The 43,481-nt window shown below is 73.6% G+C and carries 34 protein-coding genes, 2 pseudogenes and 1 riboswitch; of the genes and pseudogenes, 9 read left to right on the plus strand and 27 right to left on the minus strand.

What is annotated here, in order from left to right; genetic code table 11:
* Positions 1-108: 108 nt before the first annotated feature.
* The 4 genes from fxsA to ACZ6EJ_RS15510 form a co-directional block, all read right to left on the minus strand.
* The gene (fxsA, locus tag ACZ6EJ_RS15495) at positions 109-723 is read right to left on the minus strand and encodes an FxsA family membrane protein (protein WP_469267555.1); all 615 of its coding nucleotides are present in this window, start codon (positions 721-723) and stop codon (positions 109-111) included.
* A 78-nt stretch (positions 724-801) separates the two neighbouring features.
* Positions 802-1,569 carry a polyprenol monophosphomannose synthase gene (locus ACZ6EJ_RS15500; RefSeq protein WP_469267556.1) on the minus strand — a complete coding sequence of 256 codons (768 nt, stop codon included), beginning with the start codon at positions 1,567-1,569 and terminating at the stop codon, positions 802-804.
* A gap of 562 nt (positions 1,570-2,131) precedes the next feature.
* The gene (locus ACZ6EJ_RS15505; protein ID WP_469267558.1) at positions 2,132-3,784 is read right to left on the minus strand and encodes an amidohydrolase; all 1,653 of its coding nucleotides are present in this window, start codon (positions 3,782-3,784) and stop codon (positions 2,132-2,134) included.
* A 108-nt stretch (positions 3,785-3,892) separates the two neighbouring features.
* Positions 3,893-4,333: an Lrp/AsnC family transcriptional regulator gene (locus ACZ6EJ_RS15510; protein WP_469267560.1), complete on the minus strand. Its 441-nt coding sequence runs from the start codon at positions 4,331-4,333 to the stop codon at positions 3,893-3,895.
* Positions 4,334-4,535: 202 nt separating this feature from the next.
* Here ACZ6EJ_RS15510 and ACZ6EJ_RS15515 point away from each other — a divergent pair, with 202 nt between their 5' ends.
* A complete protein-coding gene (locus ACZ6EJ_RS15515) occupies positions 4,536-4,931 on the plus strand; it encodes a hypothetical protein (protein WP_469267561.1) in 396 nt (131 codons plus the stop codon).
* Between the two features lie 294 nt (positions 4,932-5,225).
* On the opposite strand, the gene ACZ6EJ_RS15520 is transcribed toward ACZ6EJ_RS15515, so the two are convergent.
* On the minus strand, positions 5,226-6,398 hold the full coding sequence (locus tag ACZ6EJ_RS15520; protein WP_469267608.1) for an acyl-CoA dehydrogenase family protein: 1,173 nt from the start codon (positions 6,396-6,398) through the stop codon (positions 5,226-5,228).
* Positions 6,399-6,917: 519 nt separating this feature from the next.
* Positions 6,918-7,106 (minus strand): annotated as a pseudogene (locus tag ACZ6EJ_RS15525) (methyltransferase domain-containing protein); the annotation flags it as partial.
* 391 nt (positions 7,107-7,497) lie between these two features.
* Here ACZ6EJ_RS15525 and ACZ6EJ_RS15530 point away from each other — a divergent pair.
* Positions 7,498-8,409: an RNA polymerase sigma factor SigF gene (locus ACZ6EJ_RS15530; protein ID WP_469267563.1), complete on the plus strand. Its 912-nt coding sequence runs from the start codon at positions 7,498-7,500 to the stop codon at positions 8,407-8,409.
* Between the two features lie 68 nt (positions 8,410-8,477).
* Positions 8,478-9,797, plus strand: a complete 1,320-nt coding sequence (locus tag ACZ6EJ_RS15535) for an APC family permease (RefSeq protein ID WP_469267565.1) — start codon at positions 8,478-8,480, stop codon at positions 9,795-9,797.
* A gap of 7 nt (positions 9,798-9,804) precedes the next feature.
* Here the strand turns inward: ACZ6EJ_RS15535 and nrfD are convergent, their stop codons facing one another.
* From nrfD to ACZ6EJ_RS15555, 4 genes are all read right to left on the minus strand, one after another.
* Complete coding sequence (gene nrfD / locus ACZ6EJ_RS15540; protein WP_469267609.1) at positions 9,805-10,746, minus strand: NrfD/PsrC family molybdoenzyme membrane anchor subunit; 942 nt, start codon at positions 10,744-10,746, stop codon at positions 9,805-9,807.
* A 62-nt stretch (positions 10,747-10,808) separates the two neighbouring features.
* Positions 10,809-11,810 (minus strand): 4Fe-4S dicluster domain-containing protein, encoded by a 1,002-nt coding sequence (locus ACZ6EJ_RS15545; protein ID WP_469267567.1) that lies wholly within the window; start codon positions 11,808-11,810, stop codon positions 10,809-10,811.
* Positions 11,807-15,052 (minus strand): formate dehydrogenase, encoded by a 3,246-nt coding sequence (fdh, locus tag ACZ6EJ_RS15550; RefSeq protein WP_469267568.1) that lies wholly within the window; start codon positions 15,050-15,052, stop codon positions 11,807-11,809. The genes ACZ6EJ_RS15545 and fdh overlap by 4 nt, the downstream gene beginning before the upstream one ends.
* A gap of 321 nt (positions 15,053-15,373) precedes the next feature.
* Entirely contained in the window at positions 15,374-16,729 is a 1,356-nt protein-coding gene (locus tag ACZ6EJ_RS15555) for a peptidase C39 family protein (protein WP_469267569.1), read from the minus strand.
* Positions 16,730-16,914: 185 nt separating this feature from the next.
* Between ACZ6EJ_RS15555 and ACZ6EJ_RS15560 the strand changes: the two genes are divergently transcribed.
* Together ACZ6EJ_RS15560 and ACZ6EJ_RS15565 are read left to right on the plus strand one after the other, a co-directional pair.
* Complete coding sequence (locus ACZ6EJ_RS15560; RefSeq protein ID WP_469267571.1) at positions 16,915-17,544, plus strand: uridine kinase family protein; 630 nt, start codon at positions 16,915-16,917, stop codon at positions 17,542-17,544.
* 355 nt (positions 17,545-17,899) lie between these two features.
* Positions 17,900-19,798: an AAA family ATPase gene (locus ACZ6EJ_RS15565; protein WP_469267572.1), complete on the plus strand. Its 1,899-nt coding sequence runs from the start codon at positions 17,900-17,902 to the stop codon at positions 19,796-19,798.
* Positions 19,799-19,864: 66 nt separating this feature from the next.
* Here the strand turns inward: ACZ6EJ_RS15565 and ACZ6EJ_RS15570 are convergent, their stop codons facing one another.
* The 8 genes from ACZ6EJ_RS15570 to ribD form a co-directional block, all read right to left on the minus strand.
* Positions 19,865-20,335: a PH domain-containing protein gene (locus ACZ6EJ_RS15570; RefSeq protein ID WP_469267574.1), complete on the minus strand. Its 471-nt coding sequence runs from the start codon at positions 20,333-20,335 to the stop codon at positions 19,865-19,867.
* Between the two features lie 64 nt (positions 20,336-20,399).
* Positions 20,400-21,248 carry an ATP phosphoribosyltransferase gene (hisG, locus tag ACZ6EJ_RS15575; RefSeq protein WP_469267576.1) on the minus strand — a complete coding sequence of 283 codons (849 nt, stop codon included), beginning with the start codon at positions 21,246-21,248 and terminating at the stop codon, positions 20,400-20,402.
* Between the two features lie 69 nt (positions 21,249-21,317).
* Positions 21,318-21,590 carry a phosphoribosyl-ATP diphosphatase gene (locus tag ACZ6EJ_RS15580; protein ID WP_018490177.1) on the minus strand — a complete coding sequence of 91 codons (273 nt, stop codon included), beginning with the start codon at positions 21,588-21,590 and terminating at the stop codon, positions 21,318-21,320.
* 62 nt (positions 21,591-21,652) lie between these two features.
* A complete protein-coding gene (gene ribH / locus ACZ6EJ_RS15585; RefSeq protein WP_469267578.1) occupies positions 21,653-22,138 on the minus strand; it encodes a 6,7-dimethyl-8-ribityllumazine synthase in 486 nt (161 codons plus the stop codon).
* A 46-nt stretch (positions 22,139-22,184) separates the two neighbouring features.
* Positions 22,185-23,477 carry a bifunctional 3,4-dihydroxy-2-butanone-4-phosphate synthase/GTP cyclohydrolase II gene (locus ACZ6EJ_RS15590; protein ID WP_469267580.1) on the minus strand — a complete coding sequence of 431 codons (1,293 nt, stop codon included), beginning with the start codon at positions 23,475-23,477 and terminating at the stop codon, positions 22,185-22,187.
* Complete coding sequence (locus ACZ6EJ_RS15595) at positions 23,474-24,118, minus strand: nicotinamide mononucleotide transporter family protein (RefSeq protein ID WP_469267581.1); 645 nt, start codon at positions 24,116-24,118, stop codon at positions 23,474-23,476. The genes ACZ6EJ_RS15590 and ACZ6EJ_RS15595 overlap by 4 nt, the downstream gene beginning before the upstream one ends.
* On the minus strand, positions 24,115-24,723 hold the full coding sequence (locus ACZ6EJ_RS15600; protein WP_469267583.1) for a riboflavin synthase: 609 nt from the start codon (positions 24,721-24,723) through the stop codon (positions 24,115-24,117). Before ACZ6EJ_RS15600 ends, ACZ6EJ_RS15595 begins: the two co-directional genes overlap by 4 nt.
* The gene (gene ribD / locus ACZ6EJ_RS15605) at positions 24,724-25,824 is read right to left on the minus strand and encodes a bifunctional diaminohydroxyphosphoribosylaminopyrimidine deaminase/5-amino-6-(5-phosphoribosylamino)uracil reductase RibD (RefSeq protein WP_469267585.1); all 1,101 of its coding nucleotides are present in this window, start codon (positions 25,822-25,824) and stop codon (positions 24,724-24,726) included. It lies immediately after the preceding gene.
* 159 nt (positions 25,825-25,983) lie between these two features.
* A riboswitch (FMN riboswitch) is annotated at positions 25,984-26,114 on the minus strand.
* A gap of 279 nt (positions 26,115-26,393) precedes the next feature.
* Between ribD and ACZ6EJ_RS15610 the strand changes: the two genes are divergently transcribed.
* Positions 26,394-28,772, plus strand: coding sequence for a chitinase C-terminal domain-containing protein (locus ACZ6EJ_RS15610; protein ID WP_469267587.1), 2,379 nt, complete (start codon positions 26,394-26,396; stop codon positions 28,770-28,772).
* A gap of 172 nt (positions 28,773-28,944) precedes the next feature.
* Here ACZ6EJ_RS15610 and ACZ6EJ_RS15615 read toward each other — a convergent pair whose 3' ends face one another.
* A complete protein-coding gene (locus tag ACZ6EJ_RS15615) occupies positions 28,945-30,135 on the minus strand; it encodes an ROK family transcriptional regulator (RefSeq protein WP_469267589.1) in 1,191 nt (396 codons plus the stop codon).
* 155 nt (positions 30,136-30,290) lie between these two features.
* Here ACZ6EJ_RS15615 and ACZ6EJ_RS15620 point away from each other — a divergent pair, with 155 nt between their 5' ends.
* Together ACZ6EJ_RS15620 and ACZ6EJ_RS15625 are read left to right on the plus strand one after the other, a co-directional pair.
* Positions 30,291-31,517, plus strand: a complete 1,227-nt coding sequence (locus tag ACZ6EJ_RS15620) for an MFS transporter (protein WP_469267591.1) — start codon at positions 30,291-30,293, stop codon at positions 31,515-31,517.
* A gap of 160 nt (positions 31,518-31,677) precedes the next feature.
* Positions 31,678-33,069, plus strand: coding sequence for a uracil-xanthine permease family protein (locus tag ACZ6EJ_RS15625; protein ID WP_469267594.1), 1,392 nt, complete (start codon positions 31,678-31,680; stop codon positions 33,067-33,069).
* 91 nt (positions 33,070-33,160) lie between these two features.
* Here ACZ6EJ_RS15625 and ACZ6EJ_RS15630 read toward each other — a convergent pair whose 3' ends face one another.
* The 5 genes from ACZ6EJ_RS15630 to ACZ6EJ_RS15650 all read right to left on the minus strand — a co-directional run bounded on the left by ACZ6EJ_RS15630 (position 33,161) and on the right by ACZ6EJ_RS15650 (position 39,634).
* A complete protein-coding gene (locus ACZ6EJ_RS15630) occupies positions 33,161-34,855 on the minus strand; it encodes a flavin monoamine oxidase family protein (protein WP_469267596.1) in 1,695 nt (564 codons plus the stop codon).
* Between the two features lie 53 nt (positions 34,856-34,908).
* Positions 34,909-35,706: a carbon-nitrogen hydrolase family protein gene (locus ACZ6EJ_RS15635; protein ID WP_469267597.1), complete on the minus strand. Its 798-nt coding sequence runs from the start codon at positions 35,704-35,706 to the stop codon at positions 34,909-34,911.
* A gap of 207 nt (positions 35,707-35,913) precedes the next feature.
* A complete protein-coding gene (locus ACZ6EJ_RS15640; protein ID WP_469267598.1) occupies positions 35,914-36,372 on the minus strand; it encodes an Lrp/AsnC family transcriptional regulator in 459 nt (152 codons plus the stop codon).
* 153 nt (positions 36,373-36,525) lie between these two features.
* Complete coding sequence (locus ACZ6EJ_RS15645) at positions 36,526-37,983, minus strand: aldehyde dehydrogenase family protein (protein ID WP_469267599.1); 1,458 nt, start codon at positions 37,981-37,983, stop codon at positions 36,526-36,528.
* Positions 37,984-38,167: 184 nt separating this feature from the next.
* Positions 38,168-39,634 carry a GuaB1 family IMP dehydrogenase-related protein gene (locus tag ACZ6EJ_RS15650; RefSeq protein WP_469267600.1) on the minus strand — a complete coding sequence of 489 codons (1,467 nt, stop codon included), beginning with the start codon at positions 39,632-39,634 and terminating at the stop codon, positions 38,168-38,170.
* A gap of 300 nt (positions 39,635-39,934) precedes the next feature.
* Here ACZ6EJ_RS15650 and ACZ6EJ_RS15655 point away from each other — a divergent pair, with 300 nt between their 5' ends.
* On the plus strand, positions 39,935-41,002 hold the full coding sequence (locus ACZ6EJ_RS15655; protein WP_469267601.1) for a terpene synthase family protein: 1,068 nt from the start codon (positions 39,935-39,937) through the stop codon (positions 41,000-41,002).
* Positions 41,003-41,072: 70 nt separating this feature from the next.
* On the opposite strand, the gene ACZ6EJ_RS15660 is transcribed toward ACZ6EJ_RS15655, so the two are convergent.
* The 3 genes and pseudogenes from ACZ6EJ_RS15660 to ACZ6EJ_RS15670 all read right to left on the minus strand — a co-directional run.
* Positions 41,073-42,068: a sugar-binding transcriptional regulator gene (locus ACZ6EJ_RS15660; RefSeq protein WP_469267610.1), complete on the minus strand. Its 996-nt coding sequence runs from the start codon at positions 42,066-42,068 to the stop codon at positions 41,073-41,075.
* Positions 42,069-42,200: 132 nt separating this feature from the next.
* Positions 42,201-42,884: a ribulose-phosphate 3-epimerase gene (gene rpe / locus ACZ6EJ_RS15665; RefSeq protein WP_469267603.1), complete on the minus strand. Its 684-nt coding sequence runs from the start codon at positions 42,882-42,884 to the stop codon at positions 42,201-42,203.
* 195 nt (positions 42,885-43,079) lie between these two features.
* Positions 43,080-43,382, minus strand: a pseudogene (locus ACZ6EJ_RS15670) (rRNA cytosine-C5-methyltransferase); the annotation flags it as partial.
* Positions 43,383-43,481 lie beyond the last annotated feature (99 nt).

Genomic DNA, 43,481 nt, shown 5'->3' on the forward strand with positions numbered 1-43,481 from the left:
CACACCACCCCACCCCAAAAAAACACACACACACCAACGCCCTGCGCAGCCCCACCCCCCCCCCCCCCCCCCCCCCCGCGGCTCTTGTCGTGCCCGCCTCCGGAGGCGTCAGGGCGTCAGGGGCGGCCGGGGACCTCGGGGGTCCTCGCCGGGCCGGGAGGCGTCCTGCGCGCCGTCCTCGCGGATGACCTCGCCCTGGACGACCTTCCCGTCCGGACGGTGCATCCGGGCCTGCTGGAAGGCGTCCGAGAGGCCGCCCGGCGCGGCGGCGCGCATCCGGCGCTCCAGGGACCGCTCCGCGTAGCGGCTGATCATCGTGCGCACCGGGGGGACGAGCAGGAGCAGCCCCACCGCGTCCGAGACGAGTCCGGGCACCGCGAGCAGCAGGCCGCCGAGCATGAGCAGCCCGTTGCCCCGGCCGCCCTTCCCGCCCTTGCCGCCGCCGACCTGCGGGGCGCCGGGGGCCGCGGACCGCTGCCCCGGCGCCTGCTGGAGGGTCTCGGTCAGGTTCCGGAAGGCGCGCCGCCCGGCGCTCTTGACCACCACGCCGCCGAGCACGGCCCCGGCCGCCAGGAGGAGCAGGACGGTGAGGCCGCCCGCGGCCGACGCGACCAGGCTGAGGAGCCAGATCTCCAGCACCAGCCAGGCGGCGAGGGCCGGCGGCAGGAATCTACGGGCGCGCGAGCGCCGGGGTCGGGTCGGGGGCGGTGTGCCGGTCGTCATGCCACCAGTGTGCCCGTACGGGCGTGGAAGCGGCGTAAGGGGGTGATCATGACGTGTCCGGCCGGCCGCCGGGGGCGGTCAGGAGCTCTTGCGGCCCAGGATCTTGTTGGCCCGCGAGGTGACGCCCCAGCCGGTGACCCGCCACAGCGCCTCGACGAGGATGTCCCGGCTCATCTTGGAGTCGCCGACCTCGCGGTCGACGAAGGTGATGGGGACCTCGACCACGTGGTAGCCCGCCTCGACGGAGCGGCGGGCGAGGTCGACCTGGAAGCAGTAGCCCTGGGAGGCGACCTCGTCGAGCCCGAGGCCCTGGAGGGTCTCGGTGCGGAAGGCGCGGTAGCCGCCGGTGACGTCGCGGACCGAGAGGCCGAGCGCGAGGCGGGAGTAGAGGCTGCCGCCGCGGGAGATGACCTCGCGGCTCTTGGGCCAGTTCACCACGCGGCCGCCCGGCACCCAGCGGGACCCGAGGACCAGGTCCGCGCCCTTGAGGGCGGTGAGCAGCCGGGGCAGCTCCTCGGGCTGGTGGGAGCCGTCGGCGTCCATTTCGACGAGGACGCCGTAGCCGCGCTCGGACCCCCAGGCGAAGCCCGCGAGGTAGGCGGCGCCGAGCCCTTCCTTGCCCTGGCGGTGCAGGACGTGGACCTGGTCGTCGGCGGCCGCGATCTCGTCGGCCGCCTTGCCGGTGCCGTCGGGGCTGTTGTCGTCGGCCACCAGGACGTCGGCGTCCGGCACGGCGGTGCGCACCCGGTCGACGATCGGCTTGATGTTCTCGACCTCGTTGTAGGTCGGGATGATCACCAGAACCTTGCCGAGCGGGCCGAACTTCCTCTGTCCGCCGTCGTTCACTACTGCCCCTTAGAGTCCGTACACAGGGGGACACCATATCCAGCGCGCCGCCCCGCGGTTCGACGCGGTCGCCCGGCGCGCGGCGCGGACCGGGCGAATCCGCCGATCCATGGACGACGAGCACGGCGCGAGCCGCGCGGGCGACGGCGGAGCGAGCTGCGGATCGGGGCCCGGCGCCCTTCGGGCCGACCTGGGACCCGCTGGCTGCGGGTCGACCGAGAGCCGTTGTCTACTGAACGTCCGGGCCCCACCCGGATCCCACCCTCCGTCCGGCCGAGACCTTCCCTCGCCCCCGAGGCGCGGGCGCTGAACCTGGCTGTCGGCGGTGGTGGGCCGGTGCGGCTCACCACCTCATGACCCAGCGGCGTTCGACGACTGCGTGGTGGTTCGACCGGTCGGGCGTCCTGTGGTGGACCCGGCCGAACCTACCGGCCCATGGGCGCGTTCTGTCAACACCCGTGCGACCTGCGGCTTTTGTCCAAATTGCCTGGTCAGTACCGATGAGAGACGGGTCGTGGACCGGCCGGTCGGCCGTCGATCGGCGGTACGAAATGTCCCTACGTCACTCGTTCGGCCGCACGTAGACCGTCTGTCCGGCGACCACCGTGCGCAGGCAGACCGGCAGCTCCGCTCCGGGCGTCAGGTCGGGCAGGCCGGGCGTCCCGGAGCGCGGGTCGGTCGACCACCGGGCGACCCGGTCGTCGGGGGCCTGGACCAGCAGCTCGGCGGTCCGCCAGACGGCGTAGTCGGCCGGCGCGCCGGGCACCAGGGTCCCCGCGTCGTCCCGGCCGACGGCCCGCCAGCCGCCCCGCGTATGGGCGGTGAACGCGGCGCGGACCGAGATCCGGTGCTCGGGGGTGCGGTGGTGGGCGGCGGCCCGCACGGTCCCCCAGGGGTCCAGCGGGGTGACCGGGCTGTCGGAGCCGAAGGCGAGCGGCACGCCGGCGCGCAGCAGCGCGGCGTACGGGTTGAGGGTCGCGGCGCGCTCCGCGCCGAGGCGTTCGGCGTACATGCCCTCCGGGCCGCCCCAGGCGGCGTCGAAGGCGGGCTGGACGGAGGCGGTCAGGCCCAGCTCCGCGAAGGCGGCGACGGTCTCGGGGGTGAGCATCTCGGCGTGTTCGACGCGGTGGCGCCCGGCTCGGACCCGCGCCGGGCCGAGCGCGTCGGCGGCGGCCCGGAACCCGGCCACGACGGTGGAGAGCGCGGCGTCGCCGATGGCGTGGAAGCCCGCCTGCAGGCCCGCCTCGGTGCACGCCGCGACGTGGGCGGCGATCCGGGCGGCGTCCAGGTGGGCGGCGCCGGTGCGGGCGTGGGCGTCGTCCGCGTACGGCTCGTGCAGGCAGGCGGTCCGCGAGCCGAGGGAGCCGTCCACGAAGAGGTCCCCGGCCGCGCCGACCGCGCCGAGCTCGCGGACCCGCGCGGCACCCTTCGCGTCGGCGATCTCCTCGGCCCACAGGCCGAGGACGCGGGGGCCGGGCCGCTCGGCGGCGAGGGCGAGGAGGGAGGTGAAGTCCTCCTCGTCGGAGATGTCGGGCCCGCCGCACTCGTGCACGGAGCCGATCCCGAGGGAGGCGGCGCGGTCGAGGGCGGCGCGCTGGGCGGCCGCCCGCCGGCCGGGGGTGAGCGCGCCGTGGGCGGCGGCCCGCACGGCGTGGTGCGCGGCGCCGGTGAGCGGCGCGTCGGGACGGTATCCGGCCATCGCGGCGACGCCGGGGACCAGGTCCAGCAGGGCGGTGGTGACCACGGCGGAGTGGACGTCGATCCGGGGCAGGTAGAGCGCCCGGCCGCCGGCCGCCTCGTCCAGCTCGGCGCGCGAGGGGTGCCGCCGTTCGGGCCAGCGCGCGGCGTCCCAGCCGTGGCCGAGCAGGACGTCGCCGGCGGCGTGCGCGTTCGCGAACGCGCGGATGAGGCCGAGGGCGTCGGCGAGCGTACGGGCGCCGGAGAGGTCGAGCCCCGTCAGGGCGAGGCCGGTCGCGGTGGTGTGCACATGGGCGTCGGTGAACGCCGGGGTGACCAGGGCCCCTTCGAGGTCGACCACCTCGTCGACGCCGCTCGCGAAGGCGTCGGCGGCCCCTTCGGACCCCACCCAGGCGACATGTCCGCGTTCGACGACCATCGCGGTCGCGAACGGGTCGGCGGGGCTGTGAACGTCACCGCCGCGCAGCAGTACGGTGCGGTGTTCGGGGGCGCTTCGGGGGGCGGTGCTCTCGGTCATGGGACCAGTCTCGCGCCTGCCCGCCGCCGCCCGTTCCGCGCCCCCCTCGAAGGAGGCCGCACGCCTCCCGCGCGCGAGGCCGGGGTGCGGACGGCCCGCCGGGCGCGCTCAGACGCGCGGGGGCCTGGCCTCGTAGGGGGTGGACAGGACGACGGTCGTCCGGGTCGAGACCCCGGCGAGCGTCCGGATGTGGGTGAGCAGGTGCTCCAGCTCCAGCGGGGTCGCCACGCGCACCTTGAGGATGTAGTTCTCCTCCCCCGCGACGCTGTGGCAGGCCTCCAGCTCCGGCACCCCGGCGAGCCGCTCCGCGATGTCGTCGGGCGCGCTCGGGTCGAACGGTTTCACCGAGATGAACGCGGTGAGGGGCAGCCCGACGGCCTCGGGGTCCACGACCGCGGCGTAGCCCCGGATCACCCCGCGCTGCTCCAGTCGGCGGACACGCTGATGAACCGCCGAGGTGGACAGGCCCGTGGCCTTGCCCAGGTCGGTGTAGCTCATCCGCCCGTCCTTGACGAGCAACTCCACGATCTGACGGTCCAGCTCCTCCATGCGGATCAACCTATGGCCCCGGACGGCTGTCGGCACAGTCGTGCGGGGCCGGGAACGGCACCTGCGGGCGGCATGTGACGAATGCCACAAGGTTACGGGTGAGTAGGGCACTACCCCGCGGTTATCCGCCACGAGCGGCGGGAAGTGCTTGGTGTGGCCGAGGCCGTGGCGCCTTGCCGGCCCACCCGAGGGGGGAATTTCCATGCAGAGCCTGAAGCTCACCGGACGTACCGAACCGGAGCCGGTCGATCCGGACGAGGACGCCGACGACCTGTACGACATGTGCGAGATGGTCCGGGTGATCTGCCCGGACTGCACCCAGCCGATCGCGCTGCTGGCGGACGAGGACGTCCTGCCCGAGCACGCCCGCTGCCCCTCCCCGTGGAACCCGTTCGTCCTGACCGTCTGCGCCGGGACCGGCCGCAGCGCGGCGGAGACCCGTCCGGCGGACGAGTCGCCGGAGCTCCAGGAGCAGGAGACGGGGCTGCTGCTGACGCTCCCCCAGGGCCTGGACTGGCGGATGCAGCCCTTCTCGCACGCCGGAGGCCCCGGCTCCCGTCCGCTGCGCGTGCCGCGGATGCGCGGCGAGGCCGCCTGACCCGTACGCGCCCCCGCACCACGACGGCACGGCCGCCGTGGTGCGCACGGCACGCCGACCGGAGGCCCCGGCCGGCTCCCGGTCCGGCGGGCCGTACCGGCTGCCGCCCGCTCCGCCGCGCCGGCCCCGTACGACCGCGCCGTGCCCGGCAGCCGGTACGGCCCGCCCGCGCACGGCCGCCGGCTCGGGATCGCCCGTCGTTCCGCCGATCCGCAGTGCCCGCCCTCGGCGCCCACCCGCGGCGGCGGACGGGCGCGGCCCGGAGGGGCCTGAGCGCCGCCCGCCCGCCGCGGGTCAGCGCGTCTCGGGACCCGCGAGGTGGCGCGCGATGACCATGCGCTGGATCTGGTTGGTGCCCTCCACGATCTGGAGCACCTTGGCCTCGCGCATCAGCCGCTCGACCGGGAAGTCCAGGGTGTAGCCGTAGCCGCCGAGCACCTGGACGGCGTCGGTGGTGACGCGCATGGCCGCGTCCGTGCAGAAGAGCTTCGCCATCGCCGCCTGGCGGGAGAAGGGCTGCCCGGCGTCGCGCAGGCGCGCCGCCTCCAGATAGAGCGCCCGGCCCGCCTCGATCTGGGTGGCCATGTCGGCGAGCAGGAACCGCAGCCCCTGGAAGTCCGCGATCGGACGGCCGAACTGCCGCCGCCCGGTGGCGTATCCGACGGCCTCGTCCAAGGCGGCCTGGGCGATCCCGATGGCGCACGCGGCGATGCCGAGGCGGCCGGAGTCGAGGGCGGACAGGGCGATGGCGAAGCCCTGGCCCTCCTCGCCGATCCGGCGGTCGTCGCCGATCCGCACGCCGTCGAAGTGGAGTTGCGCGGTGGGCGAGCCCTTCATCCCCATCTTCTTCTCGGGGAGCGCCGCGCTCAGCCCCTCGGCGTCGCCGGGGACGAGGAAGGCCGTGATGCCGCGGGGCCCTTCGACGCCGGTGCGGGCCAGCACGGTGCAGAAGTCGGCGACGCCGCCGTGCGTGATCCAGGCCTTGGTGCCGGTGATCACCCAGTCCTCCCCGTCCCGTACCGCCTTGGTGCGCAGGGACGCGGCGTCGGAGCCGGAGGCGGGCTCGGAGAGGCAGTAGGCCCCCAGCAGGCCGCCGGAGAGCATCGCCGGGAGGTGCGCGGCGCGCTGCTCGTCGGTTCCGAAGGTGGCGAGCGCGTGGCAGGCGAGGGAGTGGACGCTCACGCCGAGCCCCACGGTGAGCCGGGCCGCGGCCAGTTCCTCCAGGACCTGGAGGTAGACCTCGTAGGGCTGGTCGCCGCCGCCGTGGGCGGAGTCGTAGGCGAGTCCGAGGAGTCCGGCTTCGGAGAGCAGGGTGAAGACGCCGCGCGGGAAGACGCCCGCTTCCTCCTCCTCGGCCGTCCGGGGGGCGATCTCCTTCGACGCGATCTCGCGCACGAGCGCGACGAGCTGCCGGGACTCCTCGGTGGGCAGACGGCGTTCCACCGGCTGCGGGGCACGGTCGGACATGACGGCGCTCTCCTCCCTGTCGGGCGTTGCGGCGGTCGCGCGCTCGGGGTGGGAGAGACGCCGCCGGGTGATCTCCCGGCGGACCGGGAGAAGCAGACTGCACAGCCGATCCTGCCCCTCCCGGATCACGGGGGGCTCGGACGGCGGCTGTAGCGGGTTGAGTATGCCCGATCGGATGCCGTCCGTCACGGGGTGGCGAGCAGGTCGGAGCACCGCGGCCGGCCTGCGGTGATCGGCGGATCGGTCCGGAGCGGCGCGGCCCAACTGCCCTGGTCCCGAGCCGGTTCCCGCACACACCGTCGCGTCCGTGCCGCGTCGGGGCCGGGGGCCGGCGGGGCGCACCCCGGCGTGCCCGCGCCCGGCGTGACCGCCTCCTGGTGCTGGAACAGGCCGAGTTGTCGCGGCGCCGAGAGGTGGGACGCGTCGTGTCGGACAGGGTGAAGCCGTGGACGGCGCCCTGTCGGCGTCGGCCGGGTGCGACCGGCTCGTGCGGTGGGAGGACCGGCCGAAGGCCGCCACCGTGAAAGTTCCCGAACCCGCGGGGAGTTCCTCGGCGCGCGCCCGCGGCCAGGTCGTCGTCCCGTCCCGCCCCGCGGCAGCGGCGCACCGCTCGGCCTCGGCGATCAACCCGGCGTCCGGGTCCACGCCGACGGCCCCGGCGAACAGGTCCGCCGGCTCCAGGGCCGGGGCGCCCGGCCCGCAGCCCACGCCGAGGAGGCGGCCCCGGCCGTCGAGCCGCAGCGGCCTCGGCGAGCGGTCCGGCCGGGCCGGGCGCGCGGGGCGGCCGTCCGCGCCGGCAGGGGGCCGCCGTGCCCGCGAACAGCAGGTCTTCCCACTGCCAGGCGTCCGTCACCTCGCGGCCGTCCCTTCGCGCCCGGAGTGCCGCCGCCGGGTCCGTACGGAGGCGGGGGACCCGCGTCGGCTTCCCGGCCCCCTCCGCATGGACGGCTGCGACGCCCGGCGGGGGACGCCCGGCCGGGGCCGCCGTCGGCGCGTGGTCCGGAAAGCGGACACATCGACCGCACGCCACCGTGTTTGACGGGGCGACGGGCGGGCACCTGGGCGTCGGTCCGTCGCCCAGCAGAAAGGAACCGCACTGATGTCCGTGCCCCACGCGCCCGCGTTTCACGCATCGGCCTCCGTGTCCGAGTCGTCGCCCGGCGCGCAGAGTGCCGCCCGGGAGTCCGAGGCGGAGGAGCTGCCCTGGATCGAGGACGCGGGCAAGATCGCCCCCCGAGACGCGCGGGACCTGTCGAAGATCTTCTTCGATCGGCTGGAGTCCCTGGAGGAGGGGACGCATGAGTACCAGTACGCGCGCAACACCCTGATCGAGATGAACCTGTCCCTCGTCCAGTTCGCGGCACAGCGCTTCCGCAACCGCGGCAGCGGCGAGATGGAGGACATCATCCAGGTCGGGACCATCGGCCTGATCAAGGCGATCGACCGTTTCGACCTCGCCCGAGGCGTCGAGTTCACCTCGTTCGCCGTGCCGTACATCGTCGGTGAGATCAAGCGGTTCTTCCGCGACACGACCTGGGCCGCCCACGTGCCGCGCGCCCTCCAGGAGCGGCGGGTGGAGATCGCGAAGGCGAAGGAGCGCCTGAGCACGCGTCTCGACCGCGACCCCACGGTCAAGGACCTCGCCGCCGACCTCGGTCTGGCCGAGGACCAGGTCGTCGAGGGGCTGATCGCCGCCAACGCGTACACCGCGGGCTCGCTCGACGTGCCCGCGACCCCCGGCCGCCACCATCGGGACAAGAAGCCGGCCGCCGTCGCCGACTTCGTGGGCGACCACGATCCGGCCATGGAACTCGTGGAGGACCTGCACTCCCTCGCGCCTCTCCTGGCCGATCTCGACGAGCGGGAGCGCACCATCCTGGAAATGCGCTTCGGCCGGGAGATGACCCAGGCCCGGATCGGCGAGGAACTGGGCATCTCGCAGATGCACGTCTCCCGCCTCCTCTCGCGCACCCTGGCCAAGCTGCGTGAGGGAATGCTCACCGAGCACTAGAGGGCGTCCGGTCCGCGAAACGGCTCCGCCTGTCCGGGGTGAAACGGGGTACAGGATATTTCGTGAAAATGTCCCATACACCGCAAGCGCCCCAGGCCCCCGCGCCCCTCAAGAAGGCCCTCACCACTCCCCTGCTCTACTTCTTCATCCTCGGAGACGTGTTGGGCGCGGGGGTCTACGTCCTGGTCGGGCAGGTGGCCGCCGAATCGGGGGGCGCGGTGTGGGTGCCGCTGGGCACCGCGCTGTGCCTGGCGCTGCTCACCGCCGCCTCGTACGCCGAACTGGCCACGAAGTACCCGCAGGCGGGCGGGGCCTCGCACTACGCCACCCTGGCGTACGGCCCGTTCGCCGGGTTCCTCGCCGGTTACGCCATGCTGACCGCCGGCATCGTCTCGGTCGCCGCCCTGACCCGCGGGTTCGCGGGCGACTACCTGACCGAGTTCGTCACCCTCCCCATCGTGCTCGTCGCCGTCGTGTTCCTCTGCGCGCTCGCCCTGCTCAACGCGCGGGGGATCAGCGAGTCGACGCGCGCCAACGTCGCCGCCACCCTCGTCGAGGTGGGCGGGCTCGTCCTCGTCGTCGTCCTCGGCGCCTGGATCATCCTGCGCGGCGACGCCGACCTCGGGCGGTTGACGGAGCTCGGCACGGACGGCAAGGGCGGCGCCGCCGCGGTGCTCAGCGGGGCGGTGCTCGCCTACTACTCCTTCGTCGGGTTCGAGACCTCGGTGAACGTCGCCGAGGAGACCCGCGACCCGCGCCGCTCCTACCCCAGGGCCCTCTTCGGCGCGCTGATCACCGCGGGAGCCGTCTACGTGCTGGTGGGCATCGCGGCGTCGGCCGCCGTGCCCACCGCAACCCTGACGGAGTCCAGCGGGCCGCTGCTCGAAGTCGTCCGCAAGGCCGGCGGCGTCCCCCCGGAGCTGTTCAGCGTCATCGCCCTGGTCGCCGTGGCCAACGGCGCTCTGCTCACCGGCATCATGTCGTCCCGCCTCGCCTACGGCATGGCGCGGGACGGGCTGCTGCCCTCCTTCCTGACCCGCGTGCTGCCCGGCCGCCGCACCCCCGTCGCCGCCATCGTCACGACCACCCTGCTGTCCCTGCTGCTCGCCCTGACCGGCGACGTGGCCACGCTGGCCTCGACGCTGGTGCTGCTTCTGCTCGTGGTCTTCTTCCTCGTCAACACGGCCGTCCTGGTCCTGCGCAAGGACGACTCCGGGGCGGACCACTTCCGGGTCCCCTCCGTGGTCCCGGTGCTGGGCGCCGCGTCCTGCGTCCTGCTCGCCACCCAGGTGGAGGGCGCGGTGTGGCTGCGCGGGGGCGTGGTGCTGGCGGTCGGCGCGGTGCTCGGCGCGTTCGCCGCCGTACGCAGGAGGAAGGCGCGCGGCTGAGGCGGGGTCAGCCGTTCGGGCTCCCCGCCCGCCGCTCCCGCTCGGCGCTCTCCCGCTCCAGGCGTTCGCGCTGCGGCAGGACGGTGTACCGGGGGTCCTCGGCGGAGGCGATGCCCGCCGCGAAGACGCCGAAGCGGGTGCAGGCGGAGCCGGTGAGCAGCGCCGCTCCGCCGAGCGCCGCCAGGGGCCTGGCGAACCGTCCCGCGTACGCCGAGGCGGCCGCGCCGAGCGCTCCGGCGGCGGTGAGGACGCGGGCGGCCCGCAGCAGGCCCCCGGCCCGGCCCTCGCGCCAGACCTCCGCGACCAGGCCGAGCCGGTGCTCGGCGGCGGCGCTCGCGGCGAGGTCCCCGGCGGCCGCGAGGACCGCGGCGCACCGGGCCGGGCCGGACTCCCGCGGCGGGCCGACGACGAGGGCCATCCCGGAGGCGGCGGCGGTGGCCGAGGCCGCGAACAGATAGGGCAGCTCCCGGTGGGCGTCGTGCCAGGCCGGTACGGCGGTGTCGGCGGCGAGGACCGCGGTGTACGTGGCGACGAGCGGCCCGGTGAGCGCGGCGCCGAAGGTGGCGGCGGCCCCGATCCGGGGGAGCCGGCCGGTGACGGCGGTGAGGGCGGCCGCGCCGGCGGCCGGCCCGTAGAGGCCGAGCAGCCAGGAGCCCACGCTCATCGGCGAGGTCGGTTTGAAGACCCGCAGCATGTTGGTGAAGCGCGCGGGGCGGCCCAGGTCGTGGACGAGGGCGGCGACGGAGAGCCCGACGGCGCCGAGCGAGGAGACCTTGAGGGCCGTCGCGGTCGTGGTGCGGCCGGTCAGATGGGCTCCGGCGGCGAGGGCGGAGCCCGCTCCGGCGAGCCCGCCGAGGAAGAAGTACCCGGCGATGTCGTGGGCGGCCCAGGAGGGGGCCTTGATGACGGGCCTGCCGTAGTAGGAGCGGAACTCGGCGCGCGGCACCATGAGGCGTTCGCCCCGGCCCTTCCCGCCCTTGCGGCGCGGTTCCCGGCGGTCGGAGGGGGTGGTCATCGCAGTCCTTTCCCGAGGGGGCCGGGTGTACGGCGCAGGAGGCCGGGGAGCACGTGGGCGGCGCCCGCGGCGGCGAGCAGGGACAGGGCGGCGACGCCGGCGTGCATCCACATCGCGGGCAGGTCGCGGGTGGTGACGACGGGGGCCGGCGGCAGCCCGTAGACCTCGGGTTCGTCCAGGAGCAGGAAGAAGGCCCCGTCGCCGCCGACCCCGTCGTCGGGGTCGTGCCCGTACAGGCGGGCCTCGGTCACTCCGGCCGCCTGGAGCCGCTCGACGCGCAGGGCGGCGCGTTCGCGCAGTTCGTCCAGCGGACCGAACTGGATGGACTCGGTGGGGCACGCCTTCGCGCAGGCCGGTTCCTGGCCGGCGCCGAGCCGGTCGTAGCACAGGGTGCACTTGAAGGCGCGGCCGTCCTCGGGGCGCTGCTCGATCACCCCGTACGGGCAGGCGGGGACGCAGTAGCCGCAGCCGTTGCAGATGTCCTCCTGGACGACGACGGTCCCGAACTCGGTGCGGAAGAGGGAGCCGGTGGGGCAGACGTCGAGGCAGGCGGCGTGGGTGCAGTGCTTGCAGACGTCGGAGGACATCAGCCAGCGCATCGAGCCGGGCTCCGGCGAGGCGTCCGGCGGCGCCGGGTCGGCGGCGAGCGGCAGTTCGGTGCGGCCCTCCGGGGCCGGGGGGCCGGGGGCCACCGGCTTCTGCTGCTCGATGAAGGCGACGTGGCGCCAGGTGGAGGCGCCGAGGCTCACGGTGTTGTCGTAGGACATGCCGGTGAGGGAGAGCCCGTCCTCGGGGACGGTGTTCCACTCCTTGCAGGCCACCTCGCAGGCCTTGCAGCCGATGCAGACCGAGGTGTCGGTGAAGAAGCCGACGCGGGGCGGGGCGTCCGGGTAGCCGGCGTCGGTCGCCGGGTCGCTCTCCGGACCGGACAGGAGCCGGTCGACGGAGGCGCGCCCTTCGTGCTCGGTCCGTGCGCCGGGGGCGGGTTCGGCGGTCATGTCCGGTCCTCCGTTCCGGTGTGCGCGGTGATGCCCGCGCGGCGGCGGTACTCGGCGACGAGTTCGGGCAGGGCCGGTCCGCGCGGCCTGCGGCCGGGCCGGATGTCGGCGGTGAGCGCCTTGTCCTCCTGGATGTGCGCGTTGGGGTCCATCGAGATGGCCATCAGTTCGTTGGCCGCGTCTCCGGTCACCACCCCGTTGGGCCCCCAGTGGAAGGGCATCCCGATCTGGTGGACGGTCCGGCCGTGCACGGTCAGGGGCCTGAGCCGGTCGGTGACCAGGACGCGGGCCTCGACGGCGTTGCGGGCGGTGATGACGGTGGCCCAGCCGCCGTGCTCCAGCCCGCGTTCGGCGGCGAGCTGCGGGGACAGCTCGCAGAAGAACTCCGGTTGCAGTTCGCTCAGGTAGGGCGACCAGCGGCTCATCCCGCCGGCGGTGAAGTGCTCGGTGAGCCGGTGGGTCGTCACGATGTACGGGTAGACCTCCGCGCCCGGCTCGTCGCCGCTGGGGTGGTAGCGGTTGCCCTCGCGCGGCAGGATCTTGCGGGCCGGGGAGCGGGGGACGCCGGGGTGCACGAGGTTGGGGAAGGGCGAGTCCTGCGGCTCGTAGTGGGTGGGCAGCGGCCCGTCCTCCAGCCCCGCGGGGGCGTAGAGCCAGCCCTTGCCGTCGGCCTGCATGATGAACGGGTCGTCGCCGCGCAGGGCGGCGGGGCCGGTGGCGTCCTCGTCGGGGACGTGGGCGGGGTCGAGGTCGGGGATGAAGTCGGGCACGTCGTGGCCGGTCCAGCGGCGGGCTTCGGAGTCCCACCACACGTACGCCTTGCGCTCGCTCCAGGGGCGGCCCTCGGGGTCGGCGGAGGCGCGGTTGTAGAGGATGCGCCGGTTGGCGGGCCAGGCCCAGGCCCATTCGCGGGCGGTCCAGCTCTGCTCGGTGTGCGGCTTGCGGCGGTTGGCCTGGTTGACGCCGTCCGCGTAGACGCCGCAGTAGATCCAGCAGCCGCACCGGGTGGAGCCGTCGTCCCTCAGCTCGGTGTACGCGGAGAGGGGCGCGCCGTCCGGCCCGCGTCCGTTGATCTCGGCGAGGACCGCGGCGGCGACCGGTTCGCGCAGCGGGCCCTCGACGGGGTAGTCCCAGGCCAGGTCCTGGACCGGCCGGTCCCTGGGGTCGGTGGAGTCCTTCAGCAGCTCCTTGATCCGGCGGCCCAGGTGGTACATGAACCACAGGTCGCTGCGCGCGTCCCCCCGCGGTTCGACGGCGGCCTCGTGCCACTGGACCCAGCGGTTGGTGTTGGTGAAGGAGCCCGACTTCTCGGTGTGCGAGGCGGCGGGGAAGAAGAACACCTCGGTGCCGATGTCCTCGGTGCGCAGCTCGCCGGTGGCGATCTCCGGACCGTCCTGCCACCAGGTCGCCGACTCGATGAGGGTGAAGTCGCGGACCACGAGCCACTTGAGCCGGGACATGCCCAGGCGCTGGAGGCGGGTGTTGGCGGAGCCCACCGCGGGGTTCTCGCCCATGAGGAAGTAGCCCTCGCACTCCCCGTCCAACTGGGCCATGACGGTCTCGTACGTGCTGTGCGAGCCGGTGAGGCGCGGCAGGTGGTCGAAGCAGAAGTCGTTCTCCGGGGTGGCCGCGTCGCCGTAGTAGGACTTGAGGAGGCTGACGAAGTACGCCCGCATGTCGCCCCAGAAGCCCTTGTCGGTGCGGCTGGCGGCGATGAGGGCGTCGAGGTTCTCGTGGTCGTGGGCGTGCGGCATGGGGAGGTAGCCGGGCAGCAGGTTGAAGAGGGTGGGGATGTCGCTGGAGCCCTGGATGGAGGCGTGGCCGCGCAGCGCCTGGATGCCGCCGCCGGGCCGCCCGATGTTGCCGAGCAGGAGTTGGAGGACGCACGCCGCGCGGATGTACTGGGAGCCGGTGGTGTGCTGGGTCCAGCCGACGGCGTAGCAGAAGGCGCTGGTGCGTTCGCGGCCCGAGTTGGAGGTGAGGGCGTCGCAGACGGCGAGGAAGGTCTCGCGGGGCACGCCGCAGGTCTCCTCGACCAGCTCGGGTGTGTAGCGGGCGTAGTGGCGCTTGAGGATCTGGTACACGCAGCGCGGGTGGCGCAGCGTCTCGTCGCGCGGCGGGACGCTGCTGGTCTGGGCGCCGCCGGACCCGTGCGTCTCGGAGCCGCCCAGTTCCTCCAGGCGCTCCTCGGCGCCCCTTTCGGGGCCGCCGGAGGGGGCCTGGACAGGGGCGCCCTCGTACTGCCAGCTCACCGGGTCGTACGCGCCGGTCCCGGGGTCGTAGCCGGAGAAGAACCCGTCGAGGTCCTCGGTGTCGCGGAAGTCCTCGGAGACCAGGGTCGCGGCGTTGGTGTAGCGCAGCACGTACTCGCGGAAGTCCTTGCCCTCCGTCAGCACGTGGTTGATGACGGCGCCGAGGAAGACGATGTCGCTGCCCGCGCGGATCGGCACGTGCAGGTCGGCCAGCGCGCTCGTGCGGGTGAAGCGGGGGTCGACGTGGATGATCTTCGCACCCCGCGCCTTGGCCTCCATGACCCACTGGAAGCCGACCGGGTGGGCCTCGGCGTAGTTGGAGCCCTGGATGACGATGCAGTCGGAGTGCTGGAGGTCCTGCATGAAGGTGGTGGCGCCGCCGCGTCCGAAGGAGGTGCCGAGCCCGGCGACGGTGGAGCTGTGGCAGACGCGCGCCTGGTTCTCGACCTGGACGACGCCCAGGCCGGTCAGGAGCTTCTTGATGAGGTAGTTCTCCTCGTTGTCCAGGGTCGCTCCGCCGAGGCTGGCGATGCCCATCGTGCGGACGGTGCGCACCCCCTCGCTCTCCCACTCCCAGGTCCGCGCGCGGGTCTCGACGACCCGTTCGGCCACCATCTCCATGGCGGTCTCCAGATCCAGCGGCTCCCACCGCGTGCCGTACGGGCGCCGGTACAGCACCTGGTGGCGGCGGCCGGAGCCGGTGGTCAGTTGGAGGGTGGCGGACCCCTTGGGGCAGAGCCGGCCCCGACTGACGGGCGAGTCGGGGTCGCCCTCGATCTGCACGACCCGGTCGTCGCGGACGTACACCTGCTGGCCGCAGCCGACCGCGCAGTAGGGGCAGACGGACCGCACGATCCGCTCGGCCGAGTCCGTACGGGGCCGGATCGCCTCCGTGTGCGCGGAGCGGACGGCGTGGCCGCGCCCGAGGGGGTCGTCCCCCGTGAGCTGTCGGTAGACGGGCCAATCCGTGATCCAGGTGCGCAGACCCATCGCGGGACACCTCCGGCTCGGGCCCCCGCGCCCGCGGCCGGGCGGCCGCGGGCCGAGAGCCCCTCGGCGAGTTCCACTCAAGGCTGCCCCGAAGCGGCCGGGGCGGCGACCGGGACGGGCCGCCCGCAGGCGACCGCGCGCCCCGGTCGTCCGCTCCGCCGCGGTCGGCCGCCCCGAGCGGCGGGTACGCCGTGCGGGTGAGACGGGCTCAGCGCACGGGCCGGGGCGACCGGTCCTCGGCCGCCCCGGCACTCCTGGCCGCCCGTCGCCGCGTCGGTGACGTTCCACCCATCGCCCGGACGCCCGCAGGGCCACCCGCGCTCACAGCAGGTCCAGCGACCGCAGGGCGAACTGCTGCGCGGGGGTCGTGCGCTGCGGCCAGTAGACGTAGCACACCCCGCCCGTCCCGCTCCTGACCCGGCCACCGGCGTCGAGGCGCTTGGTCCGGAGCCACACGTTCTCGAACTCGCGCCGCCGGTAGACCCGGCGTACGGCGTCGTTGTCGGGGGACGCGGGGTCGTTGGCGACGACGTCGCCCTGCGGGGTGAAGCCGACGACCGCCATCAGGTGGCCGGCCGTGCCGTATCCGGCGCCGGTCAACTCCTCCGCCAGGAAGGACTGGGAGGTGATGACCGGGATTCCGGCCCGGATCAGCCGCTCCACGTCGGTGAGCGAGCCGAGCCGGGTGACGGCGGCGTTCATATCGCGGTACGAGGCCGCGTACGCCGCGTTGAAGGGCCAGTTGCCGCAGCCCGCGTACTGGTGGTCGTACGTGTGGCGGGCGGCGTGGCAGACCTGGGGGTCGGGCAGGCCGGGCCTGACCCAGGCGAGGTCCTCGGCGGTCGGCCCGCGCCCCCAGTACTCCACGACCATCTGCGAGGACGTGGGGCTGCACCACGCCTCGCCGCCGTTGTCGTACTCCGGGTACTGCCCGATGTGGACTTCCTGCGAGTAGCGGGGCACCGGCAGTTCGCGGGCGGGCGTGGGCGCGGTGGCCGGCACGGTGAAGCGGTCGGGCACGTCGGAGGCCATGGCGCCGACCCGCCACACGGTGGGGGTGAGGCCGCTGCCGGGGGCGCGGTACAGGGTGAGCCGCAGCCGGTGGGAGACCAGGCGGACACCGCTCGCGGGGGCGTCCACCGACCAGGTGTCCGTCCAGACGGTGCTGTGCGGGTCGCCCTGGCCGTCGAGGGACGTACGCCGGATGTCGCCGTCGCCCGAGGCCCAGCGGCCCATCACGAACCACGGGGTCGTCGTGGAGTCGGCGTACGTTCCGCTCAGCTCCACCTGGATCCAGGTGGAGGGCGGGGTGCGGGCGTTCCAGGAGGCGATCACCTCGGTGGCCGGGACGGCGGAGCGGTGGACGGGAGAGGTCCAGGTGGCGTAGTCCCAGGCGGCGCTCCGCCCGGTGTGCGGGTCGGTGTACTCGGTGCGGCCGGCCGGGGCGGCGATCACCAGGCCGGGGCGGGGGCCGGGGAGCACGCGGGTCCCGTCGCCCGAGCCGCGCCGCCAGTCGGAGCGGGTGTGCCAGAAGCGGTTGTCCACGAGCGGGGTCCGGGTCCGGGAGGCGGCGGGCGGGGCGGCCGAGGCGAGGGGGGCGGCGGCGGCCGTGCCGGTGGCCGCCGCCGCCGCGAGCGCGGCGCTCAGGACGGTTCTGCGTGACGTCGGACTGGTCATGGGCGAGACCCCCGGTCATGGGTGGGAGTGGGGCTGCGGATGCCGATCGGTGCGCCAACTATCCCGGCCCGGGGGCCGGTCGGGCCAGCGGTAGGACACGTTTCGCCGGACCGGCACCGGTCCGGACCACGGGCGCGGCCCCGCGCGGTCCGGGCCGCCTTCGAGCGGGACCGTACCCTTGGCGCATGGACGAGCTGGCCCGCCACGCCGATGACCTGCGCCGACTGCCCCCCTCCTGCGGACGCACGCGGCTCGTGGCGGTGGACGGGCACGCCGGCTCGGGCAAGAGCACCTTCGCCGCCCTGCTGGCGGCGGCGCTCGGCGGCGCGCCCGTCCTCCATCTGGACGACCTCGCCACCCACGAGGAGCTGTTCGGCTGGACCGGGCGGCTGCGGGAGCAGGTGCTCGCGCCGCTGGCGCGCGGCGAGGCGGCCCGGTACGCCCCCTACGACTGGACCCTTCGGCGCTTCGGGCCGCCGCGGACCCTGGAGCCGGCCCCGGTGGTGCTGGTGGAGGGCGTCGGAGCGGGGCGGCGTGCGGTGCGCCCGCGGCTCGCGGCCCTGTGCTGGATGGACGTGGACCGGGAGACCGCCTGGGAGCGGGGCAGGCGGCGCGACGGCGCCGGGCTCACGGAGTTCTGGGCCGGGTGGGCCGTCGCGGAGGAGCGCCATTTCGCCGAGGACCCCTCACGCCCCTACGCCGACGTGCTGGTACGGCGGTCGCCCGAGGGATACGCGTGGCGGGCGGGGCCCCGGACGACAGCGGGAACGGACCGTATCGTCACTGAGCGCGACCAGGGCGCGCCCTCCGACTGAGCGGTCGGGAATCGGCCCGGAAGGGCCCCAACTCCGCTTGACCGAGGGGCCGCAGTGGTTCTACGTTCTCCTGGTGCGGCTCTTCGGAGCCCCGTGGACACGAAGCCCCCGGTTGTTCCCCCGTGACCGGGGGCTTCGTTCCGCCCTCGCACGCCCCCGCGCGACTACGCAGAGCGACGCGCTCACCCCTGGTCACCGTCCGCGCGGGCCTCCCGGTCGGCGGCCGCCTCCCCCGTACGCGGGTACGATGCACGCCGGTGTGGTCAATTCCCTTCCCCCGCGCAGTGATTCAGCGCGCTCCGCTGGGCATGATGTGCGGGCGGGACATCCTGGGGGACGGTTTGTGGGGGACCTGATGGACATCGGTACACAGGGAGCGCAGGCCCCCGCCGACCTCGCCTGGCTGCGCGCCGTCGACGCCTACACGGTGGGCGCGTACCCGCAGGCGGAGGAGGAGTTCAGGACCGCGGTCCGCCTCGATCCGGGCATGGCGGACGCCTGGCTCGGCCTCCACGCGCTGCGCGTCGACACCACCACGGCCCTGTTGCGCATGTACCGGCACCGCGACCGCTTCGGCGAGCAGCGCGCACGCCACCGCCGTACGCTCAACTCCTGGTACTGGCTGGGCTGGTGGGTGCAGCCCGTGCTGGAGAGCCCGCGCGACCTGCTGCTCGCCCACGCCTCGCACTGGCTGGACGGCCGCCATGTCCCGGAGCTGGACCGGGCGTTGGCCGGGCTGCCACCGGTGGACACGGACCCGCAGGTGCGGTTCCTGCACGCCTGCCGCTCCTATCTGGTCAAGGACTGGGAGCAGTTGGTGCGCTGTACGGAGCAGCTCGTCGACGATCCGCTGCTGGGCATCGAGGCGGGCCTCTTCGGGGGCATGGCGCGGGTGCGGCTGGAGATGTACGGGCAGGCGGAGCCCCTGCTGTCGGCGGCCCTGATGCGCTGCCGCAGCGAACAGCCGCAGCGCAAGGAGCTGCGGTACTGGCTGGCCAGGGCGCACGAGGGCACCGGGCGCAGCGCGGCCGCCCTGCCCCTGTACCGGGCGGTGCACCGGGTCGATCCGGCCTTCATGGACACCTCGGCCCGGCTCGCCGCGATCTCCGAGGGCGACGGCTACGACGACGCGGCGGACCTGGCCGCCGTCACCCTCACCGGGTTCGGCGCGGGGGGCGCGGAGGCGCAGCCGGAGGGGGACGCGCTGCTCGGCACCGATCTGGTGGACGGGCGGGAGGCGTGGCCGGTGGGCGAGGCCGGGCTGCCGGTCGGCGACGCCGCGCCGGCGCCGCCCGACCCGGTGGTGGGCGTGCGCCGCAAGGGGGCCGGGAGGGCGCCGGCCTTTCCGGCGGGCCCGAGCGATCCCGCGCTGCTGGCCGAGGCGCTGGCCGAGCTGGAGCGGATGGTCGGGCTGGAACCGGTCAAGCGGCAGGTCAAGGCGTTGTCGGCGCAGTTGCACATGGCCCGGCTGCGGGCCGAGCAGCAGCTCCCCGTCCAACCGCCCAAGCGCCACTTCGTCTTCTCCGGCCCCTCCGGCACCGGCAAGACCACGGTGGCCCGCATCCTGGGCCGGGTGTTCTACGCGCTCGGCCTGCTCGGCGGCGATCACCTGGTGGAGGCCCAACGCGCCGACCTGGTGGGCGAGTTCCTGGGGCAGACGGCGGTCAAGGCCAACGAGCTGATCGACTCGGCGCTGGGCGGGGTGCTCTTCGTGGACGAGGCGTACAGCCTGGCCAACTCCGGGTACAGCAAGGGCGACGCGTACGGCGACGAGGCGCTCCAGGTCCTCCTCAAGCGGGCCGAGGACAACCGGGACCACCTCGTCGTCATCCTCGCGGGCTATCCCGAGGGCATGGACCGGCTGCTCGCCGCCAATCCGGGGCTCTCCTCCCGCTTCACCACCCGCGTCGACTTCCCCAGCTACCGGCCGCTCGAACTCACCGCGATCGGCGCGGTGCTGGCCGCCGAGAACGACGACGTGTGGGACGAGGAGGCCGTGGACGAGCTGCGCAGCATCAGCGGCCATGTGGTGGAGCAGGGCTGGATCGACGAGTTGGGCAACGGCCGCTTCCTGCGGACGCTCTACGAGAAGAGCTGCGCCTACCGCGACCTGCGGCTGTCCGGGTACGCGGGCGAGCTGACCCGGCAGGACCTGTCCACGCTGCGGCTGCCGGACCTGATGCAGGCGTACGGGGAGGTGCTGTCGGGGCGCGGCCCGGTGGGCCGGGGGCGGCAGGAGCCCGGCGGCGGGTAATACGCGCCGCCGCTCGTCGGGCCGGTGCGGGTCGTTCGCGGGCCGCGGCCCGTCCGGGGCGCGGGCTCAGGCGCCGCGGGGGGCGTCGTCGCCTCCGGCGCCGCGGGTCTCGGCGAGCGCGCGCAGGGCGCGGGCGTCGCGGATGGCCTGCTGCTTGGCCATGCCGGGCTGGATGCCGAGGGCGGGCAGGCTGGTGCCGTCGCTGAGGTCGAGGAAGACCCAGGGGTCGCCGGGCCGCAGGTTGACGCGGAGGATCTCCGCCCACGCCAGCCTGCGGGTCCGGGTGATGTTGACGACGGTGACGCCGTTCTCGTCGGCGCTGACCCTCGGCCTGCTGAGCAGGGCCAGGACGCTGAAGAAGAGCGCGGCGACGAAGACGAAGCTGACCCGCTCCCCCGGATTGAGCCGCTCCAGGATCAGCGCGACGGCCGTGATGACGACGAACATCGCCAGGCCCACGCTCAGCAGGACCACCCGCGTCAGGGTGGGCCGGAAGGTGACCGGCAGGGAGGGGAGTTCGGGCCTGGGCGCGGTCATCGGGTCTTCTCCGTCGAGGGGGGTGCGGTGGTCGCCGGGCGTCGCGTGCGCGCGCCGCGGACCGTCAGAGGCGGCAGGCGTGGATGGCCGTGGTGAGGATGGCCCGGGCGCCCAGCTCGTAGAGGTCGTCCATGATCCGCTGGGCCTCCTTGGCGGCGACCATGGAGCGGACGGCGACCCAGCCCTCGTGGTGCAGCGGGGAGATGGTCGGGGACTCCAGGCCGGGGGTGAGGGCGACGGCGCGCTCCAGGTGCTCGACGCGGCAGTCGTAGTCCATCATCACGTAGGACCGGGCGACCAGGACGCCCTGGAGGCGGCGGAGGAACTGCTGCACCTTGGGGTCGTCGGCGGGGGCGCCGTTCCGCCGGACGACGACGGCCTCGGAGGTCATGATCGGCTCGCCGATCACCTCCAGTCCGGCGTTGCGCAGGCTGGTGCCGGTCTCCACGACGTCGGCGATGACCTGGGCGACGCCCAGCTCGATGGCGGTCTCGACCGCGCCGTCGAGGTGGACGACGGAGGCCTTGACGCCCTCGCGGGCGAGGTGGGCGGCGACGATGCCCTCGTAGGAGGTGGCGATCGTCATGCCGTCGAAGTCCTGCGGGCCCGCGGCCGTGCCGGGCTTGGTGGCGTAGCGGAAGGTGGAGCGGGCGAAGCCGAGCTGGAGGATCTCCTCGGCGTCGGCCCCGGAGTCCTGGAGCAGGTCGCGGCCGGTGATGCCGATGTCGAGCTTGCCGGAGCTGACGTAGATCGCGATGTCGCGGGGGCGGAGGTAGAAGAACTCGACCTCGTTCCCCGGATCGACCAGGACCAGCTCCTTGGACTCCTTGCGCTGCTGGTAGCCGGCCTCATGGAGCATCGCCATCGCAGGCCCGGAGAGTGAACCCTTGTTGGGTACGGCGATGCGCAGCATGAGGTCGGCTTCCTTCGTGCGGAGGGTGTGGGTGCGGGCGGAATTGCGCGGTGCGTGCTCGGGCCGGGCTCAGAGATGGGCGTAGACGTCGTCGAGCGAGATGCCGCGCGCCACCATCATCACCTGGACGTGGTAGAGCAGTTGGGAGATCTCCTCGGCGGCGGCTTCCTTGCCCTCGTACTCGGCGGCCATCCAGACTTCGGCCGCCTCCTCGACGACCTTCTTGCCGATGGCATGGACGCCCTTGTCCACCAGTTCGGCGGTGCGCGAGGTGGACGGGTCGCCCTCGGCGGCCTTGAGCTGGAGCTCGGCGAAGAGCTCTTCGAAGGTTTTGTTCGCCATGATGGTCCTTAGAATACGGGGTCCGCGATCCGCGTCCGCGCCCTCCCCCACGACGGCGGCGGTCAGCGCCAGGGCTCGCTGACGGTCCGCAGCGTGGCCGCCGTGGCGACCGCGGCGGTGACCGCTTCGTGCCCCTTGTCCTCCGCGGAGTCCGCGAGGCCGGCCCGGTCCAGCGCCTGCTCCTCGGTGTCGCAGGTCAGCACGCCGAAGCCGACGGGGACGCCGGTGTCGACGGCGACCTGGGCGAGGCCGAGGGTGACGCCCTGCGAGACGTACTCGAAGTGCGGGGTGCCGCCCCGGATGACCACGCCGAGGGCGACGATCGCGTCGTAGCCGCGGCCGGCGAGGACCTTGGCGACGACGGGCAGCTCGAAGCTGCCGGGGACGCGGAGCAGCGTGGGCTCGTCGATGCCCAGCTCGCTCAGGGCGCGCAGCGCGCCGTCGACGAGTCCGTCCATGACCTTCTCGTGCCACTGGGCCGCGACCACCGCCACCCGCAGGTCGGCGCAGTTGCGTACGGACAGTTCGGGTGCACCCTTGCCGCTCATGTCTCTCCTGTTGCTCGTTCTGCTCGGTGTGGGATGACGGGGGTGGTCACTGGCCGGCGCACGTCGAGACGGGCGCGCCGTCGAGCCACGGCAGGTCGTGGCCCATGCGGTCGCGCTTGGTGCGCAGATACCGCAGGTTGTGCTCGCCTGCGTGGACGGGCATGGGCTCGCGGCCGGTGACGGCGAGGCCGTGGCGCAGGACGGCCGCGGTCTTGTCGGGGTTGTTGGTCAGCAGGCGCAGGCTCCGCACGCCGAGGTCCTTGAGGATCTGGGCGCCCGCCGCGTAGTCGCGGGCGTCGGCGGGCAGGCCCAGTTCCAGGTTGGCGTCGAGGGTGTCCGCGCCGCGCTCCTGGAGCTCGTAGGCGCGCAGCTTGGAGAGCAGGCCGATGCCGCGCCCCTCGTGGCCGCGGAGGTAGACGACGACGCCGCGGCCCTGATCGGCGACGCGGCGCAGGGAGGCGTGCAGTTGGGGGCCGCAGTCGCAGCGCTGGGACTGGAAGACGTCGCCGGTCAGGCACTCGGAGTGGAGCCGGACCAGGACGTCCTCGCCGTCGCCGACGTCCCCGTGGACCAGGGCGACGTGCTCGACGCCGTCGACGGTGGAGCGGTAGCCGTACGCGGTGAACGTACCGAACGCGGTGGGCAGCCGGGTCTCCGCCTCGCGGCGGACGGTGGGCTCGCTGCTGCGGCGGTAGGCGATCAGGTCCTCGATGGAGATGATCGTCAGGCCGTGCTTGCGGGCGAAGGGGATCAGCTCCGGCAGCCGGAGCATGACGCCGTCCTCGCCCGCGATCTCCACGATGGCCCCGGCGGGGCGCAGCCCGGCGAGCCGGGCGAGGTCGACGGCGGCCTCGGTGTGGCCGGGGCGGACGAGGACGCCGCCGGCGCGGGCGCGCAGCGGGAAGACGTGGCCGGGGCGGACGAAGTCACCGGGGCCCGCCCTGCCGCCGGCGAGGAGGCGCAGGGTGGCGGCGCGGTCGGCGGCGGAGATGCCGGTGGTGACGCCGTGGGCCGCACAGGCGTCCACGGAGACGGTGAAGGCGGTCCGCATCGACTCGGTGTTGTGCTCGACCATCTGCGGCAGGTCGAGGCGTTCCAGCTCGTCGCCCTCCATCGGGGCGCAGATCAGGCCGCGGCACTCGCTCATCATGAAGGCGACGATCTCCGGGGTGGCCTTCTCCGCGGCGATGACGAGGTCGCCCTCGTTCTCGCGGTCCGCGTCGTCCACCACGACGACGGGCCGGCCCGCGGCGATGTCGCGGACGGCCTGCTCGACCGGGTCCAGGGGAAGGTCATCGGCGATCGGGGCGGGGCGGGGGCGGGTGGTCCGGTCGCTCATGCCGTGGCTCCTTTCAGTGCGGGGGTCCGCGTGCGCAGCCACCAGTCGCGCATCCCCCACAGGACGAGGGCCCCGTAGAGGACGTACACGAACCCGGAGAAGGCGAACCCGTTGGCGAAGTTCAGCGGGACGCCGACGAGGTCGACCAGCAGCCAGGCGAACCAGAACTCGACCATGCCGCGGGCCTGGGCGTACATCGCGACGACGGTGCCGACGAAGATGTACGCGTCCGGCCACGGGTCCCAGGACAGCGAGGGGAAGGCGGTGAACAGGCCGCCGACGGCGAGGGTGCCCAGCGCGGCGGCGCCGACCAGCACGCCGCGCTCGCGCCAGGTGGCGAAGCGGACGGCGATGGAGCCGTCCTGGGCCCGCTGCCGGCCCCTGCTCCAGGACCACCAGCCCCACAGGGCGACGACGATGACGACCAACTGCTTGCCCGCGCTGCCGGCCAGATGGGCGGAGGCGAAGGCGACGAGCAGGATCACGCCGGAGAGGAGCTGGGCGGGCCAGGTCCAGATCGAACGCCGCCAGCCGAGGGCCAGGGCGATCAGTCCGACGCTGTTGCCGATCATGTCGGACCACTTGATGTGCTGGCCGAGCACGGTGAAGGCCTCCGAGCCGAGCCATCCGGTGAGGTTCATCGCCGGTCCTGTCCCGCCCGGTCGCCGAGCAGCCGCTCGACGTACTTGGCGAGTACGTCCACCTCCAGGTTGACCGGGTCGCCGGGCTGCTTGCGGCCGAGCGTGGTCAGGGCGAGGGTGGTGGGGATGAGGCTGACGGTGAAGTGGTCCTCGGCGGCGTCGACGACGGTGAGGCTCACCCCGTCGACGGTGATGGAGCCCTTCTCCACGACGTAGCGGCTCAGCGCGGGCGGCAGGGAGACCTTCACGATCTCCCAGTGCTCCGAGGGGGTGCGCTCCAGGACGGCGCCGGTGCCGTCCACGTGCCCCTGGACGATGTGGCCGCCGAGCCGGGCGCCGAGCGCCATCGGGCGCTCCAGGTTGACCCGCGAGCCGGCGGCCAGGGCGCCGAGGGCGGAGCGTTTCAGCGTCTCGGCCATGACGTCGGCGGTGAACTCGCCGCCGCCGCTCTCCACGACGGTGAGGCAGACGCCGTTCACCGCGATGGAGTCGCCGTGGGCCGCGCCCTCGGTGACCAGGGGGCCGCGGACCCGGAAGCGGGAGGCGTCCGCCAGGCGCTCGACGGCGGTGACCTCGCCCAGTTCTTCGACGATTCCGGTGAACACTCAGTTTCCCTTCCGAGCAGGGGCGGGGACGGCGGTGACGCGCAGATCGGGGCCGATGCGGACGGTCTCGACCACGTCGAGCCGCAACGCCTTCGAGAGGGTGGGGATTCCGGCGTCGCCGAGGGCGGCGGGGCCCGCGCCGAGCAGCACCGGGGCGAGGTAGCCGACGACCTGGTCGACCGCTCCCGCCGCGACGAAGGCCCCGGCGAGGGTGGGCCCGCCTTCGAGGAGCACGGAGCGGACCCCGCGCGCGTGCAGGGCTGCGAGGAGGGCCGCGAGGTCCAGGCCCGGTCCGCCCAAGGCGCGCGGCAGGCGCAGCACGGCTTTCTCGGGGAGGTCCCCGGCCGGGGCGTCGTCGGCGACGGCGACGAGGGTGGGCGCGGTGTCGTCCAGGACCCGTGCGCCGGGCCGGACGGCGGTGGCGTCCGTGTCGACGACGACCCGCAGCGGCTGGACGGCGCCGTCGACGCCGCGTACGCCCAGATGGGGGTCGTCGGCGCGGGCGGTGCCGGAGCCCACGACCACGGCGTCGGCCTCGGCGCGGAGCCGGTGGACGTCGGCGCGGGCCTCGGGCGAGGTGATCCAGCGGCTGGTGGCGTCGGCGGCGGCGATCCGGCCGTCGAGCGTGGCGGCGTACTTCCAGCGGACGTACGGGCGCCCGAGGCGCACCGAGGTCAGCCAGGCGGCGTTGCCCGCCCCGGCCTCCTCGGCGAGGAGGCCCCGCTCCACCCGGACCCCGGCCCGGCGCAGGGTGTCGCCGCCGCCGGCGGCCCGCGGGTCGGGGTCGTCGACCGCGTACACGACCCGGCTGATCCCGGCGTCCAGGAGGGCCTGGGCGCAGGGGCCGGTGCGGCCGGTGTGGTCGCAGGGTTCGAGGGTGACGTAGGCGGTGCCGCCGCGGGCCCGTGCGCCGGCCGCGCGCAGGGCGTGGACCTCGGCGTGCGGCCCTCCGGCGCGCTGGTGGAAGCCTTCGCCGGCCGGCTGCCCGGCGGCGTCGGTGATCACGCACCCGACGACCGGGTTGGGGCTGGTGGAGCCGAGACCGCGCGCCGCGAGCGCGACGGCTCGGCGCATGGCGGTGATGTCGGCTGCGGTGGCCACCGGGTCCTCCTGCCTCTTCGGGCACGGACTCCGGGGCTGTCGGTGACGACAGGTGAAGCGGATCGGCAGCGGATACGCCGGGATACGAGGACGTGACGCCGGGGTCCCGGATGCTCCGGGCCGGGCGTCCGCCGACGGCGGCGTACCGATGACGAACCGCCGCGCACTGCCTCCCATCCGGACTTTAACCGTCGGTCCAGGAATTTCACCTGGTCAACCGGCCGCTGGCTGCGGACGGGTCGCGGACTGTAACCGCCGGTTCGGAATTGCACCGACCCCGGAGTGCGCTGCTACTGGTACGCGACCAGTCTGCCATGGACGCCCGTCGGCCATGCGGGTGAGCGATGTGGCCTGGGTCACAGGATGGCTGGCGCGTTCTCGTCGGCGGGAAATCGACAGGAACATCTTCACAAAAGGTCCAGACCTATTGACGCTCTGGTCTAGTCCTCTTAATCTCTGCGTCACCTCCGAGGTTCGGTCCGGCGGTGTGCGCACACCAGGACCCCGACACGACCCATCCCCTTTTTCGCCAGTTGTGTTCTGCCGACCTCCCCAGGAGGAACGACCACATGCTGTCCCCCACCCGAGCGAGAGCCTCCCTGCTCGCCGCCGGCGCCGCCGTCGCCGGGCTGCTGATGGGCTCCCTCGCCGCCACCCCGTCGGCCGCCGCCGCCGACCAGGAGTCCTGTCGTCCCGACGGGCTCTACAAGACCCCCGGCGTCGACGTCCCCTACTGCTCCGTCTACGACGGCGAGGGACGCGAGAAGATGGGCGCCGACCACAAGCGCCGCGTGATCGGATACTTCACCAACTGGCGTACCGGCAAGGACGGCAAGGACGCCTACCTCGTCTCCGACATCCCGTGGGACAAGGTCACGCACCTCAACTACGCCTTCGCCCACGTCGACGGCTCCAACAAGCTCTCGGTCGGCCCCGACGGCGCCGACAACGCCTCCACCGGCATGACCTGGCCCGGTGTGCCCGGCGCCGAGATGGACCCGACGCTCCCCTACAAGGGCCACTTCAACCTGCTGACCAAGTACAAGAAGCAGCACCCCGACGTGAAGACCCTGGTCTCCGTGGGCGGTTGGGCCGAGACCGGCGGCTACTTCGGCCCGGACGGCAAGCGCGTCGACTCCGGCGGCTTCTACGCGATGGCCACCAACGCCGACGGCTCGGTCAACCAGGCGGGCATCAACACCTTCGCCGACTCGGCCGTCTCCTTCGTCAAGAAGTACGGCTTCAACGGCGTCGACATCGACTACGAGTACGCCACGTCCATGAAGGACGCGGGCAACCCGCTGGACCACACCCTGGCCAACGGCCGCCGCGCCGGCCTGGTCAAGGGCTACGACGCCCTGATGAAGACCCTGCGCGAGAAGCTCGACCGCGCGGGCGCCGCCGACGGCAAGCACTACCTGCTGACCGTCGCCGCCCCCTCCTCCGGCTACCTGCTGCGGGGCATGGAGACGTACCAGATGCAGAAGTACCTGGACTACGTCAACATCATGTCCTACGACCTGCACGGCGCGTGGAACGAGTACGTCGGTCCGAACGCCTCGCTGTTCGACGACGGCAAGGACAACGAGCTGGCGCAGGCGGGCGTCTACACCACCTCCCAGTACGGCGGGCTCGGCTACCTCAACACCGACTGGGCCTACCACTACTTCCGCGGCTCGATGCCGGCCGGCCGCATCAACATCGGCCTGCCGTACTACACCCGCGGCTTCAAGAACGTCCAGGGCGGCACCGACGGCCTGTGGGGCAAGGCCGCCGCGACGACCTGCCCGGCGGGCGCCGGCCTGACCAAGTGCGGTGACGGCGCGGTCGGCATCGACAACCTGTGGCACGACAAGGACGCCAACGGCCAGGAGTCGCCGGCCGGTTCCAACCCGATGTGGCACGCGAAGAACCTGGAGAAGGGCATCGTCGGCGACTACCTCACCGACTACGGCTTCCCCGCGGGCACCCGGCTGACCGGCCAGTACGTCCGCAAGTACGACTCCACGCTGGTCGCGCCGTGGCTGTGGAACGCCCAGAAGAAGGTCTTCCTCTCCACCGAGGACGAGCAGTCCGTGAAGGCTAAGGCCGACTACGTGGTGGACAAGGGCATCGGCGGCACGATGATCTGGGAGCTGGCGGGCGACTACCAGTGGAACGCCGCCAAGGGGCAGTACGAGACCGGCTCCACGCTGACCAACACGATGTACGACGCGTTCAAGTCGGCCGCCCCGTACGGCGCGAAGCGCTCCACGGTCGCCCTGCCCACCGAGGCCGTCGACATCGACGTCTCCTTCGGCCAGTTCGCGCTGGGCGACTCCAACTACCCGATCAGCCCGAAGCTGAAGATCACCAACCGGACCCGGACCACGCTGCCCGGCGGCACGGAGTTCCAGTTCGACTACTCCACCTCCGCCCCGGCCAACGCCAAGGACCAGTCCGGCTTCGGCACCGCGATCGTCCGCAGCGACCACACGGCGGCCGGCAACGTCGGCGGCCTCAAGGGCCCCTACAACCGCGTCTCGCTGAAGCTGCCCGCCTGGCAGACGCTCGCGCCCGGAGCCTCGGTGGAGCTGGACTTCGTCTACTACCTGCCGACCTCCACCCCGTCGAACTGGACCGTCACCTTCGGCGGCAAGTCCTACTCCCTCGCCGGTGACCTGGCTCGGGGCGCCACCCTGGTCGAGCCCGGCTCGGGCACCGGTCCGACGCCGACCCCGACGCCGACCCCGGACCCGACCGGCCCCACCCCGACGCCGACCCCGACGCCCACGCCGACCCAGCCGGGCAGTTGCTCGGCCCCGGCCTGGAACGCGACCACCGAGTACGGCGGCGGCTCCACCGTCAGCCACACCGGCCGCCAGTGGAGGGCCCAGTGGTGGACGAAGGGCGAGACGCCCGGCACCACCGGCCAGTGGGGCGTCTGGAAGGACCTCGGCGCCTGCTGAGCCCCTCCCCCCGACCGCCCGGCGGTGAGTGGGCCGCCCCCGCTCACCGTCGGGCTTCCACCCCCCACACCGCGAAGCCCCGGCGCCCGGCGCCGGGGCTTCGCGCGTCTTCCGGGGCGGGGCCGCGCTCAGGAGGGCCCGCCCTCCGTACCGCCCCGCCCGCGGGCGGGGCTCAGCCGGCGGGTGCGAACAGCGCGTCCTGCGCCGCGTCGCGGGCGGCCAGCAGCGCGCCGCGCAGCACGGCCCCGTCGCCCAGCGAACCGGCGCGGACCTCCGTGCGCAGCGGCGACACCGCGGCCAGCCGCTCCTCGACGCGGGCCGCGAGGGCGGCCCCGCCCGCGTGGCCGACGGCCCCCGCCAGGAGCACGCAGCCGGGATCGAGCACCGCGGCGACGGCGGCCGCCCCGATCGCGAGCCGGTCGGCCAGCTCGCCCAGGAACGGCTCGCCCCGCGCCCCCCGCTCCAGCGCGGCCCGCACCGCCTCCGCGGCGGCCTCCCCCTCCCCGCCCACGCGGACCGGGCCGGGGGCCAGGAGCCCGTGGCGGGCGGCCAGCGCGCACACGGCGGCCGCGCCCACCAGGGAGTGGAAGCCCCCGTGGCAGTCGACCGCCGAGGGGAGGCCGGCCACGCCGGGGACGGGGAGGAAGCCGATCTCCCCCGCGCCGCCGGACGCTCCCTGGCGCAGCTTCCCGTCGAGCATCACCGCCGCCCCGACGCCCTGGCCGAGCCAGAGCATGACGAACGTCTCCCGGTCGCGGGCGGCGCCCGCCCGGTGCTCCGCGACGGCCGCCAGGTTGGTCTCGTTCTCCACCAGGACGGTCGCCGGCAGCCGCCGCCGCAACTCCCCCACCAGACCCCGGTGCCAAGCGGGCAGCGCGGAGGCGCCGCGCAGCTCGCCGGTGGCCGGGTCGATCAGGCCGGGGGCGCCGACGCCGACGCTGTGCAGCGGCGCCTCCCCCGCCGCGCGGGCGGTGCGCTCCAGGAGGGCGGCGGCCCGCTCGACGGCCCAGCCGGTGCCGGCGCCGGTGCCGATGGGCAGCGTCCCCTCGGCGAGGGTGGCCCCCAGCAGATCGGCGACGACCACGCTGACGCTGCCGGTCCGCACGTCGAGGGCCGCGAGGTGGGCGCGGTCGGCGACGATCCCGTACAGCCGGGCGTTCGGTCCCCGGCGGGCGGCCCCCGACTCGCCGACGACCCGGACCAGGCCCGCGTCCTGGAGCCGTTCGACGAGGTCGGCCACGGTGGGGCGGGAGAGCCCGGTCAGCGTCTTGAGCTGCGCGGCGGTCAGCGGACCGTCCCGCTGGAGCAGGCGCAGGGCGAGCCGGTCGTTGATGGCCCGAGCCGTGCTCGGTGATGCGGGCATGGCGGGAATCCTTCCAGAGCCCTGCTCCGCCCTCGTGACCCGGCGCGGACGTCTTCTCTTTATCAGGCAGGGTTCCTGATAGTTTACGCCAGCATCGTCGCAGGGGAGCGTCCGGTCCGCCGGCCCTCCACGATTTCGAGGGAGGGCACGACGGTATGAGGGACGACCCGATCGCCACGGTCCACAGTGGGGAACAGGTGCGGCGGGCCCGCTTCGCGGTGGCCGCCGTCTTCACCGTGCACGGGGCGGTGACCGGCAGTTTCGCCACGCGGGTGCCGTGGATCCAGGACCACGCCGGGATCAGCGCGGGCCAGCTCGGCCTCGCCCTGGCCTTTCCGGCGATCGGCGCGTCCATAGCGATGCCGCTGGCCGGCCGGATCAGCCACCGCTTCGGCGCGCGGACCGCGCTGCGCGGGCTGCTGGCGCTGTGGACGCTGTCGCTGGTCCTGCCCGCGCTCTCCCCGAACCTGCTCACCCTGTGCGCGGCGCTGTTCGCCTACGGGGCGACGGCGGGCATGTCCGACGTGGCGATGAACGCCCTGGGCGTCGAGGTGGAGAACCGGCTCGACCGGTCGATCATGTCCGGGCTGCACGGCATGTGGAGCATGGGCGCGCTGATCGGCTCGGCGGCGGGCACGGTCGCCGCGCACATCGGGGCGGACGCCCGGCTGCACCACTCCCTCGCCGCGCTGGTGCTCACCACGCTGGGCCTGCTCGCCTGCCGGGGCGTCCTCGACCTGCGCGGCAGCCCCGACGAGGAGCCGCCGCCGCGCTTCACGCTGCCGCCGAGGTCGGCGCTGGTCATCGGAGCCGTGGGCTTCTGCTCGGTGTTCGCCGAGGGCGCGAGCCTGGACTGGTCGGCGGTCTACCTGCGGGACGTCCTGGGCAGCTCGGACGGCCTCGCGGCGGCGTCCACCACCGCGTTCGCCCTGATGATGGCGGTGGCGCGGATCGCCGGGGACCGGATCGTCGACCGGTTCGGCGCGGTGCGCACGGTGCGCACCGGCGGCCTGCTGGCCACGGCGGGCGGCGCGCTCGTGGTGCTCTCGCCCGGCCCGGCGGCGGCCCTGTGCGGCTTCGGGCTGCTGGGCCTCGGCGTGGCGGTCGTGGTCCCGCTGGCCTTCGCGGCGGCCGGGCGCAGCGGCCCCAACCCGAGCCAGGCCATCGCGGGCGTCGCCACCATCACGTACACCTCGGGGCTGATCGCCCCCTCCGCGATCGGCTCGCTGGCCGAGGCGACCTCGCTGGTGGTCTCGTTCGGCGTGGTGACGGTGCTGGCGTTCGGGCTGGTGCTGGGCGCCGGGGTGCTGCGCGCGGGCGACCGCAAGGTCGCCGGCTCCTCGCTCGGCCCGGACCCGGCGAAGCGCCCCGCGGGGGGCTGACCGGCGCGGGACCGGCGGGCGGCGCGCCGCCGCGGGGCCACCGCGCGGCAGCGCACCACCCGCCGCACCATTACCATGGCGTGGATCTTTTCCGCAGGTGAATTCCGAACACCGGGTCGCAGACCGGCCGGCGCACCGAGCAGACCTTCAGGGAGCAACCATGAGCCTCGGCGTGCGCTGGACCTTGCACGGCGACGGGAAGACCCCCGCGCCCGGAGCGGTGGTGCGCCCCGACGAGCGGCTCTCCTGGCCCCGTACGTTCGGACTGGGCGCGCAGCACGTCGTGGCGATGTTCGGGGCGTCGTTCGTCGCCCCGGTGCTGATGGGGCTCGACCCGAACCTCGCGATCATGATGTCCGGCGTCGCCACGGCGATCTTCCTGCTGGCGACCAGGGGCCGGGTGCCCAGCTATCTGGGGTGCTCGCTCTCGTTCGTCGGGGTCGCGGCCACCATCCGGGCGAGCGGCGGCAGCAGCGCCACGGTCACCGGCGCGGTGCTGGTGGTCGGTGCGGCGCTGTTCCTGGTGGGCCTCGCGGTGCAGCGGTTCGGCGCGCGGATCATCCACGCGGCGATGCCGCCGGTGGTGACGGGCGCGGTGGTGATGCTGATCGGCTTCAACCTGGCGCCGGTGACCGCGTCGACGTACTGGCCGCAGGACCAGTGGACGGCGCTGGCGGTGATGCTGTTCACCGGCCTGGCCGTGGTGTGCCTGCGCGGCTTCCTCTCCCGGATCGCGATCTTCCTGGGGCTGGTCTTCGGATACGCGCTCTCCTGGCTCCTGGACCTGGTGTTCGGCCAGATCCACTCCCCCGTGGGCGGCGGAGAGGCCGTCGACCACTGGCGGCTGGACCTCTCGGCCGTCGGGTCGGCCGACTGGATCGGGCTGCCGTCCTTCCACGCGCCGAGCTTCGAGTGGTCCGCGATCCTGGTGGCGCTGCCCGTGGTGATCGCGCTGGTCGCGGAGAACGCCGGGCATGTGAAGGCCGTCGGCGAGATGACCGGCGACTCGCTGGACGACAAGCTCGGCACCGCCATCGCGGCGGACGGGGCGGCGTCCATGCTCTCCACCGCGGTGGGCGGACCGCCCAACACCACGTACTCCGAGAACATCGGCGTGATGGCCGCGACGCGGGTCTACTCGACCGCCGCGTACTGGGCGGCGGCCTGTTTCGCCCTGCTCTTCGGCCTGTGCCCCAAGTTCGGCGCGGTCGTCGCCGCGATCCCCGGCGGCGTGCTCGGCGGGATCACCGTGATCCTGTACGGGATGATCGGCCTGCTCGGCGCGCAGATCTGGCTCAACGGCCGGGTGGACCTGCGCAACCCGCTCAACCTCGTCCCGGCCGCCGCGGGCATCATCATCGGCGTCGGCGGGGTCAGCCTGAAGATCACCGACACCTTCGAGCTGGGCGGCATCGCGCTCGGCACCATCGTGGTGATCACCGGCTACCACGTGCTGCGCGCCTTCGCCCCCGCGCACCTCAAGACCCAGGAACCGCTGCTGGACTCCGGGACCTCCGCCTACGACGAGGACGCCGGGCCCCGGAAGCCCTGAGCCGTACGCCCCGGCCCTGCGCCGGGGACGCCGGGACGCCGCGAGCCGCCCGGTCCCGCACCTTCGGGCGGGACCGGGCGGCTCGGCCCGTTCAGTCCTCCGGGAGCTCCACCGGGGCGATCTCGTCGAAGACGTCGCCGGGGCCGGGGTTGGTCGGGTCGGTGGCCCCGCCGAACTGGTGCATGACGCCCCACACCGCGTTCAGCGCGGTCTGCACGGCCCCCTCGGCCCAGCCCGCCGTCCAGGAGATGTCGTCGCCCGCCAGGAACAGGCCCCGCTTGTCGGCGGGCAGCCGGTCCTGCATGAAGTGCGTGAACAGCCGGCGCTGGTAGCGGTAGTGGCCGGGCAGGTTCGCCTTGAACGCGCCCATGAAGTAGGGCTCGTTCTCCCAGGAGACGGTCACCGGGTTGCCGATGACGTGGCTGCGGATGTCGACGTTCGGGTAGATCTCGCCGAGCGACTTGAGCATCACCTCCATCCGCTCCCGCGGGGAGAGCGGCAGCCACTTCAGGCTGTCGTCGCACCACGTGTAGGAGAGGCAGATGACGGCGGGCCTGTCGGGTCCGTCGTCCAGCAGGTAGGTGCCGCGGGTCATCCGGTCGGTGAGCGTCATCGACATGGTGTCGCGGCCCGTCACCTCGTCCTTGTCCAGCCAGAACGGCCGGTCGACCGGCACGAACAGCTTGGACGACTCCATGTAGTGGGTGCGCTCCATCGCCGTCCAGTGGTCGATCGGGAAGAGCGCGTCATCGCAGTCGATCTTGGACAGGAGCAGCCAGGACTGGCCGGTGAAGACCGCGGCCCGGAAGGTGCGGATGTCGCCCGCGGCGTCGGTGACCGTGATCCGGTTCCCGGCGGTGCGGGTCAGCCGGGTGACGGCGGGGCGCGGATCGCCGCCGTGCAGGGAGGAGAGCGAGGTGCCCAGCGGCCAGTGGACGATCTTCCGCGGCTCGCGGTCCCACAGGCGCAGCGGGAGCTGCTGGCTGCCGCCGACGATGCCGCGGTGGTGGTCGTCGGCCTCGGTGTAGACGACCCGCAGGATCTCCAGGATGGAGTTGGGGAAGTCGGTGTCCCAGCCGCCGGTGCCGAAGCCGACCTGGCCGAAGATCTCGCGGTGCCGGAAGGACGCGAACGCCTCGGAGGCGCAGAGGAAGCCGTAGAACGTCTGGTTGTCGAGGCGTTCGACGAGCCGGGACCAGATCTCCCGGATGCGCGGCACGTCGCGCTCGCGCAGCGCCCGGTTCATGTCGGAGAAGTCGGCGCCCTCCTCCAGGCACGCGCCCCAGGCGTCGGCCACGTCGCGGTAGACCTGGGGCAGGTCGTCGATGGTCCGGGCGTAGTGCGACTCGCCCTTGAGGTCCACGACGGTCGAGGGCGTGGCCGGGGAGAGCGGATTGGGGAAGGGCCGCGTCTCCAGGCCCACCAGGTCGATGTAGTGCTGGAGCGCCGTGGAGGAGGGCGGGAAGCGCATCGCGCCCATCTCGGCGGTGAGGGAGGGGTCGCAGCCGTCGAAGCCGACCGTGCGCAGCCGGCCGCCGATGCGGTCGGCCTCGTAGACGACGGGCTTGAGCCCCATCTTCATCAGCTCGTAGGCGGCGATGATCCCGGAGAGCCCGCCGCCGATGACGGCGACCTCGGTGCCGTGCTCGGTGGCCGGGATCTGCCCGATCCCGGCCGGATGGGCGAGGAAGTCGTCGTACGCGTACGGGAAGTCCGGGCCGAACATGGTGATCGGCGGGGCCGAGGCGTCGGTGTGCTGGACGGCGTTGGGCACCGTGGACGTCATGGGGCGGACTCCTTGCGCGGATACGCGGATACGGGAAGAGGGAGGGGGCCGACTCAGGCGAGGGAGCCGTAGAGGCCGGGGCGGCGGTCGGCCAGATACGGGTTGGCCGCCCGCGAGGCCGCGAGGAACTCCGGGTCGACGTCGCCGACCACCAGCTCCTCGCCGCGCCCGGCGCGGGTGCGCACGGTGCCGTCGGGCCCGGCGAGGCAGCTCAGCCCGACGAACTCGAACTCGCCCTCGGGGCCGGTGCGGTTGACGTACGCCACGTACATCTGGCTTTCGAAGGCCCTTACGGGGACGACGGATTCGGCGACGAACTGGAAGGGGTGCATCTGCGCGGTGGGCACCAGCAGCAGGTCGGTGCCGGCCAGGGCGTGCGCCCGGACGTTCTCCGGGAACTCGACGTCGTAGCAGATCAGCAGGCCGATGCGGACGCCGTCCAGATCGGCCTGGACCACGGTCTGCTCGCCGGGGGTGAACCACTCCTGCTCGAAGCAGCCGAAGAGGTGGGTCTTGCGGTAGTTGGCGAGCGGTGCGCCGTCGGGGGCGACGAGCTGGGAGGCGTTGAAGATCCGCTCGCCGTCGCGCTCCGGGTAGCCGTACAGGACGGCGAGGCCGTGGCGTACGGCGATCTCGGCGACGGCCCGGCGGCCGGGCCCGTCCGCCGGCTCGGCCAGCTCCGGCACGGCGTCGCCGATGGCGTACCCGGTCAGGAACAGCTCGGGGCTGACGAGCAGCCGGGCCCCCGCCGCGGCGGCCCGGCCCGCCGCCTCGTCCAGCGCCTGGAGGTTCGCGGCGACGGCTCCGGGCCGGCCGGAACTCTGGAGCAGGGCGGTGCGCAACGGCGGCATGACTGACCTCGGGCGGGGCGGGAGGGGTGGGGAGACGTATCGAAGGTACGTGTCCCGCTCCGACCCCGACAAGGCGCGGACGTTGCGCATCGACCGTCGGTTCGTTGCGTGCGGATGGCCTGCGGCGGCGAATCGTTGCGTCGGGCGTCAGCGCAGGTCAGAGGGGTGATCTCGGCCACGGCTCCGCCGTCCGGGGCGCCGCCGGGATCAGGCGGACGGGGCCCCCGAGGAGTAGCGCCGCAGCAGCGGCGAGAGCACCAGCACCGACTTCGTCCGCTCGACGTACGGCTCGCCCGCGATGCGCTCCAGAACCTGCTCGAAGTGGCGCATGTCCGCGGCGAAGACCTGTACCACCGCGTCCGCGTCCCCGGTCACCGTGGAGGCCGAGGCGATCTCCGGGAAGCGGGCGAGGCCCTGCCGGATGGCGTCCGGGGAGGTGTTGCGGCTGCAGTAGATCTCGATGAACCCCTCGGTCTCCCAGCCCAGCGCCGCCGGGTCGACGCGCACGGTGAAGCCGGTGATCGCGCCTTCGGCCCGCAGCCGGTCGACCCGGCGCTTGACGGCGGGGGCGGAGAGCCCGATGAGGGCGCCGATGTCGGCGTAGGAGCGCCGGGCGTCTTCGGCGAGGGCGTGGACGATGCGTTCGTCGAGGTCGTTCAGGCGCACGTCGGGCGGTTCACTTCTCTGCGGTGGGGCGGCTGCGGGCGGGGGCGGACGGCTCCGCTCCCCCGTCCCGCCGCGGGGGGCCGGGCCGCCGCCCGCGGTAGTCGCAGTACACCACGGGCCGCCCGCGCCGGCCTCGCCCGGCGCGGCGGAGGTTCAGAAGGGGAACCGCGAGCGGCCGTGCTGGATGGAGATCCACTTGTGGGTGGTGAAGGCCTCGACCATCGAGTCGCCGTTCAGCCGTCCGAGGCCCGAACTCTTCTCGCCGCCGAAGGGGACGATGGGCTCGTCGTGGACGGTGCCGTCGTTGATGTGGACCATGCCGGTGTGGATGCGCTGCCCGACCCGCACCCCGCGCTCGATGTTGCCGGTGTGCACGGCGCCGCTGAGCCCGTAGGGGGTGTCGTTGGCGATGCGGACGGCCTCGTCCTCGCCGTCGAACGGGATGAGCAGGGCGACGGGGCCGAAGATCTCCTGGTGCAGGACGGGCGAGTCGGCGGCGAGGCCGGTCAGCACGGAGGGGCTGACGAGGTTGCCCTCGACGCGGCCGTGCAGCAGGGCCGTCGCGCCGGCCGCCACGGTCTGGTCGACGAGCTTGGCGATGGACTCGGCCTGCGAGGAGTTGATCAGGGGGCCGATCTGGGTGGCCGGGTCGGCCGGGTCCCCGACGGTGAGCGAGGCGACCTTGGCGACGAACTTCTCGGTGAACTCCCGCTCCACGGCGCGGTCGACCAGGATGCGGTTGGCGGCCATGCAGACCTGGCCCTGGTGGACGTACCGGCTGAAGACCGCCGCGTCGACCGCGTAGTCGAGGTCGGCGTCGTCGAGCACGATCAACGCGCTGTTGCCGCCGAGTTCGAGGACGGCGCGCTTGAGGTGGGCCGCGCAGACGGTCGCGACGTGGCGGCCGACCTTGTCGGAGCCGGTGAAGGAGATGACCTGCGGCACGGGGTGCTCCAGCAGGGTGTCGCCGATCTCCGCGATGTCGGTGACGACGACGTTCAGCAGGCCGGCGGGCAGCCCCGCGTCCTCGAAGATCTTGGCCAGCAGGGTGCCGCCGCAGACCGGGGTGTTCTGGTGCGGCTTGAGGACGACGGCGTTGCCGAGGGCGAGGGCGGGCGCGACGGACTTGAGGGAGAGCAGGAAGGGGAAGTTGAAGGGGCTGATGACGCCGACGACGCCCACGGGCACGCGGTAGACGCGGTTCTCCTTGCCCTCGGTCGGCGAGGGGAGGATCTGGCCGGCGGGGCGCAGGGCGAGCTGGACGGCCTCGCGGAGGAACTCCTTGGCCAGGTGCAGTTCGAAGGCGGCCTTCAGCCGGGTGCCGCCGAGTTCGGCGGCGATCGCGTCGCTGATCTCCTGCTCGCGCTCCTCGACGATCCGCAGCGCCCGCTCCAGCACGGTCCGCCTGCTGTACGGGTTGGTCTCCGCCCACGCGCGCTGGGCCCGCTCGGCCGCGCGGTATGCCTGGTCGACCTCCTCGGCGGTGGCGACGGGGATCGAGGCGAGCTTCTCCCCGTTGTACGGGTTGAAGTCGATGATGTCCCAGGACCCCTTCCCCGGCCTCCAGTCGCCGTCGATGTACTGATGGGCCAGGTCAGTGAAGAAGGACATGAGATCCCTTACCGCAGAGGGGCGGGTAGCTGAGTCCGCTTCATGTTACTGAAGATTAAACCTGGTTGAAGCGTCTCCCCGGCCATCTCGGACGGACCGCGAGGACCCCGCCCCTCCCGGCGCGGAAGGCGGGGAGGGGCGGGGTCCGGTTGTGGCGGGGAGTCGGTCCCCACTGGCGCGGGAGTCAGTTCCAACTGGCGTGCAGGGGCTTGCCCTCGGCGTATCCGGCCGCGCTCTGGACGCCGACGACCGCCTTCTCGGCGAACTCCTCCAGGGAGGCGGCGCCCGCGTAGGTGCAGGAGGACCGGACGCCCGCGATGATGGAGTCGATCAGGTCCTCGACGCCCGGACGGGTGGGGTCGAGGAACATCCGCGAGGTGGAGATGCCCTCCTCGAAGAGGCCCTTGCGGGCCCGGTCGTACGCGGACTCCTCCGAGGTGCGGTTCTTCACGGCGCGGGCCGAGGCCATCCCGAAGGACTCCTTGTAGAAGCGGCCGTCGGCGGACTGCTGGAGGTCGCCGGGCGACTCGTACGTACCGGCGAACCAGGAGCCGATCATCACGTTGGACGCGCCGGCCGCGAGCGCCATGGCCACGTCGCGCGGGTGCCGGACGCCGCCGTCCGCCCAGACGTGCTTGCCGTGCTTCCTCGCCTCGGCGGCGCACTCCAGGACGGCCGAGAACTGCGGGCGGCCGACGCCGGTCATCATCCGGGTGGTGCACATGGCGCCGGGGCCGACGCCGACCTTGATGATGTCCGCGCCCGCCTCGATCAGGTCGCGCACGCCCTCGGCGGCCACGACGTTGCCCGCGACGATCGGCACCCGCGGGTCGAGCGCCCGGACGGCCCGGACCGCGCTGATCATGGACTCCTGGTGGCCGTGGGCGGTGTCCACCACGAGGGTGTCGACGCCCGCCTCCAGCAACTGCCGGGCCTTGCCCGCCACGTCGCCGTTGATGCCGACGGCGGCGGCGACGCGCAGCCGGCCGCGAGCGTCGGTGGCGGGGGTGTAGAGGGTGGCGCGCAGGGCGGCCTTGCGGGTGAGGATGCCGACCAGGCGGCCGTCCGCGTCCACGGCGGGGGCGAGCTTGCGGTTGGCGCCGTCGAGCTTGTTGAACGCGTCGCGCGGGTCGATGTCCGCGTCCAGCACCACCAGGTCCTTCGACATCACCTGGGAGAGCTGGGTGAAGCGGTCCACGCCGGTGAGGTCGTGGTCGGTGACGACGCCGACCGGGCGGCGGTCGGCGTCGACGACGACGCCCGCGCCGTGCGCGCGCTTGGGCAGCAGCGACAGGGCGTCGGCGACGGTCTGGGAGGGGGCCAGCTCGATCGGGGTGTCGAGGACGAGGTGGCGCGTCTTGACCCAGGCGATGACGTCGGTGACGACCTCCATCGGGATGTCCTGGGGGATGACCACGAGCCCGCCGCGGCGGGCGACGGTCTCGGCCATCCGGCGCCCCGCGATGGCGGTCATGTTGGCGACCACGAGGGGGATGGTGGTGCCGGTGCCGTCCGGCGAGGAGAGGTCCACCCCCTGTCGCGAGCCGACCGCGGAGCGGCGCGGGACCATGAAGACGTCGTCGTACGTGAGGTCGTACGGGACCGCGGGGGACTCTGTGTGGCGACCGGTGCCCGGCTCAAGAAAACGCATAACACTCATTTTTTCATACGAAACGGTGCAGGCCGTCTTCCCGAAGGCACAGCAAAAGACCCCCGCGTTCGTCTGTTCCTCCGATAGAGGCGGCCGGGGGCTCCGGGCAAGCAGAACCTGCCTTGCCCACGGACCCTACCCGAACACGATTCGAAGCATTCGTGATCACCATCCCTGGACCGGGTGACAGAGCCTCGGGTAGCTTCAAAGCCGCAGGTCTCGGGGGTCTTCCGCGACGCCGCTCCGGCTCGTCGGCGCCCCCGGGCACACCGTTCGACCGGAAAGGATCAAGGTCCGCCCGTGGACAGCGAACTGCCGGACATCCACTGCCCGTTCCCGTCGCGGACCAACCCGCACGTGGACCGCACCCGCGGGCATCTGAACGCCTGGACCCGGCGGACGGGACTGGTGCACCGCGAGTCCGCGAGGAACCGCTTCGAACAAGCCGATTTCGGGGCGTTCGTCGGCATGGTCTACCCCACGGCCGACGCCGACCACCTCGACCTGGTGGCCGACTGGTTCGTCTGGCTCTTCCTGGTCGACGACCAGCTCGACGACGGCCATCTGGGACGTTCGCCCGAGCGGGTGCGCGACGTGGTCGACCGGATGCGGGCGGTGGTCGACGGGTCGGCCCCCGAGCCGCTGCCGGGCGAGGAGCTCCCGGCCGCCGTGATCGCCCTCGCCGACCTGTGGGGGCGTACGACGCCGCTGGCCGCGCCCCACTGGCGCACCCGCTTCGGCTGGCACCTGATGACCTACCTCACCACGGCCACGACCTGGGAGGCGGGGAACCGGGCCGCGGGCGTGGTGCCGGCGGAGGAGACGTACATCGCCAAGCGGCGGCACACCGGGGCCATCCACGTCTGCATGGACCTCATAGAGATCGTGGCGGGCATCGAGGCCCCCGAGTCCCTCCACAACGACGCCCGGTTCATCACCGCCCTGGAAGCCTCGTGCAACCACGTGTGCTGGGCCAACGACGTCTACTCCTTCGAGAAGGAGCAGGTGCTCGGCGAGATCCACAACCTCGTCCACCTGGTCCGCCACCACCGCGGCCTCGGCGAGCAGGAGGCGCTGGACCACGTCGCGGAGCGGATAGCCGACGAAACCGAGCGGTTCCTGACCGCCGAGCGCGAGCTGCTGGAGACGTATCCGGAGCTCACCGGGACGCTGGCGCCCTATCTCGACGGGATGCGCAGTTGGATGCGCGGCAACCTGGACTGGTCCCGCCAGACGCCGCGCTACAACCCCGCCGACGTGGGCCAGTACGAGGAGCCGGACGAGTATCTGGAGGAGACCGTGCTGGGCGTCCCGCCCGCCCGCGCCGGGCTCGCCCCCCGCTCGTCCGGAGCCCGGCGGGCCGACTGAGACCCGCGTCCGCATACCGAGGGTCGTGCGCCCCGAGGGGTGCACGGCCCTCGGCCGTCGCGGCGCCGGGTCACTCCCCGTCCGGGTCGGCGCGGTCCAGCGCCGGGCGGACCCCGGCCGGGGACTCGGTGAGCAGGTAGTCCGCCGCGGCGGTGTCCGTCACCAGGCTGGTGACCAGGCCGGAGCGCAGGACCGCCCCGATCGCCGCCGCCTTGCGCTGGCCGCCCGCGATCGCCACCACCTCGGGGATGCGGCGCAGCCGGTCCGCCTCCACGGTGATGCAGCGCTCGCCCAGGTCGCGGCCGACCCGGCGGCCGTCGGCGTCGAAGAGGTGCGCGGACATCTCGGCGGCGACGCCGAGCGAGGCGTAGTGGGCGCGCTCCGCGTCCGACAGCATGTCGTGGACCGTGGAGATGCCCGGCTCCCAGGAGCCGATGGAGACCGCGGCGACCGTCACCTTGTCGAAGTACTCGAAGGCGCGCGCGATGCCGGTCTGCTCGCGCAGCGCCGCGGCCGTCGCCGGGTCGGGCAGCAGCATCGGGGCGTAGATGGGGTGGGCCTCGCCGCCGGAGACCTGGGCGGCGCGGCGGACGGCCTCCACCGAGCCGCGCTCGGCGGTGCCCGCGTCGTACACGCCGGTCAGTTGGACGACCGTGCACGGCGGCAGCCGGTCGAGGGCGGCGGCCATGTGGATGGTGGAGCGGCCCCAGGCCAGGCCGAGCACATCGCCCTCGGCCACGAGTTCGCCCAGCAGGTCGGCCGCGACCTCGCCCAGGTTCTCCGGGTCGGGGGCGTCCTCCTGCTCGTCGGCCGGCGACTCGACGACGACCGCGTGCCGCAGCCCGTAGCGGGCGCGCAGGGCGTCGGAGCGTTCGGCGTCCAGCTCGGCCGGGACCCGGATCTCGATGCGGACGAGGTCGCGTTCCAGGGCGGTCTCCAGGACCCGCGCCACCTTGAAGCGGCTGACGCCGAACTCCTCGGCGATCTGGATCTTGGACTTGCCCTCCAGATAGAACCGGCGGGCCATGGCCGCCGCCTGCACCAGCTCCGCGGGTCCCATCCGCATGGCTGACCGACCCGCCGAGATGCCAGACACCGCGATCTCCTCACTGCTGTTCACACGCCCGATACGCCGCTCATCCTGTCAGATCCGGCGATCCTTGACCGGCCCCGCGGGCCGCGTTCATCTGCGCTTGGCTCAGTGGTCGCACGCCCACGGGGCGGCGGCCGTCGCGGCCTCCGCCCGCGCCCGCAGCTCCCGCACCGCGGCCGCCGGATCGCTCGCCCCGTAGACCGCCGATCCGGCCACGAAGACGTCAGCCCCCGCCTCGGCGCACCGCTCGATGGTGTCGGCCGAGACCCCTCCGTCGACCTGGAGCCACAGTTCGAGCCCGTGCTTGCTGATCAGCTCACGGGTGCGGCGGATCTTCGGCAGCATGATGTCGAGGAAGGCCTGCCCGCCGAAGCCGGGCTCGACCGTCATGATCAGCAGCATGTCCAGCTCGGGCAGCAGGTCCTCGTACGGCCCGATGGGCGTCGCGGGCTTGAGCGCCATCGAGGCCCGCGCCCCCTTGGCGCGGATCTCCCGCGCGAGGCGCACCGGGGCCGCCGCGGCCTCCGCGTGGAAGGTGACGGACCCGGCTCCGGCCTCGACGTACTGCGGGGCCCAGCGGTCCGCGTCCTCGATCATGAGGTGGCAGTCCAGCGGGGTCTCGGTGGCCCGGCTCAGCGCCTCGACGATCGGCACGCCGAGGGTCAGGTTGGGCACGAAGTGGTTGTCCATCACATCGACATGGAGCCAGTCCGCGCCCTCGACGGCCTTCGCCTCCTCGGCGAGACGTGCGAAGTCGGCGGACAGGATGCTGGGGTTGATCTGCGCCATGCCCCAAGCCTGCCACGTTCCGGGCCGGTTCCCCGACCCGGTCGCCACCGGAGCCCCGCAGGCCCGGCACAGTCCGCCCATTCTGGGCATTTTGCCAGCGCTTTACTCTTCTTTTGCCCGGCCGCGGGTCGCCCGCGCGGCGCCGGGGGCGCGAGATCCGGCCGGTGGCCCGCCGTACGCCGACGGGCCGGGGGTTCAGCCGGTCCGCCGCAGCAGCGCGAGGTACATCGCGTCCGTGCCGTGCAGATGCGGCCAGAGCTGGACGTCGGGCCCCTCGCCGAGCGCGGGCACCCCGTGCATCAGCGGCCGGGCGTCGATCCACTCCGCCTCCACCGGCTCCCCGCCCCGGCCCCCGAGCACGTCCTCGACGACCACCCTGGTCTCGGCGAGGTGCGGCGAGCAGGTGGCGTAGCCGACCACCCCGCCGACCCGCACGGCCCTCAGCGCCTCGCGCAGCAGGCCGCGCTGGAGCGGGGCGAACGCCTCCAGGTCCGCGGCGGGGGGGGGGGAGGGGGGGGGGGGGGGGGGGGGGGGGGGGGGCGAGGGGGGGGGGGGGGGGGGGGGGGGGGGGGGGGGGGGGGGGGTGGGGGGGGAGGT

This window comes from Streptomyces sp. NPDC041970, from assembly GCF_055588985.1.

What these genes read in the sequence shown, in the direction of transcription:
- fxsA (WP_469267555.1), bottom strand. Translation starts at nt 723, where the DNA reads ATGACGACCGGCACACCGCCCCCGACCCGACCCCGGCGCTCGCGCGCC.
- ACZ6EJ_RS15505 (WP_469267558.1), bottom strand. Translation starts at nt 3,784, where the DNA reads ATGACCGAGAGCACCGCCCCCCGAAGCGCCCCCGAACACCGCACCGTA.
- ACZ6EJ_RS15510 (WP_469267560.1), bottom strand. Translation starts at nt 4,333, where the DNA reads ATGGAGGAGCTGGACCGTCAGATCGTGGAGTTGCTCGTCAAGGACGGG.
- ACZ6EJ_RS15515 (WP_469267561.1), top strand. Translation starts at nt 4,536, where the DNA reads ATGCAGAGCCTGAAGCTCACCGGACGTACCGAACCGGAGCCGGTCGAT.
- ACZ6EJ_RS15520 (WP_469267608.1), bottom strand. Translation starts at nt 6,398, where the DNA reads ATGTCCGACCGTGCCCCGCAGCCGGTGGAACGCCGTCTGCCCACCGAG.
- ACZ6EJ_RS15530 (WP_469267563.1), top strand. Translation starts at nt 7,498, where the DNA reads ATGTCCGTGCCCCACGCGCCCGCGTTTCACGCATCGGCCTCCGTGTCC.
- ACZ6EJ_RS15535 (WP_469267565.1), top strand. Translation starts at nt 8,478, where the DNA reads ATGTCCCATACACCGCAAGCGCCCCAGGCCCCCGCGCCCCTCAAGAAG.
- nrfD (WP_469267609.1), bottom strand. Translation starts at nt 10,746, where the DNA reads ATGGTGCCGCGCGCCGAGTTCCGCTCCTACTACGGCAGGCCCGTCATC.
- ACZ6EJ_RS15545 (WP_469267567.1), bottom strand. Translation starts at nt 11,810, where the DNA reads ATGACCGCCGAACCCGCCCCCGGCGCACGGACCGAGCACGAAGGGCGC.
- fdh (WP_469267568.1), bottom strand. Translation starts at nt 15,052, where the DNA reads ATGGGTCTGCGCACCTGGATCACGGATTGGCCCGTCTACCGACAGCTC.
- ACZ6EJ_RS15555 (WP_469267569.1), bottom strand. Translation starts at nt 16,729, where the DNA reads ATGACCAGTCCGACGTCACGCAGAACCGTCCTGAGCGCCGCGCTCGCG.
- ACZ6EJ_RS15560 (WP_469267571.1), top strand. Translation starts at nt 16,915, where the DNA reads ATGGACGAGCTGGCCCGCCACGCCGATGACCTGCGCCGACTGCCCCCC.
- ACZ6EJ_RS15565 (WP_469267572.1), top strand. Translation starts at nt 17,900, where the DNA reads ATGGACATCGGTACACAGGGAGCGCAGGCCCCCGCCGACCTCGCCTGG.
- ACZ6EJ_RS15570 (WP_469267574.1), bottom strand. Translation starts at nt 20,335, where the DNA reads ATGACCGCGCCCAGGCCCGAACTCCCCTCCCTGCCGGTCACCTTCCGG.
- hisG (WP_469267576.1), bottom strand. Translation starts at nt 21,248, where the DNA reads ATGCTGCGCATCGCCGTACCCAACAAGGGTTCACTCTCCGGGCCTGCG.
- ACZ6EJ_RS15580 (WP_018490177.1), bottom strand. Translation starts at nt 21,590, where the DNA reads ATGGCGAACAAAACCTTCGAAGAGCTCTTCGCCGAGCTCCAGCTCAAG.
- ribH (WP_469267578.1), bottom strand. Translation starts at nt 22,138, where the DNA reads ATGAGCGGCAAGGGTGCACCCGAACTGTCCGTACGCAACTGCGCCGAC.
- ACZ6EJ_RS15590 (WP_469267580.1), bottom strand. Translation starts at nt 23,477, where the DNA reads ATGAGCGACCGGACCACCCGCCCCCGCCCCGCCCCGATCGCCGATGAC.
- ACZ6EJ_RS15595 (WP_469267581.1), bottom strand. Translation starts at nt 24,118, where the DNA reads ATGAACCTCACCGGATGGCTCGGCTCGGAGGCCTTCACCGTGCTCGGC.
- ACZ6EJ_RS15610 (WP_469267587.1), top strand. Translation starts at nt 26,394, where the DNA reads ATGCTGTCCCCCACCCGAGCGAGAGCCTCCCTGCTCGCCGCCGGCGCC.
- ACZ6EJ_RS15615 (WP_469267589.1), bottom strand. Translation starts at nt 30,135, where the DNA reads ATGCCCGCATCACCGAGCACGGCTCGGGCCATCAACGACCGGCTCGCC.
- ACZ6EJ_RS15620 (WP_469267591.1), top strand. Translation starts at nt 30,291, where the DNA reads ATGAGGGACGACCCGATCGCCACGGTCCACAGTGGGGAACAGGTGCGG.
- ACZ6EJ_RS15625 (WP_469267594.1), top strand. Translation starts at nt 31,678, where the DNA reads ATGAGCCTCGGCGTGCGCTGGACCTTGCACGGCGACGGGAAGACCCCC.
- ACZ6EJ_RS15630 (WP_469267596.1), bottom strand. Translation starts at nt 34,855, where the DNA reads ATGACGTCCACGGTGCCCAACGCCGTCCAGCACACCGACGCCTCGGCC.
- ACZ6EJ_RS15635 (WP_469267597.1), bottom strand. Translation starts at nt 35,706, where the DNA reads ATGCCGCCGTTGCGCACCGCCCTGCTCCAGAGTTCCGGCCGGCCCGGA.
- ACZ6EJ_RS15645 (WP_469267599.1), bottom strand. Translation starts at nt 37,983, where the DNA reads ATGTCCTTCTTCACTGACCTGGCCCATCAGTACATCGACGGCGACTGG.
- ACZ6EJ_RS15650 (WP_469267600.1), bottom strand. Translation starts at nt 39,634, where the DNA reads ATGCGTTTTCTTGAGCCGGGCACCGGTCGCCACACAGAGTCCCCCGCG.
- ACZ6EJ_RS15660 (WP_469267610.1), bottom strand. Translation starts at nt 42,068, where the DNA reads ATGCGGATGGGACCCGCGGAGCTGGTGCAGGCGGCGGCCATGGCCCGC.
- rpe (WP_469267603.1), bottom strand. Translation starts at nt 42,884, where the DNA reads ATGGCGCAGATCAACCCCAGCATCCTGTCCGCCGACTTCGCACGTCTC.